Origin of the sequence: Dakarella massiliensis, assembly GCF_001182045.1 — a bacterium.
Taxonomy (GTDB): Bacteria; Pseudomonadota; Gammaproteobacteria; order Burkholderiales; family Burkholderiaceae_F; genus Mesosutterella; species Mesosutterella massiliensis.
The window spans coordinates 395,392-453,062 of the sequence record NZ_CVTY01000005.1 but is presented as its reverse complement, the minus strand read 5'-3'; the positions used below and the strand labels follow the sequence as shown (position 1 = coordinate 453,062).

Genomic DNA, 57,671 nt, shown 5'->3' with positions numbered 1-57,671 from the left:
CTGAGCTTTCCTTTTTTTTCTCCAAAGTGATACGATGAGCCAGAAAATCGGAATAAGCATTTTTGATTTCCAACTATCGGCCGTTTCCAGGCCGATCCTCCAGCAGCACATTCCAAATTCACAGATCCTCCAGGAAACTGAGCACGCTCGGTTTATTTTCCTATGGGTGCGACTATGGCTTTTACCAACGTTACTGATCAAAACTTCGACGCCGAAGTCGTGCAGGCTTCCTCCACGCTTCCCGTTCTCGTTGATTTCTGGGCTCCCTGGTGCGGTCCCTGCCGTCTGCTTTCTCCGCTCATCGAAGCCGCCGCAGAGGAATTCAGCGGCAAGCTGAAGGTCTGCAAGTACAACTGTGATGAATCCACGTCCGTGGCCGCCGGCCTAGGGATCCGCTCGATCCCAACCGTTGTGGTCTATAAGGACGGAAAACCCGCCGCGACTCAGGTCGGCGCGATGAATAAGAATGAGCTGACCGACTGGATCCAGTCCCTTCTTTAACTTCTAACTTCGTTTCAGGGAAAGCGCGGCGAACCGGAACTGCTTTCCGCACGACCGGTGCCCGTTCGGGCCCTTCTCGTCTGTCCGCCATTTCCCTTTACTCCTATGCATCTTTCTGAACTGAAATCACTGCGTATCACTGAGCTTTTTGAAAAAGCACAGGAACTGGGCATCGAAAACGCCCAGAGAATGCGCAAGCAGGAACTCATGTTTGCGATTCTGAAGAGAAAAGCAAAGAGCGGTGAGCAAATTTTTGGCGACGGCACGCTTGAAGTGCTCCCCGATGGATTCGGATTCCTTCGTTCTCCCGAATCGTCCTATCTCGCCAGCACGGATGACATCTATATCTCTCCCTCCCAGATCCGCCGCTTCAATCTGCATACCGGCGACTCCATGGAAGGTGAAGTCCGCATTCCGAAGGACAGCGAACGCTATTTCGCGCTCGTCAAGGTGGAAACGGTGAACGGCCAGTCGCCGGAAAACCTGAAGCACCGGATGCTGTTTGAGAACCTGACGCCGCTCTTCCCGAACGAGCCCCTGAAGCTCGAGCGCGACATGAAGGGCAACGAGAACCTGACCGGCCGTCTGATCGACATCATTGCCCCGATCGGCAAGGGCCAGCGCGGTCTGATCGTCGCCCCGCCGAAGTCCGGAAAGACAGTGCTGATGCAGCACATCGCGCATGCCATCACGGCAAACCACCCCGAATGCATCCTGATCGTTCTTCTGATTGACGAACGTCCGGAAGAAGTGACGGAAATGCAGCGCTCCGTGAAGGGCGAAGTGGTCGCCTCCACGTTTGATGAACCCGCTGCCCGCCACGTCCAGGTGGCCGAGATGGTGATTGAAAAGGCCAAGCGCCTCGCCGAATCGAAGAAGGATGTGGTGATTCTGCTCGACTCCATCACCCGACTCGCCCGCGCCTACAACACCGTTGTGCCGACCTCCGGCAAGGTGCTCACGGGCGGCGTTGACGCGAACGCCCTGCAGCGCCCGAAGCGTTTCTTCGGCGCGGCCCGAAATATTGAAGAAGGCGGCTCTCTCACGATTCTCGCGACTACCCTCGTTGACACCGGCTCCCGCATGGATGACGTGATCTATGAAGAGTTCAAGGGCACCGGCAACATGGAAATCCACCTGGAACGCCGTCTCGCCGAGAAGCGTGTCTATCCGGCTATCAACGTCAACCGGTCCGGCACCCGCCGCGAGGAGCTTCTGCTCCCGCCCGATGTGCTGCAGCGCGTGTGGATTCTGCGCAAGGTTCTCTACAGCATGGACGAAGTTGAGGCGATGGAGTTCCTCCTCGACAAGATCCGCGCGACGAAGAACAATGCCGAATTCTTCGACATGATGAAGCGCGCCAACTGATCTATTCTCAGCGGTCCGCTCTGACGGTTGCTTTTTCTGGGGAATGCGTTCATAATGTTAGACTTTCCCGGTCTGGCACGTGGACTGCATGCCTGCCGTAAGACCCGTTTCGCACGGGCGGGTTTGCAAGGCAAGTCAGGGCGACCGACATTTAACTAGGAATTCATAAAAAATGAAGCAGGGCATTCACCCGGAGTACCGCGAGGTCGCGTTCCTCGACATTTCCGTCAATCAGACCTTTATCATTTCCTCGGCCGTTCAGACCAAGGAAACCATTGATATCGACGGCAAGACCTATCCCCTTTTCAAGGTCGATACCTCTTCTGCCAGCCACCCCTTCTACACCGGCGCTCAGACGCGCATCGTTGAAGCGGGCCGTGTCGAGAAGTTCCGTGCGAAGTTCGCCGCCAAGACCAAGGCTGTGAACGAAGCCGCCGCCAAGGCGAAGGCCGCCGCCAAGTAATTGGTGCCGCGCAGTTAGCCTGGTATTCCAAGGGGCAGTTTTCAACTGCCCCTTTTAATTTGTTTAGAAAATGCCAAATGATTAGCAACCGACAGTCGCCTCTTATTGTTTCTGCAGCCGCTGCGGCCAAGCTCCCCCGCTGGGCATTGCTGATAGTTCTTGCTACCTTCGCTCTGGCATGCTTTTCAGGGCACCCGTTCTGGAACAGCCGGGACGAACAGATTTTCGGCCTTATGTGGAATATGGCGACAGGAAGCGCAAGCGCCTGGTTCCTTCCCACCATCGCGGGAACTCCCTACACAGCGACCGGTCCCGGTATTGCCTGGCTCGGCGCGGCACTTATCAAATTCCTTGGGCTGTTCGCCAAACCAATGATCCTCGCGCGGGTCCCGAGCCTGCTCTGGTTTGCCCTTGCGACAGGCTCCGTCTGGTACGCCACATGGCATCTCGCCAGGCGTGAAGAAGCCCTTCCGATCTCGATGGTATTCGGTCAGGAAGCGAGCCCCCGGGATTACGGCCGTACAGTCGCAGACTCGGCGACGCTCCTCTTCATCGCTACCTTTGGCATCGTATCGCGGCTTCATGAGATCGGTCTCCCGATCGTGCTGCTTGCGCTGACCGGAGCGACGCTTCTCGGCGTCATCTGGTCACTCGTGCACCTTAAGGCCGGTTCTTTCGTGACCGGCCTTTCTCTCGGCGCTCTGGCCCTCTGTACCAATCTGTACTGGTTCCTTGTGGAATCCTGCACGATTCTCGCGATCCTCTGCTGTGTACACGCGTTTGCCCCGTTCAGAACCCGCCGCCTCCTGATTATCGCCGTCACCGCCGTCGCCACGTTCCTCGTGTGGCCTGTCGGAGCGATCCTCTCCGGAGCGTCGTTTGACGCGTGGTATCAGTCATTCGCCCGGATTCAGGCTGCCGGCTTTGCGCTCCCGCGCGCCGGATCCTGGCTCTGGATGGCCCGCAATATCGTCTGGTATCTCTGCCCGATCTGGCCCTTCGCGCTTTACGCGATCTACGCCTGGCACCGCGTGATTCACCGTACGCATATTCTCCTGACCATCATCGCCCTCATCTTCCCGCTGCTCTTCCTCTTTATTTCCGGAACCGCTCCGGAATACACGCTCACCGCCATGGTGGTGCCGACCGCGATTCTCGCCTCCTTCGGCATTGCAAGCCTCAAAACACATTCCCTGAAGAATATCCTCGACTGGTTCTCCGCCACGATCTTCTCGCTTGCGACAATCGGTCTCTGGAGCTACTTCATTGCCTGGACAACCGGATTCCCTCCGAAGATGGCCGCCAGCCTTCACAGGCTTGCTCCGAATACGGTGCCCTGGGTTGAGCCGTCGCTCCTTGTCTGCACGGCTCTCATCACCGCAATCTGGTTCGCCATTGTGATCTGGCGTCTCCGCCGCCGTCCGAAAGCTCTCTGGCGCGGCCCCTGGCTTGCCGCTCTCGGCATCACGCTGATCTGGACCGTCGGCACCGCGCTCTTCAGCCAGATGCTGGATGAAGACCGATCCCACACCACAGCCGCCCGCGAGGTTGCCGGAAAACTGCGTATCTTTGGTTACCTCCCCGGCGACTGCGTCCGGAGCGACGGACTGCCGCTCAGCCTCAAAGGGCTTGTCGCGTATTCCGGCATCCGCTTCTCTGACAGCACGGACTGCCGCTACACCGTCTCCCGCATTGGACCCGGTGAACCGATTCCGGCTGACAAGATCGGCATCCCGACGTCATACCACCGCGGCTCTGAGTTCTATGTGATCCGCCCGGGCGACGCCTCCCCTATCAACAGCGGCACTGAACTCAACAGCAATAACAACAGGAAATCTGAGAAGTAATATGGCAGGAAACATCAATGCGGCGCACCGCCTCACCCCCCCAGACATTTCGGTCGGAGGCCTTGCGAAGCTCGCCAGTCCTATATTCGTGGCGAACCTTGCCGTCATGGGCAACGCAACGATCGACACCATCATGGCCGGCCGTCTCGGCGCTGAGGACCTTGCTGCGGTAGCGCTTGCCAGCGCTTCAACGGGCTGCATTTTCATGCTGCTCGTCGGCATCGTGCAGGGGCTCTCTCCGATCTGCGGTCATCATTTCGGTGCCCGGAAGTTTGAACAGATCGGTTTTGAAATCAATCAGTCGCTTTACCTCGTGCTGCTGCTCTCGATCTTTGGTATCGGGATCCTCAGCTGGACGTCCTTCTGGACGGATCTCGGCGGCGTTACGGGGCGCATCGCGTCGCTTGCTTCGCTTTACCTGATCGCGTCCGCGGTAGCTGTTCCCGCCGCGCTTCTCAATCGGGTCTTCATCTCGGTCAACGCTGCCGTCAATCAGCCGCGGATTACGATGTGGATTTCGCTTCTGATGCTTGCGCTGAAGGCTCCTGTGAACGCTCTCTTCATGTATGGACTCTTCGGTCTGCCGGAGCTCGGAGGCGCTGGAGCCGGGGTCGGCAATGCGGTTCTCGCCTGGTTCGGTCTTATTTTCTATGCCGGATACTTCTTCAAAGGCGCTCACTATAAGCCGATGCACGCGAAGCGCTGGTTCGGACCGAGCTTCGCCGCGCTGAAGGAACAGCTTCGGATCGGTCTCCCGATCGGGCTCTCTGTGTTCTTTGAGGTGAGCTCCTTCACTCTGATGGCGATCTTTATTTCCCGCATGGGTGCTGTCGCGGTATCCGCTCATCAGATCGTGAGCAACATCACGTCGACCCTCTACATGGTGCCGCTCTCCATCGGTATCGCGGCGAGCGTTCTCGTTTCTCAGTGTCTCGGCGCCGGTTTTCCGGATGCGGCTGAACGGATCACGCGCCGGTCTCTTACGGTGACCGTTGCCATCGCGGCCACGGCCTGCTGCCTGCTCTTCATCTTCAGCCACTTCATCATCAGTATCTATACGACCGATATGGCTGTGATGAAGATCGCCGGTACGCTGATTCTCTGCGGCGTGATTTATCACACGTTTGACGCGGCGCAGTCCGTGAGCAGCTTCATTCTCCGGGGCTACAAGATCGCCTGGGTGCCGATGATCGTTTCCGGCATCGCGCTCTGGGGCGTGGGTCTTTTCGGAGGCTATAACCTTGCTTTCCGGGAATCCTTCCTCGGCGCTCCGCTCGGTCCGCTCGGGTTCTGGATTGCCTGCGCCTGCGGCCTGATCCTTTCAGGCATCACGCTGGTTTCCTTCGCTCTCTATCACGCACGGTCTGTGAAGCTCGCGGCTCAGAAGGCCTGATCCCGGAAAAAACTTCCGGCCAGCAAAAAACCTCGTCCTGTCAGGACGAGGTTTTTTATTCCTTCAGGGAAGCGTCTTTCTGGGAGGCGCCTCCTCATTTCAACCGCACTTCGGAGCTGATTACTTCTGCAGAGCCCGGAGCGCCGCGATGCGGTCTTCGATGGAAGGATGCGTGGCGAAGAGCGAGCCAATACCACCGCTTACACCGAAGCCCTTCACCGGGCCGGGAAGCTCTTCCGGAGTGATGGAACCCAGCCTCTGGAGCGCGGCGATCATGTTCTCGGGAGAACCGGTGAGCATCGCGGAACCTGCGTCAGCGTGGTACTCACGCCAGCGCGAGAAGGCTGCCACCACCATACCGGCAAGGAACCCAAGCACGATATCGAGAATCAGGCTCGTCACATAATAGGCCGCACCCGGAGCGTCGCTGTCGTTACGCATCACCTGGCGGTCAACGGCCCACCCGATCACACGGGAGAGGAACACGACGAAGGTATTCATCACGCCCTGCACCAGGGTCATCGTGACCATGTCGCCATTGGCAACGTGGGTCATTTCGTGCCCCAGAACCGCTTCCACTTCCTTCTTGTTCATCAGCTGAAGAAGACCGGTGGAAACAGCAACGAGCGAGCTGCTGCGGGACGGACCCGTGGCAAACGCGTTCGGATCACCCTCATAGATGGCCACTTCAGGCATCGGGAGCTTCGCGCGGTTAGCGAGTTCGCGGACCGTGCTGACGAGCCAGGCTTCGAGATTGGTCGACGGATTGTCGATATCAATCATCTGCAGACCCATCGTCGACTTTGCGATCATCTTCGACGTGAGCAGCGAGAAGATGGATCCCGTAAAGCCAATAATCAGAGCGTAGATGCTGAGGGATGTCAGGTTGATGGACTTGCCCGCCATACCGCCCCAGTTGATTCCAAAAACGACGCTAACAATGCTCAGGATCACGTTGAGCATGACCACGATTGCAATGTTGGTCAAAATCAGAAGACCGATACGCTTTAGCATTACTTACCTTTTTACTTTAAGACCTAAGAATGGGCTCAGACTGTCAGGTCTGGATGAATTAATTTTATGGGAACTGTCGGGACTGATCGTATCCCGGGTAAATAAAGTGTAAGAAATAGTACGACTCTACTTATCCCGCCTGAGTGACTGATCCTGCACCCGAAGCGTCGGATAGGTATCCCATCCGCCGCAGCCCGGGCACTGCCAGAGGTAGCTGTGCGAGAGGAATCCGCAGTGACGGCACTGATAGCGGCCCTGACGGTCAGATTCCTTCTTCAGCATTTCAGAGAGTCCCTGCAGCTGTTCATCATCCGGGGCGATCATTTTGCGGAATTCCATCGCGACGGAAAGCGTGCCGAGCGTCGGATGACCGGAAAGACCCTTGCTCACAATTTCAGCGGCAGCATGCTGACCCTTATCCTTGAACGCCCGTTTCATTGCCTGCTCCACGACTTCAGAGGTCGGGAAGCGGTTCAGGGCGTAATCAATCACAGCCTGAGCGCCGGCTGCGTCACCCAGAGCGTCGTACCCCTTCACAAGGCGCCCGAAAACCAGCGGAAAGTGATCCTCGGAATGCTGGCGCAGTTTCTCCCAGTCTTCCACGGCTTCCTTCACCTGATTCTTCTGGAAGGCGAAGTCCCCCGCCAGCATCAGAGCTCGCGGAGAATACGGTTTTTCTAGCAGCGCGAGCGACACCTCGCGTTCCGCGGCTTCCGGATTCTTCTGCTTCACAGCCAGCTCGGCAAGCTCGCAGTGAAAGTGAGCGATATCGGCGCTGTGGTCTTCAGAAGCTTCTTTCTCAAGGCGCCTTGCTGACTCAATGGCGGCCTCCCAGTCATGCTCGGTGCAGCGGATTCTGAGAAGCGAGCGCAGGGCGTCCAGCCGATACTCGTCATTCTTTGAAAGCCGCTCAAGGCAATCAATCGCCTTGTCATAGATGCCAGCCTTCAGGTAGTCATTCGCGAGCTCTGAGAGCGCCCTCAGCCGATCCTGATCCGGAAGATCCGCGCGGTTGATGAGATGCGTATGAATTCGGATTGCCCGGTCAAATTCACCTCTCTTGCAGAAGAGGTTGCCAAGCGCGTGATGCAACTCGATCGTTTCAGGATCGATCTTCACCACTTCAATAAAGGCGTCAATTGCCTTATCGGGTTCATTGGAGAGGAGGAGAGACAGGCCCCGGAAATAATTGTCCGGAAGATCCTTGTTTTCCTCATTCCGCTGTCTCGCGTCATAGCCTCGCAGATACCATCCGGCCGCAAACAGCAGCGGGACCGCGATCAGATACCAAAGTTCAAATTCCATGAAGTGCTCTCCGCGAGTATTGAGTGGTCAGAATTGTAGCGGTTCAGCGTTTCCGTACCACACAGAAAAGAAAAGGACCACGGGCAGAAATTCCGCCGGTGATCCTTAAGTCGGAAAGAGAAGGCAGCGAAACCTTCTCTCTCCATTTTTTGCTTCTCCGTGCCTCAGAGGAAACGAGGGCAGCGGGTGAAGCGTTTATCAGGGATAAAGCCCTGAATGGAATCCGCAGCGGAAACCGCGGATCCCTCCGCTATTGATTAGCGGCTCTCGAGCTTCGCCTTCAGCAGGGCGCCGAGATTGGTCGTACCGGCGGACGGAGCGTCATTGTTCATGCGATCCATAGCGCGGCGGGCCTCAGCGGCTTCCTTCTGCTTCACGGAAACCTGGATGTTGCGGGTCTTGCGATCCACGCTGGTGATGACGGCAGAAACCTTATCGCCAACCTTCAGCTGGGTCGTGGCATCTTCAACGCGGTCCGGAGAGATTTCGGAAGCGCGGAGATAAGCCTCGGTGTCGTTGCCGAGATCAAGGACGGCGCCGCGGGCGTCGACAGACTTGACCGTACCTTCAACGATGGAGCCCTTCTCGTGGGCACCGGCGAAGTCGGAGAACGGATCACCGGAAAGCTGCTTGATGCCGAGAGAGATACGTTCGCGTTCGGTATCGATCGCGAGAACGACAGCCTCGACTTCATCACCCTTCTTGTAGTTGTGAACAGCCTGTTCGCCGGGTTCCTTCCAGGAGAGGTCGGAGAGGTGAACGAGGCCATCGATGCCGCCGTCAAGACCGATGAACACGCCGAAGTCGGTGATCGACTTGATCTGACCCTTGACGTGATCACCCTTCTTGTGGGTCTGAGCGAACTCTTCCCACGGATTGGCCTTGCACTGCTTCATGCCGAGGCTGATGCGGCGACGGTCTTCGTCGATCTCGAGAACCATGACTTCGACTTCTTCGCCGAGCGTCACAACCTTGCGCGGATCAACGTTCTTGTTCGTCCAGTCCATTTCGGACACGTGAACGAGGCCTTCGATGCCGTCTTCGATTTCAACAAACGCACCGTAATCGGTGATGTTGGAAACCTTGCCGAAGAGGCGGGTGCCGGACGGATAGCGGCGGCTGATGCCGATCCACGGATCCTCACCGAGCTGCTTCAGGCCGAGAGAAACGCGGGCGCGTTCGCGGTCGAACTTGAGAACCTTGGTCTCGATTTCCTGACCAACCTGAACGACTTCGCTCGGGTGGTGCACACGGCGCCAGGCGAGGTCGGTGATGTGGAGCAGGCCGTCGATGCCGCCGAGGTCAACGAACGCACCGTAGTCGGTGATGTTCTTGACGACGCCCTTAACAATGGCGCCTTCCTTCAGCGTGGCGAGCAGCTTGTTGCGCTCTTCGCCCATGTTGGCTTCGAGCACAGCGCGGCGGGAAACCACCACGTTGTTACGCTTGCGGTCGAGCTTGATAACCTTGAATTCGAGGGTCTTGCCTTCGTACGGGGTCGTATCGCGAACCGGACGGGTATCCACGAGGGAGCCCGGGAGGAACGCGCGGATGCCGTTGGTCATAACGGTGAGACCGCCCTTGACCTTGCCCGTGATCGTACCGGTAACCAGTTCACCGGATTCCTGAGCCTTCTCAAGATTCATCCAGGCAGCGAGGCGCTTGGCCTTGTCGCGGGACAGAATCGTATCGCCATAGCCGTTTTCAACGGACTCGATGGCCACAGAGACGAAGTCGCCCGGCTTGACCGTGACTTCACCCTGATCATCCTTGAACTCTTCAAGCGGAATGTAAGCTTCAGACTTAAGGCCGGCGTTCACGACGACAAAGTTTCCGTCCATGCGAACGACTTCGGCGGAAATAACTTCGCCAGGACGCATTTCCTGAGCAGCGAGGCTCTGGTTAAACAGGTCGGCAAAAGATTCGGTGTTTTTGGTTTCTTCAGTGTTGGACATGAAAAAAAAATCAGCACACCCAGATGCAAAGTGCACAGGGTGGAGTTAAACAAATAAAAGCAGGGGACCGTCACCTGACGGCCTCTGCGACCGGTACTGCAAATGGAATCAAAGATCTGCGGATGGGATCAGTGAGAACGTGAAACCCACCAAAACAGTATCTTATCAACTGTTTCCTGAATCGTGAGGAATGAAGAATCCAGTATCTTCGCGCCTTCAGCGGGCGCAAGCGGAGCATGGGCCCGGCGCATATCGCGGAGATCCCGTTCCTTCATTTCTTTAACGAGGTCATCTAGTGTAACGTCAATCCCTTTTTCGATCAACTGTTTATAGCGGCGATGTGCGCGTGCTTCCGCGGAGGCCGTAAGGAAAATCTTCAGTTCGGCATCCGGGAAGATGATCGACCCCATGTCGCGGCCGTCTGCCACGAGTCCCGGCTCGCGGCGCGCTTCGCGCTGCAGCTCAAAAAGAGCGTTGCGAACCGAGGGGATAACAGCGATGCAGGAGGCCGCCTGACCGACATCCTCCGTGCGGATGGCGTTCGTGATGTCTTCGCTGCCGAGAGAAATCCTCCCTCCCGCAAACACGGGAGAGATACCCATCGCGTGGGCCGTGACGGCCGCGATGTCCTTCAGATCAACGTTGGCCCTCAGACAGACAAGTCCCACGATGCGATAAAGCGCGCCGGAATCGAGGTAGTGGAACCCAAGAGCCTCCGCCACTTTCGACGCGACCGTGCCCTTACCGCTAGCGGTCGGGCCGTCAATCGTAATTACAGGAACCTGTCCCTTCATTTCTGTCATCAGAAAACCTCGTCAATTAAAGAATGAATGCGCCTAGTCTTTATCCGTCAGAGGGGCTGTTTTCACCAGTCCTGCCAGCCGCTCAAAATAGTCCGGGAAAGTCTTGGAAACGCACCCGGGATCAAGAATGCGTACAGAAACCCCGCCGCAGGCTGCGAGCGAAAGGCTCATCGCCATGCGGTGGTCCTTATATGTGCAGACCTCTGCTGGAAGAAGCTTTTGAGGAGATGTTACGCTTAACCAATCATCGCCGGTTTTCACATCGGCGCCGAATTTGGAAAGTTCTGCCTGCATGGCCGCTATCCGGTCGGTTTCTTTGACACGCCAGGAACCGATGCCGGTGAGCACCGTTTCCCCCTCGGCCATCAGCCCGATCGCGGCAAGCGTCATCGCGGCATCCGGAATCTCCGTGCAGTCCGCGTGAATACCGTGGAGTTTCCCGGACACAGGAGGCTTCGCCTCGATCCAGTTATCTCCCCAGGCAATTCTCGCCCCCATGCGTTCGAGGAATGCCGCGAACTGCACATCCCCCTGAATGGAATCGCGTCCCACTCCGGTAACGCGGACTCCGGCCCCGTCAGCTGTGCCGGAGAGCGCTCCAAGCGCGAGAAAGTATGACGCTCCGGACGCGTCACCCTCAACCAGGTAGGGGGTGCCGCGGCGGTACTCTGCGTGCGGAACAAAGAACCGGTCTCCCTGATCTTCCGCATGAACCCCAAACTGCTCCATCAGCTTCAGCGTCATGAGCACGTAGGGGCGCGAAATCAGATGCCCGTCCACGATAATCTCGAGCCCCTCAGGACCGGAGTAAACCGGCGAGGACAGGAGAAGCGCGGTGATGAACTGGCTCGACACTTCGCCGCTGATGTGACAGGCGGCTTTCCCGGAAACGGAACGGCGTTCGCCAATCCGAAGCGGAAAGAATCCTTCCCGGCCAAGACACTCGATTTCAGCCCCGAGCGACCGGAGTGCCACGAGAAGGTCTCCGATCGGACGCTCCCGCATCCGCTCAACGCCATCCAGAAGGTAACTGCCGCCGGCAAGCGCCAGCGCCGCCGTGAGCGGCCGTGCCGCTGTTCCGGCGTTGCCGAGGAAAAGCTCCGCGCTGCGAACCGGAAAACTGCCGCCGCAGCCTTCTACCGTCACCGACTCGGGATTGGTTTCATCAATTTCCACTGAAACACCGAGTGCCCGGAGCGATTCCATCATGCGCTCTGTATCGTCAGCTCTGAGGACTCCCTTAAGTTCAGTTCGTCCGGAGGAAAGCGCCGCAAGCAGCAGCGCGCGGTTCGAAATCGATTTTGAGCCCGGCATCGGGACTTCACCCGCGGCGCTGAGAATCGGGCGCACGGTCAGCACTTCTGGAAAAGTCTTCATGGCTTCTTCACCTGAGTCTTAAGGCTGTCACCCTGGCCAAGCTTCCGCCTTGCCTGCGCGGCGCGGGCGAAACCAGCCACCAGCTGATCGGCGTTCCCGTCATCAATCGCTTTCTGGAAGAGTTCGAGCTCGGCACGATATCGGCGCAGCCCCTCGGAAATCGCTTTCCGGTTCGCGAGGCAGATATCCCGCCACATAACAGGACTCGACGCCGCGATACGGCTGAAGTCAAGGAATCCTGTGCCGCCCATGGAGAGCAGCGTATCAGGGTCCCGGCTCTCCGTGATCATCGCGACGAGCGCGTAGGCGAGTACATGCGGCAGATGGCTCATCAGAGCAAACACTTCGTCATGACGTTCAGGCGACATGCGGATAATCTGCCCGCCGCAGGACTTCCAGAGCGACTCGATGATATCGACCGAACGGGCGCTCATGCCCTCCTCCGCGGTGCTGATGATCTTTTTCCCGACAAACATATCGGCAAAAGCATAGCGGACACCGGGCTTCTCACCCCCGGCTATCGGATGACAGGGGGCATACTGGGAAAATTTTTCCCCAAGCGCCCGGCGGGCCCCTTCCTGGACCATACCCCGGACTGAACCGATATCCGTCACAACAGCATCCGGTTTCATCACCGGAGCGATCTGCCGGAAAATCGACTCCATCGTCATCACCGGTGTCGCGACCATGATGACATCAGCGGTGCGCGCGGCCTCGGCGGGATCCGATCCCCCCTCCTCCGCGATTCCCATGCTGATCGCATCCGAAATTGCCTCCGGGCTCATGTCGCAGGCGTACACCGAGTGGATCGTGCCGGCCCGCTTCATGGCGAGCGCGGCGGATCCGCCCATCAAACCCATTCCGATTACGGCAAGCTTCAACCCCGGCTCCTTATGCGGCGGAGAGCTTCGCGAGAAGCTCCTTCAGAGCGGCAAGGAACCGTTCATTCTGCTCGGCCGTACCGACGGAAACGCGGATCCACTCCGGAAGTCCGAAGCTCGCGCAGGGGCGGATGATAATGCCGCGGTCAAGGAGTGCCTGATTGAGTTCGGCAGCCTTCGGTCCAATGTGAACGAGAACAAAGTTGCTCTTCGTCGGCACAAATTCAAGGTTAAGAGACGAGAATCCGTCTTCCAGCTGCTTCACGCCGCTGCGGTTCATCTCATAAACACGATCAAGGAAAGCCTGATCGTCCACACAGCCGGCAGCTGCCGCCTGAGCGAGCGTGTTGCAGTTGAAGGGCGGACGGATACGGTTCACGAGTTCAGGCAGTTCGCCGGAATTCACACCGAACCCGACGCGGAGACCCGCAAGACCGTAGGCCTTGGAGAAAGTGCGCGTCACAAAGAGATTCGGGTACTTCTTCACGAGCGCGATGGAATCAATCCGGTCTTCCTCCGGTACAAACTCGCGATAGGCCTCATCGAGCACCACCGTCACGCTCGGGGGAATCTTTCCGAGGAACGCTTCGAAATCAGCCTGGGAAATTGTGAGGCCGGTAGGGTTATTCGGGGTTGTCAGAAACACCACGCGGACTTCAGGCGTTACAGCCTTCGCGATGGCGTCCAGATCAATCGCAAAACCCTTCGCCGGAACTTCAACCGGCGTGCCGCCGCAGGCGAGCGTATCAATGCGGTAAACCGAGAAATAGAACTGGGAGTAAACCGACTTCGAGCCCGGTTCGAGAAGCGCTTCGCAGGTGAGCCCCATCAGCTCATCACTGCCGTTGCCGACAATGATCCACTCAGCCGGAACCCCCAGCCGCTTGGCGATCGCGTGCTTCAGGTTGTAGGCGTTTCCATCGGGGTAAAGGGCCACGTTATGCGCGGTCGCGGCCTCCCGGACTGCCTGCAGGGCGGATTCCGGCGCCCCGAGAGGATTCTCATTGCTGGCGAGCTTGAGAATATTCTCAGGCTTCAGTCCCTTTTCACGGGCGAGCTCACTGATCGGCTTACCGGCCTTATACGGCTCAATTCCGCGGATATAGGACGGAGCTGAAAGATTATCTGACATGCTGTTACTCCCAATATTTTTATTCTGACTGAGAAGCTGATGCGGGGTTAATCCAGCGCCTTGGGGTAGGAGCCGAGGAATTTGAAGACTGCCGTTCCCGCCTTGATTTCGGTCAGGGCCTTCTTCACCGCCTCATCTTCGATATGACTTTCTACATCAACAAAAAAATTGTATTCCCAGGCGCCATTCCGGGCAGGCCGGCTCTCCAGGTGCGTCATGGACACACCGTGGCGTGCCAGAGGCTCAAGTCCTTCGAAAAGCGCGCCTGCTTTATTCACCATGGAGAATTCAAAGGTCGTTTTATCCTTTCCGGGTTCCGGACTGCGATGCGTCGGATGGTGTCCGAGAACAAGGAAACGCGTGCGGTTTCCCGCCCAATCCTGAATTCCTTCACCGGCGATTCCAAGCTGATAAAGTTCCGCAGCCCGATGTGACGCAATAGCTCCGACCGTGTCATCCTCGGAAGCCATTCTTGCTCCCTCCGCGTTGCTTGAGCAGCTCACCTGTCTCACCCCGGGAAGGTGTGTCGCTAGCCAGTCCCTACACTGCGCGAGGGCCTGTGGGTGAGCCATCACGGTCTTCACTTTCGACAGGTCTCCGCTACGGGTAAGAAGGTTATGGATGATCGGGATCGACACCTCGCCCACAATCGTGAGCGACGTATCCAGAAGCAGATCCAGCGTAACCGCCACGGTTCCCTGAGTGCTGTTCTCTACCGGCACCACTCCGAAATCCGTGCGGCTGTTTTCCGTCGTCCGGAAGACATCCGCGATGGTTGCGCAGGGCCTGGCATCCACACTCGAGCCGAACTGACGTAGCACCGCCATTTCGCTGAAAGTTCCCGCAGGGCCGAGATACGCCACCGTGGTGGTCCGTTCCAGAGCCCGGCAGGAAGAGATAATCTCCCGGAAAATCGCCTTGACCGCGGGGCCATCAAAATTCCGGCTTAGAGACGCCGCGCGATCGAGAATCAGGTTCTCACGCTCCGGGCGGAAAACCGCGGTGCCGCTCGCCCCCTTCAGCTCGCCGACCCGGCGCACGACATCCGCACGCTGATCGACGAGTTCAACGATCTTCGCATCGATTCCGTCGATTTCATGACGGAGTTCTGCAAGCTGGGTTTCTTTATCCATGGCGGCGCTCGAAATCCTGCATGAAGTCCGCAAGCTGCTTTGCGCCTTCTGTCGGCACAGCGTTGTAGACCGAGGCCCGCATGCCGCCGATACTGCGGTGGCCGCGGATATTCTTAAGCCCGAGCGCCGCGGCCTCCTCAACAAAGAGGTCATTCAGGGACTCGTCCTTCAGCCAGAATGTCACATTCATGCGGCTGCGGAAAGCGGGCTTCACCTTCCCCGTATAGAAGCCGTCTGATGCATCAATCACGCTGTAGAGCGCGCCGGATTCTTCGGCGGCTCTTCTTGCCATTTCAGGCACGCCGCCCTGCTTCTCAAGCCAGTGACAGACGAGGTTCGCGATATAGATCGCGAAAGTCGGAGGCGTATTCAGCATCGAGTTCTTGCTTGAGTAGTTTTTCCAGTCCAGCATTACCGGGCAGTTTTCGGGGGCGCGGCCAATCAGATCATGGCGGACAGCGGCAATAGTGAGTCCCGCAATGCCAAAGTTCTTCTGGGCGCCGAACCAGATGGCACCGAATTTCCGGATATCAAACGGCCGGGTCAGGATGTTGCTCGACATATCGGCAACGAGCGGCACGCTCCCGGTGTCGGGAACATAGTTGAACTCAATCCCGTGGACTGTCTCATTATCACAGTAGTAAACGTATGAGGCGTCATCCGGGATCCGGAGGTCCTGCTGCTGAGGCACGTTGGTTTCATCCCCCTCAGCCGCGATCGAAATGCCGCCAAGCCGCCCTGCCTCATGCGCCGCCTTGCGGGACCAGGTTCCATTCACGATGTAGCAGCCGCCTCTGCGGGAAGGATCAGACGCGGAAACCGGAGCTATCAGATTAAGCGGCACCATGGAGAACTGCATATGGCCGCCGCCCTGCATGAAGAGAATGTCGTACTCCTCAGGAATGTCGAGCAGAGAGCGAAGCATCTGCTGGGTCTCGTTATGCACCTCGGTAAAGGCCTTGCTGCGATGGCTGATCTCCATAATGGAGCAGCCAGTGCCTCTGAAATCCAGCAGTTCGTCCCGGACCTGTTCCAAAACTTCGAGGGGCAACTCCGAGGGACCTGCCGAAAAATTAAAGCAACGGCTCATTCTCTGACTCCTAAAACTGAATTTTTCCTGCTTAAAGTGCCGGAAGGGAATGCCGCAGGAGCATTCCCTTCCTTCTCTTTTATACCTGAACCGGATCAAAGATCGTCAAGTGACGGGGTCTCTTCCGGGGACGGATCCGCGGGACCGTCTTCCGATCCCTCGCCCTCACCGCCCTCAGGCGCAGGCTCGGCATCGTCTCCCCCCTGATCCTTCACCGGGGTCACGCTCACCAGATCATCATCCTTCAGATTGACGAGCTTCACACCCTGCGTCGCGCGGGAGCAGATGCGGATATCGCAGACCGGAATACGGACCAGCTTGCCCTTCTTCGTGAGAAGAATGACTTCATCATTCTCATCAACCAGACAGGCTGCCACAACCTTGCCATTGCGCTCCGTGGTTGCGATGGCGATCATGCCCATCGTATTGCGGCCATGCATCGTGTACTCCGCGATCGGAGTGCGCTTGCCGTAACCGTTTTCTGTCGCGGTGAGCACCATCTGACCTTCGTCGTTGGCAACGATCATCGCGATGATCCTGTCTTCAGGACGGATCTTCATACCGCCGACACCGCGGGCCGTGCGACCCATCGGGCGCACTTCGTTTTCATCGAAGCGAAGCGCCTTGCCAGCGTCAGAGAAGAGCATCACGCTGTGAGCGCCGTCTGTCAGATCCGCGCCGATCAGCACGTCACCTTCATCCAGAGTGATCGCCGAGGTACCGCCGTTCTGAACCTTAGAGAATTCGCTGAGCGGCACCTTCTTCACAACACCGCGGGCGGTAGCGAAGAAGACGAAGTGCTCGCGGGCAAAGTCACTGAGAAGCGTGAGACGGAAGGCTTCGCGGGCCGCGTTTCTGGCCTTAGCGGGGAGGTCGCCGAGCGTAACAGCATCCCATTCAGCGCCGTGTTTTGCAGCGAGATCGTTCAGCGTCTTGTCGCAGATCGTACGGGCCTGGCTCTGAATATCTTCCGGCAGATCCTGAATATTCATCATGCTCCAGGTCTTGCTGTTCTTCTTCGCGCGGCGCTCCTCTTCCTTCGCTGGCGTATCCCATCCGGTCAGATTCTTCAGCTCAGTCTGCACAGAGATCGGAAGATCCGTGAGTGAAAGCTGGCGCCACTTCTCATCCGGAAGTCCCGGCATTTCGTCCCGATCAGAGCACACATCCGCTCGGATTGATTCACGCACATCCTCGGGCAGTTCCTCAAGCTTCACTTCATCACGGTTCAGCCTCAGGAGCTGGTTTCGCACCGGCAGACGGGCTGTCGCGAAGAAGACACAGTGGTTGTCGTCCGGGGTCGGGATCGAAAGGATGTTCGTTACGCGTTCGAACACCATTTCCTTGCCGCCGTTGCCGTCATCCTGCTCATACTGCTGGAGCGAAATCAGATTCTGGATCGGGCGTCCCTTGGAGCCCGCGCTGCCGGCCGGCACCATATAGGCGTGGTTGATCAGGTAAAGCCTGCCGAGATTCGTGAAGCACATAATCTGGTCATGCGTGCTCGCGACAATCAGCTGATCGCCGGCATCCTCGTCACGGAGTTTGCCGGAGTTGCGTCCCATGCCGCCGCGGTGCTGGGCCTGGTAATCAGAAAGATCCTGGCTCTTGATGTAACCGTCGCGGCTGAGCGTGACCACAACATCCTTTCTCGGAATCAGATCAAGCTCATCAAAATCCGGATCGCCGGAAGGATCGATCTCCGAGCGGCGGGCATCGCCGTACTTTTCCTTGATGTAGAGAAGATCATCGGCGATGATCTTCACCACACGCTCATCCTTCGCGAGAATGTCGAGGTAGTCAGCAATCTGGGCGCAGAGTTCCTTATAGGCGGCAATGATGCTTTCCTGCTGCGTCGCGGTGAGAGTCTGGAGACGCATATCGAGAATGCGTTCCGTCTGCACGCGGGAGAGCCAGTAGAGGCCATCCGAGCGGAAACCGCTGTTCGGTTCCACATCCTGCGGCCGGTAGTCACGGTAGTTGCCTGCCACGGAGCCGATCATCTCGTTCACGATCTTCGCGTTCCAGCCCTTGCCCATCAGGCGGTCACAGGCCTCGGCGCGGTCGGAGGATGACTTGATGATCTCGATGAATTCATCAATGTTCGCCAGTGCGATGGCAAGGCCTTCCTGCAGATGGCCGTCAGCGCGGGCTTTCCGAAGCAGGAAGCGGGTACGGCGCACCACCACTTCGCGGCGAAGGCCAATAAAGGCATTCACGAGCTGCTTCAGGTTCAGCAGCTGCGGGCGGCCGTCAAGCAGCGCCACCATATTGATACCGAAGGTCGTCTGAAGCTCGGTCAGCTTGAAGAGATTATTGCGGACCGCTTCCGTGTGAGCGTCGCGCCGGAGCTCGATCACGATACGGATTTCCTTAGAGGACTCATCCCGGAGATCCACAATGCCGTCGATCTTCTTCTCGCTCCGGAGGGCCGCGATCTTCTTGATCAGTTCGGCCTTGTTCACCATGTAGGGGAGTTCGTCCACAACGATAGACGTATGTCCCTTGTCATCGGTTTCGTCGTGCATCTTGGCGCGGATCAGCATGGAGCCGCGGCCGGTGCGGTACGCCTGACGGACACCGCTGAGACCGAAAATGATGCCGCCAGTCGGGAAATCAGGAGCCGGGAGGAAACGGATCAGGTCATCCACGCTCGCCTCAGGGTGATGCAGCGCGTAGAGGCACGCATCAATTGTTTCTCCGAGGTTATGCGTCGGGATGTTCGTCGCCATGCCGACCGCGATACCCTGGCTGCCATTCACCAGCAGCTGCGGGAAGCGGGCGGGCAGCACCGTCGGTTCTTTTTCTGTACCGTCAAAGTTCGGTGTCATATCGACCGTATCACGGTCGATATCAGTCAGCATCTCTTCCGCAATGCGGCTCAGACGGACTTCCGTGTAACGCATGGCAGCCGCAGGGTCGCGGTCAATCGTGCCGAAGTTGCCGTGACCGTCAACGAGCGGATAGCGGAGCGAGAAAGGCTGCGCCATACGGACGATCGTGTCATAGACCGCGGTATCACCATGCGGGTGGTACTTACCGATCACGTCGCCGACCACACGGGCCGACTTCTTATAGGGAACATCGTGGCGGTTGCCGAGGCGCCACATGGCATAAAGCACGCGGCGGTGAACCGGCTTGAAACCGTCCCGGGCGTCCGGAAGCGCACGTCCGATCAGCACGCTCATCGAGTAATTGAGGTAGGCCTCCTCCATCTCATCGGAAATATTGACCTGATGAATATCTTCCTGGAGCTGAGAAACCATTTCGGAACCGGAATTGTCTCCGGAAGACGGATTCGCCTTGCCTTCGTTTTCGTCTGTCGCCATAAACCAGCCTGTGAAAATTGGCGGACCGGAAATGCATCCGCCAAGCAAAAAAAGTTGGCATTAATTTTAACAGATAGGGCTCGTCATTCCGGCCAGAACCGGCTGAAATCTCAAAGAAAACGGCCTTAGACTGGCCTGAAATGAGATTCTTGTATTTTTTAACCTGTCCCTATTTTTATTTTTCAGATTTACAGGAGACCTTCAGTTTGGAATCTGAGACGCTCCTGACCGGGAATTCCGTCCACGGATAAAAAAACACCCGGAAGCTGCAGCAAAGCAGCATCCGGGTATCAGGGCTGGAAAAAACGCTGATCAGCGCTTTCTCAGCCAATGAATGTAGTGAACGGCTCCGGCCGCTTCTTCCGTTTCCTGCGCGAGAAGCGCGTTCCCTGTCTGATCAGAAAACGCCTTCAGGTCATGGACAGAAACCGGGTCGAGGCAGATCACCTTCAGAATGTCTCCTGACTGCATTCCCCTCAGGGCCCGGGCGCTTTTCAGCACGGGCTCGGGGCACTTGCCGTCGACCGAAATCTCCTGGTCGGCGTGCAGACGGGCTTCCGTTTCACTCATCCCTTGAAACTCCGATCAGGCGCGCTCGCCGACCCAGCCGTAAACAGACTCGAGAGCCTTCGGCAGAGCCTCAGCATCGGAACCGCCGGCCATAGCGAAGTCAGGCTTTCCGCCTCCCTTGCCGCCGACCTGAGCCGCGACGAACTTCACGAGTTCACCGGCCTTCAGTCCCTTCTTCACGAGATCAGGCGTGACACCAGCGCAGAGCTGGAGCTTGGCGCCATCCTTCGTGGCGAGAACCACGACAGCACTGTGCAGCTTATCGCGGAGCTTATCAGCCATTTCGCGGAGCGCATTGGCATCGGCACCGTCCACAGAAACCGCCACCACCTTGACGCCATTCACTTCGCGGGCGTTTTCAGCGATGTCAGAGCTCGCGCTCGCGGCGATCTTCGCCTGGAGCGAGGCGACTTCCTTCTCGAGCGAGTGGATCTGCTCAATGCAGGCGCTCACCTTCTCAGGCAGCTCGGATTCCTTCACGCCGCGGAAGTTCTGCTGGAGATCGCTCACGAGAGCGGTCTTCTGCTGCAGGACATGGAGCACATTCATACCCGTCACGGCTTCGATACGGCGGACGCCAGCCGAAATACCCGCTTCGGAAATGATCTTGAAGGATCCAATGTCACCCGTACGGGCCACGTGCGTGCCGCCGCAGAGCTCCTTCGAGGAGCCGATCGACACAACGCGGACTTCCTTGCCGTACTTCTCGCCGAACAGCATCGTGGCGCCCGTCTTCTTCGCGTCTTCGACAGACATTTCCTCAGTCTTCGTCGGGACGTTGGCGAGGATTTCCTCGTTCACGAGCTGTTCCACTTCCGCAATCTGCTCAGCGGTAACCGGGTGATCGTGCGTAAAGTCGAAACGCGTGATCTCCGGCGTCACCAGGCTGCCCTTCTGGGCAACGTGTGCTCCGCAGACCGTGCGCAGCGCCTTATGCATCAGGTGCGTCACGGAGTGATTGCGGGCGATCGCGGCGCGGCGTTCAGCGTTAACGCTCACGGAGAAGATATCGCCGATATGCACGGAACCCTCGTGAATGTGGCAGCTGTGGCCGAACACGGAGGCCTTGATCGTCATCGTATCGAGAATCTGAGCGATCGTGGAGGCGTTTTCAGCCACACCCTGATCACCCACCTGACCACCCATTTCGGCGTAGCACGGAGTCTTATCAAACACGAGAACCGCATCATCGCCGGCTTCAGCGGACGTCACATCGGTGCCGTCCTTATAAATCGCGAGGACGCGGCAGCCTTCAGTGCGGAGCTCCTGATAACCGCGGAATTCGTTCGTCGGGCCGTTGTAGACCAGACCGGCGGCAATCTTGAACTTGCCAGCGGCACGGGCCTTCGCACGCTGCTCTTCCATCGAACGGTCGAAAGCGTCCGTATCCACCTTGATGCCCTTTTCGCGGCAGACGTCAGCAGTAAGGTCAGCCGGGAAGCCGAAGGTATCATGGAGCTTGAACACCACGTTGCCGTCGAGTACGCCATTCGTCGTCTTGGCGATAGCGTCTTCGAGAATCTCCATGCCGTTCGCGAGCGTGAGGAAGAAACGCTCTTCCTCGGCCTTGATCACCTGAGCGATGTTCGGCTTATTGAGCTCGGGGTACACATCACCCATTTCACGGGCGAGCGGTTCAACGAGCGTATAGAAGAACGGAGCGCGGGCACCGAGCTTGTAGCCGTGGCGGATGGCGCGGCGGCAGATACGGCGCAGCACATAAGCGCGGCCTTCATTGCCCGGCAGCACGCCGTCAGCAATAGCGAACGAGCATGCGCGGATGTGGTCAGCAATCACCTTGAGAGAAGGCGTACCGGGTTCCACGTCCGTGGCACCGGCCTTCTCGACAGCGGCCTTGGCGGCAGCCATCAGATTGCGGAACAGATCAATGTCGTAATTCGTCGGAACGTTCTGAATCACGGACGCGATACGCTCGAGACCCATGCCCGTATCGATGTTCGGATGCGGCAGGCGGTTCATCTTGCCGGAGGCATCGCGGTTGAACTGGGTGAACACAAGGTTCCAGATTTCCAGATAACGGTCGCCATCCTCATCCTTGCTCCCCGGAGGACCGCCCTGAACCGACGGACCGCGGTCAAAGAAGATCTCGGAGCAGGGACCGCAGGGGCCCGTGTCGCCCATCATCCAGAAGTTATCGGACATGTACTTGCCGCCCTTGTTATCGCCGATACGGACGATTCTTTCAGCGGGGATGCCGATTTCCTTGTTCCAGATGTCGTAGGCCTCGTCATCATCAACGTAAACCGTCACCCACAGACGGTCTTCCGGCAGCTCAAGAACCTTCGTCAGGAATTCCCAGGCCCACGGAATCGCGTCCTGCTTGAAATAGTCGCCGAAGCTGAAGTTGCCCAGCATTTCAAAGAACGTGTGATGACGCGCGGTGTAGCCGACGTTATCCAGGTCGTTATGCTTGCCGCCGGCGCGGATGCACTTCTGGCTGGTCGTCGCGCGGGTGTACTCGCGCTTCTCGATACCGAGGTAGCAGTTCTTGAACTGGTTCATGCCAGCATTCGTGAACAGCAGCGTCGGGTCATCCTCAGGTACTACGGGGCTGGAGGGAACAATCGTATGTCCCTTGCTCTGAAAGAACTGGAGATAAGCGTTTCTTATCTCCGAGGCAGTCATGTATTTCATTAAAACGGTCCGTATTGAAAAGGCGGAATCAGCTTCCGCCTTCGCAGAGTAATTTCTTTGCAGGTAAAACTGCGCAGCAATGAATTTGCTGATTCTAACCCGTATGCGCAGTTACCTGAAGTGGGGGCGGTGAGAGAAACTCCTAAGAGGAGCTTCCTCAGGCAATTGTCGAATAGCCGCCCGCACGGTCCGATTCGCGCAGATAGCGGTCAAACTGCATGGCCACGGCGCGCACAAAGATCTTCCCCTTCGGCGACACGACGATGCGGTCAGGATGAAGCTCCACGAGTTCATGCTTCTCGTAGTGAGCGAGATGCTTCAGCTCCCAGGCGAAGGTCTTATCGAAATCAATGCCGAACTTCTGCTCCACTTCGGACTTCACGAGCTCAAACTGGCACATGATCCGCATGATGACCCAGTAGCGGAGCTCATCCTCGTCGGAGAGACGGAAGCCGCGGACCGTCGCGAGGCGGCCCTTGTTGATCGCGTCATAGTACGGCTTGATATCGCGCGGGTTGCAGGCGTAGATTCTACCGACCTTCGAAATGGAGGAAGCGCCGAGCGCCACCATGTCGCAGTCAGCGCGGGTTGAATAGCCCTGGAAATTCCGCTGCAGCGTGCCGTTCTTCTGAGCGATGGAGAGAGGATCGTTTTCCTTAGCGAAATGATCCATGCCGATATAGCGGTATCCGTTTGCGGTGAGGCGGCGGATCGCGTCAAACATGATTTCGACCTTGGTGAGAGTCGACGGCAGATCGGCGTTAAGGATCATGCGCTGGGGCTTGAAGTGATTCGGGAGATGCGCGTAGTGGTAGAGCGCGATACGGTCAGGCGACATTTCGATCACCTTATCGATCGTCTCCGCGAAGCTCTCTCGGGTCTGTTTCGGAAGACCGTAAATGAGATCCATATTGACGGAATGGAAGCCTGCGGCCCGGGCATTGTTCACGGTGTCACGCACAAGCTCGTAGGGCTGGATACGGTTCACCGCCTTCTGCACATCGGGGTTCAGATCCTGGACGCCAAGGCTCATGCGGTTGAGGCCAAGCTCAGCCAGCTTCTCAACCTTATCCTTCGGGCAGCAGCGGGGATCCACTTCGATCGAGAATTCACCGCCCTTCTGCAGCGGGAAACGGGAGCGGATGATGGACATCACGCGCTCCAGTTCTTCATTCGTGAGGAAAGTCGGCGTGCCGCCGCCAAAATGCAGCTGCTCAATCTCGGTGTCGCCCGTAAGATGCTGCTTTACGAGATCGGCTTCCTTCGCGATAACGTCAAGATAGCCCGTGGCGCGGTCATGATCACGCGTCACGATCTTATTGCAGCCACAGTAGTAGCAGACATCATTACAGAAAGGAATATGAACGTAGACGGAGAGTGCCCGCTTATTCTTTTCGTTCTCGCGGTTCCGGAGTGCTTCTTCATAATCCTCGGCGGTAAGCGCCGAAGTAAAACGGTCAGCTGTCGGATATGAGGTATAGCGGGGAGCCGGGATGTCAAATTTTTTCAGTAAATCAAGGTCCGGCAGTTCCACGCCGCTCGCAGAAAGATCACTCATGCAGGTATCTCCAAAAAAACGCATGACCTAGGTTAGAAGATCCTGATATTATTGCCACTATGTTCCAGTTGCTTGACTAGCGTCAAAAACAAAAACGACACCGTCCAGGCTTTTTTGTAGGTATTTATCGCAGGTCTTCTTCAGGAATATGTGCATTGTACTGATCCGAGCTTATATGAGTATGACCAGGCTCTGAGCAGTGCTGAAGCCCCCTTGTTTTTAATCTGGTATTCATCTCTGATGACAACTCCAAACATTTCTTTGTCGACTCTTCGAGTTGCTTGTTCCAACTGCAATCTGCGGGAACTCTGCCTACCGCTCCGGCTGTCGCTCAAGGAAATTGAACGCATTGAGGACATGGTCACGACCCGCAAGAGAATCAAGCGGGGGGAAGCGCTTTACCGCGCCGCGGACCATTTCGACTGCCTTTACGCAATCCGCCTCGGCTTCCTGAAGAGCACCGTAATGTCGAGTGACGGACGGGAACAGGTCATCGCCTTCCATATGGCTGGCGAGATGATCGGTCTCGACGGCATTGCAAGTGACGTCCATTCCTGCGACGTCATCGCCCTGGAGGACACGGAGGTCTGCGTTCTGCCCTATGACCGGGTTCTGGACGTCACGACGTCGCTCCGCTCGATGGGGGCCCATTTCCATAAGATTCTGTCGCGTGAAATCGTCCGGCAGCACGGCATCATGCTCCTGCTCGGCTCCATGCACGCTGAGGAACGTCTGGCGGCTTTCCTTCTCAATCTCTCGCAGCGATTCGATGCCCGCGGCTACAGCCGCAGCGAATTCGTGCTCCGCATGACACGCGCCGAAATCGGTTCCTATCTCGGTCTGAAACTGGAAACCGTGAGCCGCGTGCTTTCCCGCTTCTCGCACGATGGCCTGATTCAGGTGAATCAGAAGCACGTCCAGATTCTGAATGCCTCAGGACTGCGTGCCATCGTTTCAGGACAGCCCGCAGCGGCTGATGCCGGGAATTACGACGACGATATCAGTCTCGAGCCCTGAGTCTCTGCGCCGCAGCCCCCTGTAAACAAAACGCCTGAAGGATTTTCCATCCCTCAGGCGTTTGTTTTCGCGCGATCCGTATAAATCAGACGCGGACCAGAACCGAGCGCTCAATCACGAAGGGCTCCGTGATCGTGCAGCGCTTCGCGATCCCCGGCGTCATATAGACCGCCTTGCAGTCAGCGCTCATCAGAATGGCTTCCAGATCCGGACGGCGGGAGAGGAGCTCAAGAGACTTCTTTTTGCCCATGGCAAAAAGCGCCGTGCACCAGGCATCCGCTTTCGCTCCATCCTTATCAACGATAGTGACGGAGGAGAGGTCAGTCGTCACGGGGTAACCTGTTACAGGAGACAGAATGTGTCCATAGGTCTTCCCGTGCGTCTGCAGCTTTCTCTCGTAGGCTCCCGACGTGATCACGGATTCATTCTCAGCGGAAACCACAGCGAAGAACCCGTTCCGCTCCTCGAGCGGATGCTGGAGACCGATCTTCCAGGGGCGGTTCCCGGGAACGGAACCGATCAGCACCACGTTACCGCCGAGATTCAGAAGCCCCCGCTTCATGCCGAGGCCTGACAGGTAATCTGCCATCCTGGTGCCGATATAGCCCTTCGCAATGCCGCCCATATCGATATCTTGGCCCGGCGCGATATAGATGTAGCACTTACCATCCCGGCGGGTCACGCGGATCTTTCGCCAGTCAACGTACTTCAGGGCTTCACGGATAGCCGCCTCACTCGGAACTGCCTTTCCGCCGAAACCGATCTTCCAGACATCAACCAGCTTTCCAATAGTGGGTTCAAACGCTCCATCAGACTCCCGGGCAACAACAATGGAATCCTCTACCACCTCAGCCACTTCCGGTGGAACCTCAACATCGGTTCCCGAGTGACGGATCACCTCCAGCAGCGGACTGTCAGCCTCATGCACGGTCATCAGCGAGGCGAGGCGATTCATCTCATCATCCGCCTTCCCTAACCACAGATCGGCCTTTTCCTGCGTAGGCGCGTAGACCTGAAGAAAAATCATGGTGCCCATCGAGAAAGTGGTTTTCTGAGCGGAAAACTCGCTCTCCTGGCTCACAGCGGCAAAGGCAGCCGGCGCGGCAGCCGAGGCAATCAGGGGCAGCGTCGCCTGAAGAAAATGACGGCGGAAAATCATAAATCGGACAACTCCAGCAGAATCTGCAAAAATAAGGGCGCCCAGAGGGCGCCCTACCGTCTCTAAGACAGAGAATCTATCTTCCTAAAGGAAGAAGAGATTACTTGGCCTTGGCGAGAGCAGCGTTCGTAGCGGCGATGATGCCCTTGGAGGACAGCGTGGCGCCGGAAACGGTAGCAACACCCTTCGTGCCATTGGCCTTGACGATCGCGGGGATAACGCCGGCTTCAGCGCCCTTGAAGATCATCGGGGTTTCTTTCTGTTCGAGAACCTTAACGGAGGCGATCTTGCCGGCCTTAACGGTCACCTGAACCTTAACGGGACCAGACTTGCCCTGGCCTTCACCCGTGTAGGAGCCGTCCTTGTAAGCAGCGTTGGCACCAGCGGCGAGGAGAGCGGCAGCGGCGAGAACGATCAGTTTCTTCATGGTGTTTTCTTCCTATTAATGGGGGATATGTCGAGGCGTTTTTTGCCTCTGAAAACTTCGGTCCGGAAACTCAGCCTTTAATCAGTTTCTGAATTCCTTTTCCGAGACTGCGTAATAATAATACGAAGTCAGTCTTTGTGGAGGGTCAGATTTACCCTCTAGCATTATCCCCTAATTCCAATTAATAACAAACGCTTCCCCCTTTCAGGGAGAAGCGTCTGTTTTCAACCCTTTTTCAGGGATACAGCCGTCTGATTACTTGTTGAGACGGGTGTAGATGTAGGCCTGCTGGCCAGCGATGTGGCCGAAGGTCACGATATCAGCCTGAGCGTTGCCGCCGAGACGGTTGCCGCCGTGCACGCCGCCGGTCACTTCACCAGCCGCAAAGAGGCCCGGGATAACCTGGCCGTTCTGGCCATAGACCTGGGTCTTTGTGTCGATCTTGATACCGCCCATGCAGTGATGCACGGCCGGGGTCACGATGATGGCGTAGAACGGAGCCTTGTTGAGCGGACGGGGCAGGTCAGCGCGGCCGAACTGCTTGTCGTTCTTGGCAGCCACGGCAGCGGCGTATTCCGTCATGGTCTGCTTGAGGGCAGCGGCCGGAACCTTCATCTTGGCAGCGATTTCATCAAGGGAGTTACCCGTGATGGCGTAGCTCTGCTTGATGTAGTTATTCGTAGCCTTCAGGGACTTCTGCATATCAGAGTCGAAGAAGAGGAACGCGTTCTTGTCGGTCTGCTTCAGGATGGCAGCAGAGACGTTGTCGCGGGTCTCGAGCTCGTTGTAGAAGCGCTTGCCTTCGTGATTCACGAGGATGGCGCCGTTGCCGCGGACAGCTTCAGTGATCATTTCGCCGTTGCCCGGAACCACCGTCGGGTGGGTCTGGATCTCGGTCATGTCGATCAGCTTGGCACCAGCCTTTTCAGCCATTATCATGCCGTCGCCGGTAGCGCCCGGCTGGTTCGTCGTGGAGAAACCCTTCAGACGCGGAACATAGTGAGCAACCATGTCGTTATTCGCGCCGAAACCGCCGGCAGCGATCACCACAGCCTTGGCGTTGATCACGTATTCACCTTCCGGACCCTTCACCTTGATGCCAGTAGCGGCACCCTTGGCATTCTTCAGGATCTCTTCGGCCTTCGTGTTCACGCGGATGTCGACCTTGCGGTTTTCAGCAGCCGTGTAAAGCGTGCGGACCACTTCCGGGCCAACGAGGTTGCCGCCGGTCGGGCGATGCGTACGGGGCTTGGTGGCACCAGCCATCAGGCCGACGTCATGGAAGTCACCGCCGAGGGCGAGCAGCCAGTCAACAGAATCCTTGGCGTGGTTAGCGAGCACGCGGACGAGTTCCGGATTGTTCTTCCAGTGGCCGCCCTTCATCGTATCGAAGAACATGATTTCGGGGGTGTCATAAATCCCCTTAGCCTGCTGCAGAGGCGTGGCAGCAGCGTTCAGGCCGCCAGCAGCGCGGGTGGTATTGCCGCCCGGGAAAGCCATCTTTTCGACGACGATCACCTTGGCGCCAAGATCATGGGCCTCAACCGCAGCAGCCAGACCAGCACCGCCGGCACCGACGATCACGACATCCGTGTTGACATTCTGAGCCGCGTTGGCGACACCAAAGGCGGCAGTCAGAGCCAGAGCTAACAAAGCTTTTTTCATATTCTCTCCAGTGAATTTGGGTTCCGGGCAGTCAGTAGTCCCCCTGCTGCCCAGAATAGGTAAGAAATCAGCGGCAGATTATATCCGAAAGTTTAAAAAAACTGAATAAATACCTATAAAGTAATAGAACCCGGATGGCTTTTCCCATCCGGGTTCTATCGGCAATACAGGATTCTCAGCAAAGAGTCTTAGTTATCAGAACTTCCCCTTGGAGTCGCGGAGCGTCACAGAGAGGTTGAAAACCGGATGCTCTCCGGTGAAATCCACCCGATCGGCAACGAAATAACCGTTGCGCTCAAACTGGAACTTGTCGTCCTTCTTCGCCTCAGCAAGTGACGGTTCGACATACCCCTTCAGGATCTCCTTTGAGTTCGGATTCAGAAGCGTCCGATAATCAGCCTCGGCTGACTCGGGGTGCTCCATCTCAAAGAGTCGTCCGTAAACGCGGATTTCAGCAGGAAGCGCCGTCTTCGCGTCGACCCAGTGGATCGTGGCCTTTGCTTTCACCGTATCAGCACCGGTCGAGCCGCTCTTCGTCTCCGGGAAATACTGGGCATGAACCACGGTCACGCGGCCGTTTTCATCAGTCTCGCAGGAAACCGGCTGAATAATATAAGCGGCGCGGAGACGAACCGGCTTCGCGGGGGAGCCATCCTTCGGCAGCGTCAGACGCTTGTACCCTTTCGGCGGGTCCAGGCTGAAGTCACTCTCTTCAATCCAGAGTTCCCGCGAGAAGGGAATGCTGCGCACGCCCATATCGGGGTTCTTCGGATGATTGCTCGCTTCCATGAGTTCCGTCTGATTCTCAGGATAGTTATCGATCACGAGCTTCAGCGGATGAAGAACCGCCATGCGGCGGGCGGCCTTCTGATCCAGGTCCTCACGGAGGCTGTTCTCGAGCACCGAGTAGTCGATCCAGCTGTTCGAGGTCTTCGAGACACCGCTCTTCTCAACGAAGTTACGGATCGATTCCGGGGTATAGCCGCGGTGGCGCAGACCAACGAGAGTCGGCATACGGGGATCATCCCAGCCGTCCACCAGACCTTCCTTCACGAGCGTGATCAGTTTTCTCTTCGAAAGCACCACGTTCGTGATATTGAGTCGGTTGAATTCGTGCTGATGGGACAGCATGAAGAAATTCGGGCGCACGACATCGAGCGCGGCCTGAAGCACCGGAGTGAAGTTCTCCGTATGTTCATTAAGGAGGGTGAAAGCGGCCTTCCGGTCAGCGGCATCAGCAGCTAGCGGCGACTCCGATCCATGACGGGCAAGGATCTCCGCCATCGCGATTTCAGGAGCGGATGTGATGCCAAGCTTCGCCTTCGACTCCTCAACGCGGGCAAGGAACGCATCCGCGCGGTCATCCCGGCCTTCCGACATATCCTTCAGAATCTGCTTCGCTTCCTCATACTGCGGTGTGCGCAATTCCGGTACGACGCGCTCAAGCGCCCAGTCGTAGAACGGGCGCTGATCCTCAAACTCCAGCGTGCAGAGGGAGTGTGTGATGTTCTCAAGCGAATCCTCAATCGGATGAGCAAAGGTGTACATCGGATAGATGCACCATTCGTTGCCCGTTTCCTGATGCTCAGCGAAACGGATACGGTAGATCGCCGGATCGCGGAGATTCACGTTGGGGCTTGCCATGTCGATCTTCGCGCGAAGCACCATGGAACCTTCCGGGTGCTTTCCGTCACGCATCTCGCGGAAGACACGGAGGTTTTCCTCCACGCTGCGGTTGCGGAACGGTGAATCCTTGCCCGGCTCAGTTAGCGTGCCGCGGTTCGCACGCATTTCTTCCTGAGTCTGCTCATCAACATAGGCATAGCCGGTGCGGATCAGGTACTCCGCAAACTGGTACATCCACTTGAAGTACGAGCTGGCGAAGAAAAGATCATTTTCACCGTTATGCTCCCAGCTGAAGCCCAGCCACTTCACGGTTTCCTTGATGGACTCCACGTACTCAGGGCTTTCCTTTCCCGGGTTCGTATCATCAAAACGCATATGCGCATAGCCGCCAAAGTCGCGGGCCATGCCGAAATTAATGCAGATGCTCTTTGCGTGGCCGATATGCAGATATCCGTTAGGCTCCGGAGGGAAGCGGGTACGGATTCTCGCCGGATCATCCACACCCTTCACCTGCTCGGAATAGGGAGCCGGATGACCGCACCACTTTCTGGGAACAGTTGCTCCCTTCTCGATATCTTCCTCGATCAGCGTGCGGATGAAGTTTGAGTTAACCGGCGCAGTGTTTTCGTTTTCAACGGCCATGGCAGATTTTCTTTATGAGTAAACAACAGAGTTGCAGCGTTTCTTAAACGCTAAAGTCCGTTATTTTAGCTTCTTAAGTTTCAGGATTCAGCACCCGGGCTTTTTTCTCGGAAGACGCGCGATCAGACTCGATGTATCCCAGCGGCGTCCTCCAAGATGCTGGACTTCGCCGTAAAACTGATCAACGAGCGCAGTGAGAGGAAGAGAGGAACCATTTCTGGAAGCCTCGCTGAGCGCGATCCCGAGATCCTTTCTCATCCAGTCGACAGCAAACCCGAAATCAAACTGATCGCGGACCATCGTCTTTCCGCGGTTCGCCATCTGCCAGGAACCCGCGGCGCCTTTTTCCAGAACGCTGAACACCTTATCCATATCAAGGCCGGCATTCATGCCAAAAGCAGCCGCTTCGGAAAGCCCCTGAACAATACCGGCAATGCAGATCTGATTCACCATCTTCGCGAGCTGTCCGGCTCCGGCTTCCCCGATCCGTGTCACCGCGCAGGAGAACGCGGCCGCGGCCGCCTTTCCTGCCTCAAAGGCACCCTCATCCCCGCCGCACATGACGGTCAGCACACCCTTTTCAGCCCCAGACTGACCACCTGACACCGGAGCGTCAATGAAGGACACCCCCTTCTCTTTTGCCGCCGTGTAGAGCTCGCGCGCGAGCTGCGCGGAATCGGTTGTGTCATCCCAGAGAATGGAGCCGGGCGTCATGCCAGCCAGCACTCCGTCCTCTCCATAGACTACTGAGCGGACATCGTTATCGTTCCCAACACAGAGAAAAACAATATCAGCGCCAGTGGCTGCCTCACGGGGAGTCGCGGCTGCCCTGCCCCCGAACTCTGACACCCAGCGGTCCGCCTTGCTCTTCGTGCGGTTATAAACCGTCACGCTGAGACCGCTCTTCGCCAGATGCCCCGCCATCGGGTAGCCCATGACACCGAGGCCGATAAAGGCCGCCTTTTCAATCTTTGTCTTTACCATCCGCGCACTCCTTTCATTCAGAATTCTCTGAGAAAAAGGCGGACTGCAGTGACACCGCAGCCCGCCTTCAGAAAGCACAAAATCTGATGCCTGCTGTTACCGGGTACCGCGCTTCTTATTCTCGCTCATAGCGAGCTTTGCCACCTTACGGGCAAGAACTGCTGTCGGATCGACAATCGCAACCCGTGTATCAGCAATCGGGAATTCGTCTGTCTCATCCAGAATCAGAGGCAGTTCCGTGCACCCCAGAATCAGCACATTGCAGGCATATTCACGGACCAGATATTCCGCGGCGCTCAGAAGTTCGTCCCGGCAGACACCTTCCGTGAATCCCGCCTTCGCGCCCTGGGAACCGTAAATCGCGGACATCACGAGTTTCTGATGCTCTTCATCCGGGGTGAAGAGCGGCAGTCCCATGGCCTCGGCCTTCTTCGAATAGATACCGGTCTTGATCGTGCCGGAAGTTGCCAGCAGACCAATACGGGGTTCCTTGAAGCGGGTAGCGATGTCCTCTAGAGCCGTCTGCTGCATATCAACAAAAGGCACCTTGAGGTAACGCTTCATATAAGGAAGGAACGCGTGGGCAGTATTGCAGGGAATGATGATCGCGTCGCAGCCATCCTCTTCGAGACGCTTGGCTGAGTGATAGAGGCAGATCGTCGGATCGGTCTTGCCTTCAAGAAGGCAGGCGGTACGGTCCGGGGTCTGAGGATTCTCTTCAATCACAAGCTTGAAATGCTCCTGATCCGTCTTCGCAGGGGTCGCCTTCACGATCTTATTAAAGAGATCCACTGTCGCCGCCGGTCCAAGTCCGCCGATCAGACCCAGTTTGAAGGGCTTCGGCAACGGCTTCGGTTCCGAAGCGGCTGCCGCTTTCGCGAGGATCCCGATCGTATCGAGAACCGGAATGCCTTTTTCGGCGAGTTTCGGAGCGGCGAGCGCCACAGCCTCATTCATCGGAAGCACCGCATCCACGGTTCCCAGCCGTCCGGCAGCCGCGGCAAGCAGCTCAACCGCTTTATCGGTTACACCGGATGCCTTGATTTCCGCGATCGCCTGCCCGGTCAGCTTCTGAGCTTCTTCGTCAGCCGGAACCGGTTCTGCGCCGCCGGCAAAGATTCTCGCGTGGGAGGAAGCCGAGCACTGTGCGTAGGCACACTTCAGAACGCCCACCTTTTTCACGCCCGAAACCTTCAGTTCCTCTCCGATCGCGGAAAGCCAGTCAAGCACCGGCGTAGTGATTTCAACCTGCAGTTCATCCAGGAATTTCTGGACCGCAACGCAGGGCAGAAGAATCAGATCAACCCCCTCTTTCTGGAGCCGGATCGACGCGTCAAGCGACAGCATCTTCTGATCGCGCAGATGAAACAGGGGATCCGGTGCGTCTTTTCTCGGCGGCTCCCAGTCCATAACCACTTCGACCGGACGTCCGAGCTTCTGAGCTTCCGCGATCAGCCGGGTCTTCAGTTCAACCGCGGCCTGCGGCAGAATGCCGGCAACAATACCAACTTTCAGCTTATTCAAAGACATATCCATACACCCCGTTCAAAAATAGTTTTCTGCAGAGTCCATTACTGATATTAGCCCATCTAATTAAGGCTAAATACCTAAATTTCTGAAAACACCCTGAGACCAATCATATAGAGCACTGAGGATGGGGCGCCCTTGTTCTCCGGTTCGGACAGCTAACTGATCAAGAGCTTCCACATAGCTGTCCTTCCTGCCTTCGATTCTTTGCTTCGCGTCGATCAGCCAGAGCGTACGTTCATCATCTGTCAGTGTTTCAGGGAAATTTCTCGCCCGATACCGGAGAAGCAGCCGGTCATAGACCGGATTGTCAAAGTGAATTCTGCCCTCGTGATAACTTTCCGCCAGCGCTTCCCCGGTCAGCCTCTCCACTTTCTCGACCATGCGGGAATCCGAGAAGGTCGGAAACCCGGAGGAGTAAAGTGCTTCGTCAGGATCCTGCTCGGGCTCCGGGATCTCTTTCTCGTGAGCCTCTTCGAGCCCAGCGATCAGCATTGCCGTCACTTCACTCATCCTCTCAGGCGTGAATTTTTCCGCATTTCGTTTCACAGCCCCCAGATCGATTCCGAACTTCTCCGCCTGCCCCCCGCTCAGAACACCGAGATGGCTGCAGACGAAGGGGCACTTATTCACGCGGAGCGTATAAACAGGCAGCCTGGGATCATTTTCATCACCTGAGGTGAAGATCCGCCGCTCCACATCCTCAGACTTCAGCGTGAAAAGTTCCTCCGGATCCCGTTCCAGATCCCAGAGGAGAACCCGGTTCGGGTCGTGCGGCATCGCTGCGATCTTCAGCACGCATTTCAGATATCCGTGCGTCTGACCGATATGACTGTCCACCCAGACGACCGGTCCCCGGTTCAGCTCCTCAATCACAGCCTGTTTGCCGCGATGCTCAAATGCCCACTGCCAGAGTTTCGGTTTAGTTTTCCGGATCAGACCGGCAAGAGCCACCGTACCGTACACATCGGAAAGCGCGTCATGCGCCTTTTCATGCGAAATGCCGTTTGCGGCAGTAAGGCACTCAAGCTTGAAGGTATGCCCGTCGAGATCGGGATTCTCATCCTTCAGAATGCGCTTCGCTTCAAGCTTCGGAATCCAGTCCTTTCTGAGAGGCCACTCAATCCCCTCAGGCCGCAGCGCCCAGACTGCCAGCGTGATCGGATACAGATCCCAGCGGCCGCAGCCCAAGGAATACTCTCTCTTGTACGGCGGGAGGAAATTCCGCCAGAAAAGGAAGCGGGAAACCTCGTCATCAAACGACAGATTGTTGTAGCCGATACCGATTGTGCCAGGCTCGGAAAGCCGAGCGAAAACTGCCCGTGCAAATTCGTTTTCCGGAAGCCCGTTTTCCTCACAGTACTGCGGCAGAATGCCGGTCAGAAGACAGCTCTCCGGAGAAGGGAGAAAATCATGATTTGGCCTGCAGTAAAGGACTTCTCCTTCGCCTATGAGGTTCAGATTTTCATCTGTTCTTACCCCCGCGAACTGAGAGGGACGTCTCTCGTCACCCCGGAGGCCGAAAGTTTCATAGTCATGCCAGTAAAACGTGTTGCTCATCCTTCCCTCCCGATGTCCCGTTTCAGGCCAAAATTACATCAAACTGCTCCTGGGTATACCCCGGTTCTACCAGCAGGGAAACCGGCTTGCCGATGAACTCGTGAAGCAGTTCTAGCGCCGGAGATTCACTCTCAAGGAACATATCGATGACAGTCTGAGAGGCGAGAATCTTGAATTCCTTTGCGTCGGTATACTGGCGCCACTCACGGACCACCTCGCGGAGAATTTCATAGCAGACCGTGCGGGCTGTTTTGATTTCGCCCCTTCCGCCGCACACCGGGCACGGTTCACAAACCATGTGAGCGAGCGACTCTCGGGTGCGTTTCCGGGTCATTTCGACGAGACCAAGCTCGGTAAAGTTGCTTACCGTCATCCGGGTGCGGTCCTGGGCAATGCCGCGCCGCAGCTCAGCAAGAACAGCCGCCCGGTGCTCGTCACTTGTCATATCGATAAAGTCGATGATGATGATTCCGCCCAGATTCCGAAGTCTCAGCTGCCGGGCGATCGTCTGTGCCGCCTCGAGATTGGTTTTAAAGACTGTATCTCCGAAATCCTTCTTTCCAACAAAGCCTCCGGTATTCACGTCAATCGTTGACATCGCTTCTGTCTGATCAAACACCAGATAACCGCCGGATTTCAGATCCACACGGCGGCGAAGCGCCTTCTCAATTTCATCCTCGACGAGATACTTTTCGAAGAGCGGGATTTCGCCGCGGTAAAGCTGGAGCTTCTCCTCCGCGATCGGAACAAAAGTTTTCGCAAATTCCTTCAGTTCCTTAAAAGTATCCTGTGAGTCCACCAGAATCGCCGCGGTTTCCGAATGCACCATATCGCGCAGCACCCGCTGCTCAAGTGACAGCTCCTGATAGAGAAGCGAGGGGGCGGGCAGGTGGGATGCCTTGTACTGAATCTGTTCCCAGAGCACCTTGAGGTAGCGCATATCGGAGCGGAACTCGTCCTCCGTCGCCCCCTCTTCCGCGGAAGTCCGGACGATGTATCCACCCTTCTCCTCTTCTGATTTCAGCCGGCTCACTTCATCACGGAGCTTTTCCCGGAGATCCGAATCCTCAATACGCTGGGAAACGCCGATATGAGGTTCACGGGGAAGATAAACAAGCTTTCGTCCGGCAAGCGATACTGTGGTCGTGAGACGTGCCCCCTTCGTGCCGATCGGATCCTTAGCCACCTGCACCATCACGGCCTGCCCCTCATGCAGCACGCGTTCGATCGGAAGAGTCTTATCGCCCTGATGCGCTTCCGTGATGTCGGCGACATGAAGGAACGCCGTCCGCTCGAGTCCGATGTTGATAAAAGCGGACTGCATACCCGGCAGCACCCGGGCCACGCGTCCTAGATACACATTTCCCACAAATCCGCGGGATACCTGCCGCTCCAGATGGATTTCCTGCAGGATGCCGTCCACCAGAATCGCCACGCGGGTTTCCCGAGGCGAATAGTTGATCAATACCTCTTCCACGATGATTTCCTTTATTGCTGCCGGACGGCTTCGGCGGTGCTCCCGTGAGCCCAGGGCCTGTACCTCACCCCCTCGAAGAAATCCGGCCCGCTTTAAAATTGGTTGATTCATTGTAAAGTCGAAACCCGCCCTGGCGGCTTCCGGTTCTGTCCAACTTCTTTTATTTAGGCCATCTCTTCCATGTACGATCAATACGAAACACTCTTAAAGCACGTTTACGAACACGGAGTGAAGAAGACTGACCGCACAGGCACCGGAACGATCTCGGTTTTCGGCTACCAGATGCGGTTCCCGCTTTCGGAAGGCTTTCCGCTTATCACCACGAAGAAACTGCATACGCGCTCGATCATTCATGAACTGCTCTGGTTCCTGAACGGTGACACGAATATCCAGTATCTCCACGACAACAAGGTGACGATCTGGGATGAATGGGCGGATAAGGATGGCAATCTGGGCCCGGTTTACGGTGCCCAGTGGCGTGCCTGGAGAACGGCAAACGGCGACAAAATCGATCAGATCAGCGAAGTGATTGATCAGATCCGCCATCATCCTGACAGCCGTCGGATGATCGTCTGCGCGTGGAATGTGGGCGATATTCCTCACATGGCGCTGCCTCCCTGCCACTGCCTTTTCCAGTTCTATGTGGCGGACGGCAAGCTTTCATGCCAGCTCTACCAGCGCTCCTGCGATTTGTTTCTCGGCGTGCCCTTTAATATCGCAAGCTACTCGCTCCTCACCCACATGATGGCCGCACAGTGCGATCTCGAGCCTGGAGACTTCATCTGGACGGGCGGTGACTGCCACATCTACCTTAACCACCTTAATCAGGTGCATGAGCAGCTCTCCCGCACGCCGCGCGCCTATCCGACGCTCACACTCGCAAGGAAGCCCTCCGACATCTTCTCCTACCGGTATGAGGACTTTGTGATCGAGGGCTATAACCCGTGGCCTGCTATCAAGGCGCCGATCGCGGTCTGATCAGACCGACACTCAACAAACAAAAATCTCCGGATGCTTTTCTGAAGGGCATCCGGAGATTTTTTTCAGGCGGGAGATTTCCCGTGATCAGCACTCAACAATGCAGACCGCGAGTCCTCCCGTACTGGTTTCCTTATATTTGTTGCACATATCACGGCCCGTTTCGAGCATCGTCTGAATCGCCTCATCGAGCGAAATATAGTGGCGTCCATTGCCCGCCATGGAAAGCCGGGCCGCGGCGATCGCCTGCGTTGCCGCCATCGCGTTGCGTTCAATGCACGGGATCTGGACCTGTCCCGCCACCGGGTCACACGTGAGACCGAGATGGTGTTCAATGCCGATTTCCGCCGCGTTTTCGATCTGGTAGGCGTTCCCCCCCATCACCGCCGCGAGGCCGCCTGCCGCCATGGAACAGGCGACACCCACTTCGCCCTGGCATCCGACCTCAGCGCCTGAAATTGAAGCATTGGTCTTAAAGAGAATGCCAATCGCACCGGCCGTGAGCAGGAAGTCATGGATACCCTTCTGATCTGCTCCGGAAACAAATTGACGGTAGAACTCGATCACCGCGGGGATCACACCTGCGGCACCATTCGTCGGGGCCGTCACAATGCGGCCGCCGGTCGCGTTTTCTTCCCCAACAGCAAAGGCAAAGGAACAGACCCAGTCAAGCACTGCGAGCGGATCATCTGTGAGCGAAATCTTTTCAAGACGCCGCTTCATGCCGGCGGCGCGGCGCGCGACCTTATAAGCGCCAGGGAGCATTCCTTCGGTTCTCAGACCGCGGTCCATCGCTTCCTTCATCACGCTCCAGATATGATCCAGCTCGCGGTCAATCTCCTCATCGGTGCGCCAGACGCGCTCATTCTCGCGGACGATTTCAGGAATCGTTTTCCCATCCCGGCCGCAGAATGCGATGAGTTCCACCATGTGCTTGTAGCGATACGGAAGCACCACCTTGTTAAAGGAGGCCGGAACCTCCGGAATATCCGGATTCTCTTCGCTGCCGGCAACGACAAAGCCGCCGCCCACCGAGTAGAAGCGCCGGGCGAGAAGCGTATGCCCCTCAGCGTCAAGCGCCGCCACGTCGATCGCGTTTGTGTGGAAACGGGCAATCTTCTCCGGACTGAAAGTGATGTCCCGGTCCCACTCGAAACCGATTTCAGACTCCCCTCCCAGCTTCAGACGGCGGTTATCACGGACATCCGCGAGAATCGCGGGTTCCGCGTCCACATCGAGCGTTTCAGGCTCCAGCCCCATGAGGCCAAGCACAAAGGCTGTATCGGTCGAGTGCCCCTTGCCGGTTGCCCCAAGACTTCCCATCAGATCCACAGTGATCCGTGCGACCCGCGGCAGCATATCCCGATGGGAAAGCATGCGGATGAAAAGCGCGGCGGCTCTCATCGGTCCCACCGTGTGCGATGAGGACGGCCCGATGCCGACGCGGAAAATGTCAAAAACGCTGATTGCCATGATTTATTTATTGATTCCTGAACCGGCCGACTTACCTGAGCCGGATGACTTTGCCTGCGCAGACCCGGTCCTCACCGCCCGCGCGGTAGGACACTTCGGCCTCATCCCCAATATGGCTTTCGGCCGGGAGAAGCGCGAGGGCAAGAATAGTACCCGAGTCTGAGAGAGTCCATGTGGTGATGATCCCGCCTTCAGAGGAGTTCCCTCGGATCACGACTTCGGGCGCGGAGTCGAGTTTCGAGGCATCGTCATCCGACTGAATTTCGAGAAGTCCAAGGCGGCAGCGGATACCGGCGCGGTACCGGGCCTCGGTGAGGGCGCGGCCAATGAACATACGGGCTGGATCAGAGAAGTCGACTGACGAGCCAAGACCCACTTCAAGCGGAGAGGAGGATTCATCGAAATCACAGCCAAACGCCGGGAAGCAGATCGCTGTACGGGCAGCTTCCCAGACCTCTTCGCCGATCGGCGCTGCGCCAGCCGCGGCCAGTTTCTTCCAGAAAGCATCCAGCTTCGAAGCCTCACCCTGAATCAGGAAAATATCCTCAAAAGCACAGACCTGAACCCCGTCCTCTGGTTCCGTGAAGCTGCCCGCCTTCGGAACACTGCAGGACACCTTCTTCAGCGTGTCGGATGCAAGCGGACCGCCAAGCCAGAATACATGACGGTCTTCCGGCTGCTCCACTTCAGCCTCAAAAGACACCGAGACCTGCCTCGACCAGGCAAGTCCCGTGTCCGCCGTTTCCGGAAACAGCACGACATCCCAGTACCCGGTGTGGGCAATCACGGCCACTTCCTGCATGACACCGCCCGACGCGTTCAGCATCGAGGCGAGAAGGCAGTCGCCCGTGGCATGCTTCGCCACATCGGCCGTAATCAGACGGCGAAGCAGCTTCTCACCGTTCTCTCCCTCCGTACGGATCACCCGGGCCGCCCGGACATCCTTCAGGAAGGCACCGGTCAGAGCAGAATGCTTTTCAGCCGCCGTGTCTCCGTAGCTCAGAATGAGCTTCGGGGTATCCTCCGTCCATTCGATACCATCAAGGCCGGACGCTGCCGGCAGAAAGTCTTCGCTTTTCACCATCTCACTACTCTCCTGATTCTGTTTTTCACGCCCTTATGCCCGGGGAAGTGTCACGCCGTGCTGCTTCTGATACTTGCCGCCGCGGTCCGCGTAACTCACCTCGCAGGGCTCGTCGCTCTCAAAGAAAAGCACCTGTGCGCAGCCCTCTCCCGCATAGATCTTCGCGGGCAGCGGCGTGGTATTGGAAAACTCCAGCGTCACATAGCCCTCCCACTCGGGCTCAAACGGCGTTACGTTCACGATGATGCCGCATCGCGCATAGGTCGACTTCCCGAGGCACACCGTGAGCACATTCCGGGGAATCCGGAAGTACTCCACCGTGCGCGCGAGAGCAAACGAATTGGGAGGAATGATACAGACATCGGACTTCACATCAACAAAGGAAGCCGGATCAAAATCCTTCGGATCCACAATCGTCGAATTGATGTTGGTGAAGACCTTGAATTCATCAGCGCACCGGATGTCATAGCCGTAGGAGGATGTCCCGTAGGAAATGACTTTTTTATTGTCAACGTACCTGACCTGTCCTGGCTCAAAGGGCTCAATCATGCCGTGCTCTTCAGCCATCCTGCGGATCCATCGGTCGCTCTTGATCGTCATGCTGTTTCCTCCTTTTCCGGCTCCGGATCAGAGGCCGGAGCGCTCTTTTCACTGAACTGAATATTGTAGAGGTGAGCGTAAAGCCCGCCCTTAGCAAGAAGTTCCGAATGCGTACCGGATTCCACGAGACGCCCGGACTCCATCGCCACAATCCGGTCCGCATTCTGAATCGTGGAGAGGCGGTGCGCCACAATAAAGACCGTCCGCCCCTTCATCAGATGAGCGAGTGACGCCTCAATGTACTTCTCGCTTTCTGTATCCAGAGCGCTCGTCGCTTCATCCAGAAGGAGAATCGGCGCGTTCTTCAGGATCGCGCGGGCAATCGAAATTCGCTGACGCTGCCCGCCGGAAAGCTTGGATCCGGATTCACCGACCTTTGTCTGAAGACCATCCGGAAGAGATTCTATGAGAGAGGTGAGGCTGGCTGCGTCCGCCGCGCGCCGGATCTCTTCCTCTGTCGCTCCCGGGGCTCCGTACGCGATATTCGCGGCGATCGTGTCGTTGAAAATCACGACCTCCTGGCTCACAAGCGCGATCTGATCGCGCAGCGACCGGAGTGAAATCTCGCTCTGCTCCAGCCCGTCATAAAGAATCTTTCCCTCAGTCGGATGCCAGAACGCCGGAATCAGGTGAATGACAGAAGACTTGCCGGCGCCCGAGGGCCCGACGAGTGCGATTCTTTCCCCGGGCTTCACGGAAAGCGAGAAATCCGTAAGCGCATTTTCCTTCGCTCCCTCATAGCGGAGCGAAACGTGTGAAAACTCAATCCGGCCTGTGCTTTTCAGCTCTTTCTTTCCGCCTTCATCCTCAAGCGGCTCGCCCAGCAGCGCGTAGATACTGTCAGCCGCGGCGCCCATCTTGGCGATCGAGCCATTAAGCCCCGAGAGATGGCGAATTGAAGGCATCAGGAGCAGAAGCGCCGAGAGGTAAGTCGTGAACTGTCCCATTGTGAGGAGCCCCTTCTGGGCCTGAACCAGAGCCACAACAAGCACCACAGACACTGCGCTCATCGTGACAAGCTGCGTCAGCGGAGTCCCCGCGCCAGCCACCTTCTGCTGCGCCATATTGAGACGTTTGAACTCTTCGCTGATCCTGGCAAAGTTATCGGCTTCCCGTTCCTGGGCACCGTAGATCTTCACCATGCGGTGGGCATCAATCATCTGGAAGAGACCGGAGGACATCGACCCCATCGTCTCCTGCATCATCTTCGTGAACTGCCGCATACGGCGGCTCACCCAGCGAAGGATGATCGCAATGAAAGGCGCAAGAAGCAGCGTTACGGCCGTGAGCCGCCAGTCCTGCCAGATAAGCACGGCGAGGAGCGCCACAATCTGCAGCACATCGCGAATGATCAGTGTGAGGAGACTGGACGCGCCGGAAAGCGCGTTTGACGCTTCATAAAGAAACTTCGATACGATCTCACCGGTTGAATACTTCTGATAGACGGACTCCGGCCAGTAAAGGACGTTCCTCATCATCTGGGTTCTGAGATCCACCATCACGGACTGCGAGACCTCCTGCAGCCAGTAGCTGCTGAGGAATGTTGAGCCGCCGTGAAGCACGGTGATACCCAGCAGCGCAACCGGCGCCCAGAGAAGCACGTAAGGATTATGTTCATAAAATCCCATATCCGTCAGTTTCCCGAGCAGCATCGCGATCAGAGAAGAAGATCCGGCGGTCACCGCAAGCGCGATAACGGCGTAGATGATCCACTTCTTATAAGGGCGGAGCATCTTCAGCAGACGGACGATATTGGGATCAGCAAGAGACCAGCGCTTCTTCGCGCGGCCGGGAGAGGCGGATTTCATCTCTGTCATCTTTTATCAGTAGGTTTCACACTGCCGCTATCATATCCGCTAAGGGCATCTCATCAGAAGATGCCTCATCTCTCAGTCCAACTCAACCGTAAATAATCATGTCCAAGACTGTTCTATGCCGGCTCCCCAATCATGTTGGCGACTGCATGATGACCCTTCCCGCTCTTCAGCTTCTCGCTGACAGCGGCTTTACTCCCTCGCTCATCGGGAAAAGGTTTGCTGAAGACCTCATGGCGGGTATGGGGTGGCGGTATGACCCGATCGAAGGACAGGTACTGAAGGATCTGGGGCGGGTGAAGGAAATTGCCCAGAACACCGGGGACTCTCCCCGCGGCGTGCTTTTTCCGAATTCCTTCGGCTCCGCACTGCTCTTCAAGCTGGGCGGCATCCGCTCTGCCGGCTACCCGACAGACGGACGCGGCTTTCTTCTTGACGCCAGGCTCGCGGAGCCCGGTATCACGCATGAAGTCAACCGGTTCTTCACGGTAGCGCGCGAGGCGATCATCGCCTGGGGCGGCACACCGGCCCGCGAAAAACCCACGCCGCAGCTTGGGCTTAAGCTGCTGGCCCGCCATCGCGCCGGAGCCCGCAATATTCTCCGCGACAATCACATCACCGAGGATCAGAAGTTCGTGCTGCTTGCTCCTGTTGCCCGTGGACTCCATAAGGGACAGAAGAAGAGCTGGGATCACTTCGACAGCCTTGCGAAATATATTGAGGAACTCGGCTACCTGCCGCTTGCGCTCCCCTCCCCTCACGAAGTGGAGGAAGTCCGGGTAAGCTGTCCTTCCGCAAGAATTCTTGAGCCGACCACTCTCGGGAACTATGCCGCACTCTGTGAACGGGCCTCGCTCGTCATCGCGAACGACTCCGGCATCAGCCATGTGGCCGCGGGCGTCGGTGCCCGTCAGATCACCCTGATCGGCGTTACGGATCCGGCCCGCACCGGTCCCTGGAATCCCGCCGCAGTCACACTCGGCTCGGAAGGCCACTGGCCGACCGAAGAGGAAGTGAGAAACACCGTTCACCGAATCCTCACCGCCGAGGCTTAGTTTCTTCATCGCTTTATCCCGATATCCCCATGCAGCCAAAATTCGTTCATCTCCGTTTTCATTCCGAATATTCGATTACGGACGGTATCGTCCGGCTTAACCCCGCCATCAAGCAGATGAAGGAGTGGGGAGTCGGCGCATTCGGGCAGACGGACCTGATGAACATGTTCGGAAGCGTCCGTTTCTATGAGTCCTGCCACAAGGAGGGCATCAAGCCGATCCTTGGCTGTGACCTCTGGATCACGAACGAAGAGGATCCGGCTCACCCCTTCCGTCTCACGGTCTACTGCATGGATCATGACGGCTACCATTCACTCTGTGTGCTGCTCACGAGGGCCTGGCTTGAAAATCAGTGTCATGTAAAGGGCCGGGGCGAAGTGAAGGAATCCTGGCTCGCCGGAGAAGGGACGAAGGGGCTTATCGGTATTTCCGGCGGTCCCGAGGGCGAGATCCAGACACTGTTTCGTCGGGGAAAGACCGCTGAGGCTGAGGCCGCCGCGGAAAAGCTTTCTCATTTCTTCCCTGACCGCTTCTATCTTGATCTGCAGCGGGCCGGACGTCCGGGAGACGAAGCCGCGGTCCGGTTCCTTTGCAATGCGGCAGCGAAGCTGGAGCTCCCGGTTGTCGCGACGCACCCGGTTCAGTTCCAGAAGAAAGAAGATTTCATCGCGCATGAAGTCCGGGTCTGCATTGCAGAAGGCTATACGCTCGCCGATCCGAAGCGCCCGAAACGCTACACCGAGGATCAGTACCTCAAGTCGCCTGAAGAAATGATGTCGCTCTTCGCGGACATTCCGAGCGCGATTGAGAACACGGTTGAGATTGCCAAGCGCTGCAACGTCGACGGTATTTTGAGTAAGCCGCAGCTTCCGCTTTTTGAAACGCCGAAGGGCATGTCGCTCGATGATTACATCGATCATCTCGCGCATGACGGCCTTGAGGAAAGGCTCGAATTCCTTTACCCGGATGAAGCGAAGCGGAATGAGGAACGCCCGCGCTACCTCGAGCGGCTTGAGTACGAGCTCGGCATCATCAAGAAGATGAAGTTCCCGGGCTACTTCCTCATCGTGCAGGAGTTTATTAACTGGTCCAAGACCCACGGCGTTCCTGTGGGACCGGGCCGCGGCTCCGGCGCCGGCTCACTCGTCGCCTATTCGCTGCGGATCACGGATATGGATCCACTCCACTACAACCTCCTTTTCGAACGCTTCCTTAACCCGGAACGCGTGTCGATGCCTGACTTCGACGTGGACTTCTGCCAGTGGAACCGCGACAAAACCATTCAGCACGTGAAGGACAAGTACGGCGCGAGCGCTGTGAGCCAGATCGCGACCTTCGGCGCCATGGGCGCGAAGGCCGTTGTGCGTGACGTCGGCCGCGTACTCGGCATGCCTTACGGCAAGGTGGATGAACTCGCAAAGCTCATCCCGGCGCCTCCGGGGCAGGACGTTACGCTCGAACTTGCGAAGGAGATGGAGCCTGACTTCAAGAAGAAGATCGACGAGGACGAGCAGTATCAGGAGCTCATGCGCTACGCCGAACCGCTTGAAGGCATCACGCGAAACCTTGGCATGCACGCCGGCGGCGTGCTGATCGCTCCGGGGCCTCTCACCAACTTCTGCCCGCTCTATAACCAGGACGGTCAGCCGGAAAACACGATCAGCCAGTTCGATAAGCATGACGTTGAGAACGTTGGCCTCGTGAAGTTCGACTTCCTCGGCCTCACAACGCTCACGATTCTGAATAAGTGCGTCGAGTACATCAATAAGCTTCACCCGGATCAGTCCTTTGAGCTGAGGCGCATTCCGACCGATGACCCGGCCACGCTGAAACTGTTCCAGGACGGCGACACGACGGCAGTCTTCCAGTTTGAATCCCCCGGCATGCGACAGCTGCTGCGCCAGGCGCATCCGGACCGGATCGAAGATCTCGTGGCTTTGAACGCTCTTTACCGTCCGGGCCCGATGGAGATGATTCCGACCTACCTTGCCCGAAAGTCCGGCAAGGAACCTGTCACCTACCTCGACGACCGCATGGGCTCGGTGCTCGCAGAAACATACGGCATCATGGTGTATCAGGAACAGGTGATGCAGGTCGCGCAGGTGATCGGCGGCTACACGCTCGGCGGCGCTGACCTTCTCCGCCGCGCTATGGGTAAAAAGCTGAAGCAGGAAATGGTGCGTCACCGCGCCATCTTCGTCGCCGGCGCCGCGAAAAACGGCGTTTCGGAAAAGGTGGCTAACGAGATCTTCGACTTGATGGCGAAGTTCGCGGGCTACGGCTTCAATAAATCCCACGCTGTGGCGTACAGCTATGTCGCTTATCAGACCGCTTACCTGAAGGCTCACTATCCGGCCGAATTCATGGCGGCCAATATGTGTCTGATCCTTACGGATTCAGACAAGATCCGCACGTTTATTGATGACTGCAAGCTTCGGGGCATCAGCATCCTGCCGCCGGATATCAATCAGAGCGACTGGTTCTTCACCGCCCCTGACAGCAAGACAATCCGATACGGTCTCGGCGGTATCAAAGGAGTCGGCGAAGGCGTGATCCTCTCCCTGATGGCAGAGCGGAAGAAAAACGGCCCCTTTAAGGATCTCTTTGATCTCTGTGCCCGGATGAAGAAGCGGGACAGCGCGGGGCTTTCCCGCCGGGTACTCGAAGGTCTCATCAAAGCGGGGACCCTCGACACCATCGATCCGGACCGCGCAAAACAGTTCGGGAACCTGGATCAGGCTATGAAGGCTGCCGCGGATGCCGCGCTTTTCGCGGATCAGGGAAGTCTCTTCGGCGACGCGAGTGAACCCGAGCGGATCGTGAACTGGATACCGGTTACCCCCTGGAGCGAGCACGAAAAGCTGCTGCTCGAAAAGGAAGTGATCGGCTTCTGCCTTACGGGACACCTCTTTGGCGAATGCCGGGACGAAATCCGGAAATTCATACCGGAGACCATTCATCAGGTACTCTCCTCCGGCCGCCGTCCGGCGCCTGGCGCAAAGGAAAGCTACCGCTCGAAGGACACTATCCGGTTCTCCGGTGTTGTTGTTGATCTCCGGCAGGTGATCGGAAAACGCGGGCGCATGGGTATCGTGACGCTGGATGACGGAACCGGTTCAATCGAAGCGGTCTGCTACTCTGACGCCTGGGATCAGTACCGGGACATTTTCGTGAAGGATGAAATCGTCATCGTGACAGGACGCAGCCGCTGGGATGAAAAGAAGGAAACTACCTCCTTCTCCATCGACTCCGCGGAAAGCCTTCCGGGATTCCGCACCAGAAGACACGCTGCGCTTCATATTGATGTCAGCGAAGAGCCGGATCTCAAGGCGATCGCCAAGACCGTAGCGCCTTTTGAGAACAAAAAATACGGCTGCCAGCTGATTTTCTGCATTGACACCCGTGGCATGCACGGGCAGGTGGTTTCCCGCCGTCCCGCTTTCATCGATCCGCAGCAGGAAGTGATTGATCAGCTGCTTCACGTGTCAGGCGTCCGTAACGCGCATTTCGTTTATTCTTAAGCCTACCTGTCACACCTTTGCGAAGAGAGTTCTCATGCCTGAAGAATCGACCAGCCGGGAGCTTTTCCCCCTCAGCATCGTCATCCTGACGAAAAATGAAGAGGATCATCTCCAGGACTGCCTGGAAAGCTGCCAGTGGGCAGAAGACATTCTTGTCGTGGACTCGGGAAGCCGCGACCGAACGGTCGAGATTGCAAGATCCTTCGGGGCTTATGTGATCCATCAGGGCTGGATGGGATTCGGACCGCAGAGGCGTTTCGCCGTGTCTCAGGCCGCTCACTACTGGGTGCTCTGCATTGACGCGGATGAGCGGCTTTCCCCTGAGCTCTCCGCCTCTATTCAGTCCGCGCTTTCGGGCCGCAGCTCAGACGCCGCTCCGCACGTGTATGAATTTGCCCGAAAGACCTGGTTCCTCGGACGCTTTCTGAAGCACGGGGACGGATACCCGGACTGGCAGATCCGGCTTTTTGACCGGCGCCACGCGGTCTGGAATAACGAACCGGTTGAGGAAAAAGTGGAGACCGATATCAGACCGGTCCGGCTGAAGGGGGATCTTCTTCACTATCCGTCCAACAACCTGAGTGAATTCCTCCAGAAGAAGATCCGCTTCGCGTATCTCCGGGCCGGCTATCTCCATAAGATCGGTGACGATCACCACGGATTCAAGACGTTCTCCAGCCCGCTCTGCCGTTTCGTGAAGTTTTACTTTCTGAAGCTCGGTTTTCTCGACGGACTCCCGGGCTTCATCCACACCGCGTGCGGCTGTATCTACACCTTCATGAAGTACGCCCGGCTGGTGGAAATCCGTCTAAGCGGCCCTGGGAAAAAGAACTGAGAAAATCACGCCGGCAGATCCTGCCGGCATTTTTTTGAGGCAATAAAAAAGCGACCCGACAGGATCGCTTTTTTGGAATCTTGGTGCGCAGTACAGGGATTGAACCTGTGACCCCCGCCGTGTGAAGGCGATGCTCTACCGCTGAGCTAACTGCGCAATACAGAGGTTAATAATTTTACTTTTTTATTTTGGTTTGTCAAATTCTCATATTCCAAAGCCTTTACGCAGGCTTTGCCGGTGTCTCTTCCGGCGCCGGAGCGTTCGGATCAAACCGCCAGAGGCAGGTTCCCTTGCAGGCCTTGTCGATCTTATCCAGCTGCTCCTCATGCGCCGCGAGTTCACGGCTGTCAGCCCGAATCATGCGAAGGCTTTCCGGAGGGGGAAGCGGCATCAGCTTTTCAGCCGATTCACGGCCGGAGGCTTCCATGAGGAGATTCCCCTGACCCCGGGTGAGTGCGAAGTAGACCTCCGCGAGCAGCCATGAGTCAAGCAGTGCGCCATGCAGCGTACGGGACGAATTATCAATTCCATAGCGGGCACAGAGCGCGTCGAGACTGTTTCTCTGCCCCGGATGCTTCTTTCTCGCAATCGCGAGCGTATCCGTGATTCTGCAGATGCTCTCAATCGGAGGGCGGCCAATCCTGGCGAGCTCCATATTGAGGAAGCCCACGTCGAACTCAGCGTTATGGATGATGAGCTCAGCCCCCCGGACAAAGTCGAGGAACTTATCCACGATTTCAGCGAACTTCGGCTCTCCGGCTAGACGCTCAGTCGTCAGGTTGTGGATCGCCACAACCTCTTCAGGAACCTCGCGCTCCGGATTGATGAGCGTGTGGTAGAGGAACCTGTCATCCAGCGTGAGACGCCGGCCGTCCAGCTCCACGCAGCCAATTTCTACCAGACGGTCACCGTTCTCCGGATCACGCCCTGTCGTTTCCGTATCCAGACAAATCTGTCTCACTTTCTGTTCCGCCTCTTCTCTTATTCGACCTCAGACGCCAGCCTCTCGAGCACACCCGGAGGTATCAATTTGCACTCGCTCCTCGCCCCCCTCACTACTTCAACGCCCCAGTTCGCGAGCTCGTCAGCCCGCTCATTGCCGGGCTCCCCCGCATGGCCTTTCACCCAGCGCCATTCGATCTCAAACTGATCCACCAGATCGCCAAGCTTCTTCCAGAGGCCGCTGTTCTTCACGGGCTTCCTTGCCGCGGTTTTCCACCCATGCCGTTTCCAGTTCGCCATCCACTGCTCAACGCCGTTCTTCACGTACTGGCTGTCAGTATGAATCACAATCGGGCACGGCTTCTTCAGGCAGGAAAGCGCCACAATGACCGCCGTAAGCTCCATGCGGTTATTCGTAGTCATAGCCTCACCGCCATAAAGATCCAATACATGGCGGCCATACACGAGATGCGCCCCCCAGCCTCCGGGGCCGGGATTCTGCTTGCAGGCTCCGTCCGTCCAGATTTCCAGGGTTTTGCTTACAGGGGATTGCATAGTCGTACGTTATCCATTAATTCAGTCATCAGAGCTTACGGGATTCGTCTCTCGAAGCGGATTCCGCCGCGAGCTGCGTCCCCGGCTTCCGAAGCGCACGGGCCGCGGCAAACGCCGTGCTCCCGATCAGACGGGGTCCGGCAATATGTTTGGTGGCGGAAAGCATCACAAGGCTGCCAAGAGCGGGCCACCAGCGGTCTCCCGCGAGATTCATCCACTCGAACCGATGAAGCCCTGCAGCGGTGCGGCTCGGCATCTGATAAGCGCCGAAATGCCCCCTGTCTACTTCGAAACCCAGCAGCGAAAGCCAGTCCTGCAGCCGTTTCAAAGCGATCGGACGGGCTGCGTCCGGCAGAAAGGGACCTCCAAGTCCGATCCACGACAGTCTCTGACGCAGACTCCAGAGCCCCGCGCGGTTAAAGGCTGTCAGGACAATGCGCCCTTCAGGGACAAGAATACGGGCTGCCTCTCGCAGCACCTTCTGAGCCGGGGCGTCAGTTTCCCAGAAATCGAGAGCATGCGGGAGGACCACTAAGTCCTGACTCTCAGAGGCCAGCGGAATTTCCGTAAAATCAGCCAGTATTCTGTTCAGAGGATCCTGGCTGGAAATGTTTTTCAGGTTCCGCGCTTCGGGAGGAATAATCTGAATATGTGTCGCGATCCGGTTTCCCCTGAGCAGATCAAGCTCCGGAAGACCGATCTGGACCGCACTGTAGCCGAACACGTCTCCCACGACACCGGCTGCCTGAGAAGACTCCCATTCACGCAGGAACCTTCCGGCCGGCGTTCCCATAAAATCAGGAATGCTCAGCTCTTTGCTCATTCTGGTTCTGTCCCTCAACGATTGACATTTTTACAAAAAGCCTTTCGGCCGCTGCGGCTTAACCTAAGAACATAGAGTACCATCGCATAGCTGCCCGCAGAGGCATCCAACACTCTTTTCACGCAACAAATGAAACTGCGACTGATCCCACTTTTTCTCATCGGCATTTACGCGACCGGCTCCTTGGCCGCCCCCGCAGCAGGCGTTCCTGCAGCAAGCGATAAGGCCCTGCCCGTCCTGGCATCGGTTCCCGGTACGCCTGCCGCAGCTGCCGCGCCCGCGCCTGCCGCTGACAGGATCACCGAAGTTATCACCGCGGAGCTGCCAGCGCCGAATATCGACGTCTGGACCCGCATCCGAAACGGCTTCAAGATTCCGACGCTGGAAAGCGCCCGGGTTGAAACCCAGGTTGCGGCGATCTCGCGGCACCCGGAAAGCTTTGCAAAGACCGCAACCCGCGCCGGTATGTATCTCTATCATATTGTGGGTCAGGTTGAAGCCCGAGGCATGCCGATGGAGCTCGCGCTTCTGCCATTCGTGGAAAGCTCCTTCCGCCCGAATGCCCTGTCATCGGCCAAAGCATCTGGTCTATGGCAGTTTATTCCGAGCACCGGCACGACCTATTCCCTGAACCAGAATCTCTGGAAGGATGAACGGCGTGACGTCGTGGAAAGCACCCGCGCGGCGCTGGACTATTTCCAGAAACTGTACGCGCAGTTCGGTGACTGGCAGCTTGCGCTGGCCGCCTATAACTGGGGCGAGGGCAACGTACAGAAGGCAATCGACCGGAATGCTCAGGCGGGACTGCCGACTGACTACTCGCATCTCCGCATGCCGCTTGAAACCGCGAACTACGTGCCCCGGCTCGAAGCGGTCAAGCGGATTATTCAGAACCCCTCGGCCTACGGCGTGACGCTTCCCGATATCGGCAGTGAACCCTACTTTGTGCAGGTCTTCCGCGACAAGGATATCGACGTGAAGACGGCTGCCCGTCTGGCCAATATGAAGCTGGACGACTTCAAGCTTCTCAACCCGAGCTTCAATAAGCCCGTCATTGTCGGTGCCCACAACACCGCCATGCTGATTCCCGCGGATAACCTCGACGAATTCATGGAGAATCTCGCCCTGTGGCGCTCGAACGGCAAGCGCGTGTCGGCCTGGAAGACGCACCGGTTTCAGAAGGGGGAAACCCTCGCGGATATCGCTCTCGGAACCGGCATGTCAGAGGAAGAGCTCCGAGAAGTCAACCGAATCCCGGGCAACCGTCAGGTGGCTGACAACTCACTCCTTCTCGTCCGGGCTGACGCCGAATCTCCACGCGAGGAAATCCAGGGCGGCAATGACTTCTTCCGTCTGGAGCCCGTACCTTCCGTTCCGAAGATCCGCTACCGCCAGATCCGGTACCGCGTGAGAAAGGGCGATACGCTTGAGGAAATCGCGGATCGTCTGAATGTCACCCCGCGCTCAATCATTGTCACAAACCGCCTGAGAAACTCCCGGCTGCGGCGCGGCATGACGCTTATCGTCACGGCACCGGTGATCCAGCGTGCCCCCGATATGGAACGGGTGAATTCGGAACGCATTATCTACCGCACCGCCCGCCGCTACCGCCTGAACGCCATGCCCCGCAAGGGCGCAAAGCAGTCCTCGCGCCGTACGGCCCGTTCCCGCAAGGCATCTTCCGCAAAATCCTCCTGCGCGAAGTCTTCCCCCCGAAAAACGGTCAGAAGAAAAAACGCTAGAAGTTTATCTAACTGATTTAGATTGCTAGAATAAGCAACTCTCTAAAATAAGCAATCGTGCTTCTGCTCCTGCCCAGCCGCGCCGCGGTGCGGCCCGGGGCGGATTTCCTATTTCATTAGAAACGAAGAAAAACACCATGGGATTTCTCAACGGCAAAAAAATTCTCATCACCGGAGTTCTGTCCAACCGTTCCATCGCGTACGGCATTGCGCAGGTCTGCCACCGCGAAGGTGCTGAACTCGCCTTCTCGTATGCTGGCGATCACGCTCGGGACCGCATCGGCAAGTTTGCTGAGGAATTCGGCAACGACTTCATTCTGCCGCTCGATGTCACGAAGAATGAACATATCGAAGGTGCTGTGAAGACCATCCAGGAAAAGTGGGGCGGTCTTGACGGCTTCGTTCATTCGATCGGCTACGCTCCCCGCGAAGCGATCACCGGTGATTTCCTGGAAGGCTTCTCCCGAGAAGCGTTCCTCACCGCCATGGATATCTCCGCTGGTTCCTATCCGCTCCTCGCCAAGGCCTTCCTTCCCCTGATGGAAGGCCGCCAGGCCTCCATCCTCGCGCTGACCTATCTCGGCAGCGAGCGCGTGATCCCGAACTACAACACGATGGGGCTCGCGAAGGCCGCTCTTGAAGCGTCCACCCGTTACCTGTCCGCCAGTCTTGGCCGCCGCGGCATCCGCGCGAACGCGATCTCCTCCGGTCCGGTGAAGACCCTGGCCGCATCCGGTATCAAGGATTTCGGCAAAATGCTTCATGAAGCCGAAGAGATGTCTCCTCTCGGCCGTACGAACACGACGGAAGAAGTGGGCAACGCAGCCGCGTTCCTTCTCTCGGATCTCGCAAGCGGTGTCTCCGGCAACGTGATGTACGTTGACTGCGGCATTCACAACATCATGGGCAATCCCAACGCGGCCTGATAGCCGCGCGGGGTCTCTGCCTTTTTTACCGTTCTTATCTGGCATGATGCGCTTGCAGTAATGCCAGATTTTTCTATCTCGAGCTGACATGTCCGTTTTCAAAACAGCAGCCATCTTTGCGAAAAGCTCTCCTGACCTCAAGGGGCCTCTGGAGGCGTTGGCAGCTCTGGTAACGCAGAGCGGCGTGTCACTGCTTGTGGACGAGACCGCATCTCAGATCCTTGATGATCCCGTCCGTTTCCCCCCGAACAGCGTTCAGACGATCGGCGAAAAAGCCGATGTCGCCATCGTGCTCGGCGGGGACGGGACAACTCTCGGGATCGGCCGGCGCCTCGCCCAGTACGACTGCCCGATTATCGGCATCAATGCCGGCCGGCTTGGCTTCATCACGGATGTTGTGCTTGAGGAAATGAGCCGCGTGATTCCCCTCATGCTGGAGGGGCATTACGTCCGTGATCCCCGGCCCATCATCGAGGGGTCCGTCCTCCATGAAGGCCGGGTCGTCTACCAGTCGAACGCGGTAAACGATATTGGCATCACGCACGGCAAAATCGGCGGCATGGTGGAGTACACGATCTACGTGAACGGCCTCCAGATGTCTTCCCAGCAAGCGGATGGCATCATCTACGCAACCACCACCGGGTCAACCGCCTATGCGCTTGCCGCGGGCGGTCCGATCCTCTACCCGTCGCTGAAGGGGGTGGTGCTCGTTCCTGTCGCACCGCACACGCTTTCCAACCGCCCGATCGTGCTGCCGTCTGACGCTCAGATTGATATCAAGCTTACTGAGGTCAAAGATGGCCAGGCCTATTTCGACATGCAGGAATTCATGCCGATGGAGGCCGGGGATGTGCTGCACATTCATGTCGGCCGCAACCATTTCACGCTGCTTCATCCGGCCGGGTATAACCACTTCGACCTTCTTCGCCGGAAGCTGAAGTGGAATCTGATGCCGACCAGCTCGCGCATCATCCGCTACCCTAGTGGTAACCTTTAGTACTCCACCGTCCTCCTACACCGGAGCCTGCTGTGCTACTCAGCCTTTCACTCACTGATTTCGTTATCGTTCCTGAGCTTACGATCAATCTTGAGGGCGGGTTTACAGCCCTTACAGGTGAGACCGGCGCAGGAAAATCCATCCTGATTGACGCCCTGCAGCTGCTGCTGGGCGCCCGGGCGGATACAGTCGTGATCCGTGAAGGCGCTAAGAAAACTGAGGTGAGTGGCATCTTTTCCCAGAACCGTTCAACCCGGCGATGGCTCACGGGTAACGGCTTTGAGCCAGATGATGATGAAATTCTGATGCGGCGCGTGCTTGATGCGAGCGGCCGCTCCAGAGCCTGGATCAATGGCTCTCCGGCCACGGTAAGCCAAATGAGAACGCTCGGGGAAAAACTCGTCGACATCCACGGTCAGCATGCCAACCAGTCTCTCCTGAAACCCGCTGAACAGCTGCGGCTTCTCGATGCCCACGGCGGACTCTTTGAGTCGCGGAAGAAAGTCCGCCGGCTCTACCAGGATTATCAGATCGCCGCTGACGCGCTTCAGAAGGCGAATGCCCGCGCCGCAAGCCTTCAGGACGAGCTTGAGAAGCTTGCCTGGATGAAAGAGGATCTGGACGCGCTCGCCCCTGAAAAGGGGGAGTGGGAACGAGTGTCTGAAGAGCACACAAAACTCTCCAACGCGTCGGAAATCATCAGCGGTATCAGCTCCGCCACCGCAGAGCTCGTTGATGACGATGTTTCGGCTCAGACACTTCTCGGCAACGCCTATCAGAAGATCATTTCCCTCAGCCGCTTCGACTCGAAGCTTGAGGATGCCGCGCAGCAGCTGAGCGATGCCTCCAGCATTGTGAATGACACGGCGAGCACGCTCCGGCAGTATCTGGACGGAAACGACCTCGACGAAGAAAGGCTTGCCGCTCTCGACAGCCGTCTCTCCGCCTACTATGACACCGCGCGGAAATTCCATGTCCGTCCGGAAGAACTGAAGAATCTCCACGACAAGGTGAATACCCAGATTTCGGAGATTCAGTCCGGGTTTGATACCGAAAGCCTGCGCCGCGCGGCGGCGGAGGCCAAAGCCGCCTTTATGTGCGAGGCGCAGGCGCTGAGCGCGAGCCGGAGAACCGCGGCCCAGAGTCTTTCGAAGCTTGTCACGGATGCCATGCAGAAGCTCTCCATGGAGGGAGGACGCCTCGAAGTCAGTCTCTCTCCTTCGGAACCCGGCCCGCATGGCCTTGAGCACTGTGATTTCCTGGTCGCCGGACACGAAGGTGTATCGCCCCGGGCTCTCACAAAAGTAGCCTCCGGCGGTGAGCTTTCCCGTATCAGTCTTGCCATTTCTGTCATCACCGCCCGGGCGACACCGGTCGAGACGATGATTTTCGACGAAATCGACGCCGGCATCGGCGGCGCTGTCGCGGAAGTGGTGGGACGTCTCCTGCAGCAGCTCGGTCACGACCGCCAGGTGCTCTGCGTGACTCATCAGCCGCAGGTTGCCAGCTGCGCCATCCATCACCTGCATGTTGAGAAAAAGACGGTCGACGGTAAGACTGTCAGCTCTCTCACGCAGCTTGACAGCAAAGGCCGTATCGAAGAAATTGCCCGCATGCTCGGCGGCATTCATATGACTCAGGCCACGCTCGATCACGCGAAGGAAATGCTTCGGCTTTCCTCGCCACAATCCCAGCAGTCCCGGGAAACGCATTAATTTAACTTATGCTTTCAACTTTCAGAAATTTCCTCCGGTCTCTCGACCGGTCGCCCCTCGCATGGCTGATTGCCATTGCAGGAGCGCTTATTTTTGCTCTGATGCTGCCCGCAGCGATGGGCCTCACCTACGGAGACCACACGCTTCGCGAGTTCTGGGACTGGAAGAACATCCTCTTCGTGATTCTCACGCTCTTCACACTGAGTCAGTGGAAAATCTCCCGCTGGTTCGTCGCGATCCCTCTGGTTCTCATCTTTGGCTGCTACCTCCCGGCCGGCATTCTGTACGGGAAGCCCAGCATTCTCGTCGCTATCGCTCTCATGCAGACAACACCGGCTGAAACCCGGGAATTCCTGATGAATACGCCGTGGCAGCTTTTTGCCGAGGCTATCGGTTTTATTTTTGCCGGACTTGCTGCTGTCCATTTCTTCGGTCAGGTGAAGATTCCAAGAAAGACTGGTTTCGTTACAGGGCTCGCCGCATGCGCGATTGCTTGGTTCATGTCTTACGGAAGCGGAAAGACCTACGAGCAGATCCAGACCGCGTCCTTCTTCCACAGCTTCGGAACCACTATGTGGTACTCAGCTGAGGAGCTCCGTGAAGAGGCAAACGCTCTGCCGCCATCCTGGCAAGTCACGTCAGCCGAGCCTCAGTACAAAACTTATGTCGTGATCATCGGAGAAAGCCAGCGCCGTGACTACGCGTCGGTCTATGGCTATCCGCTCGATACGACTCCCTATCTGAACCGCGCGGACGGCACTTTCTTTAGCAACTTCATTGCCCCGGGCGGCAATACCGGCATTTCGCTCCCGCGCCTGCTTTCCTACAACACGCCTGGCACCGACCGCTACAGCAAGGAAAACAACATCGTCACGCTCGCGAATACTGCGGGCTTCGACACTTGGTGGATATCGAATCAGGGGCGCGGCGGCGCCTTTGACAATCCGATTGCTCAGATCGGCGTCAGAAGTCATCACACGATCTGGCTTAAGGGGAACTACGCCGACGCCAACGTGGATGACGATATGCTGCTGCCTAAGATCCGAGCGGCGCTGAAGCAGGAATCGGGGAGCAATAAGCCCCGGGTTCTCTTCGTCCATCTGATGGGCTCTCATCCGACCTTCTGCACGCGGCTTTCCGGCCGTCCGGCCGCTTTTGATGTCGGAGACAGTGCGATGGACTGCTACCTCACGACGTACCGCATGATGGATTCCTTTGTCGAACGAACGGTGGATCTGCTGAAAACCAATGCCGGCGGATCCTGGTCTCTCGTATACTTCGCGGACCATGGCCTCTCCATGGAGAAGAAGCCCGGAACAGACTCAGGAAAAGAGCTTGAGCACGGTTACGACCATCGCCAGAACTACGAGGTGCCTTTCTTCAGGATCTCCTCTGACAGCCATGGACACCAGGTCAATCCGGCCTACCGGACCGGGTTCCGGATGCTTGAGGGGCTGGCTGACTGGATGGGAATCCGCGTCAGCAACGAAAACATCCGTCACTCACCTGAATTCTGGAGCGAAGGCAGCGATACGAAGATCCGTGTCTTCGGCGACAGGCAGTACAACGAACTCCCCGAAGACCCCGCAATCCGATTCAGAAGCAAGTAAAACAAGAGCCGGAGAGAAGAGATTCTCTCCGGCTCTTTGGCAATCCGCAGAATCGCTGGGGCTTAATCCGGCTTCCCCATACCCTCTTCGCGCTTCTTATTCCGTTCCGCTTCCTTCTTCTGGCACGCAGAACAAATACCGTAGAGCGACAGTGAATGACTCTCCAGTTTGAAGCCGAAGCGCTTGGCGATTTCGTTCTGACGCTCTTCAATCTCGCGATCGACGAATTCCTCAACGGCACCGCACTTCAGGCAGACCAGATGATCATGGTGGTAGCCATCATCCAGCTCAAAAGTGGCATAGTCTGTGTCAAAATGGTGACGAATCAGAATTCCCGCCGTTTCGAACTGCGTCAGCACGCGGTAAACAGTTGCAAGGCCGACATCCATGTCTTCAGCGAGCAGGGCCTTGTAAACGTCGTCCGCAGACATGTGCCGCTTTCCCTGAAGAGAAGCTTCCTGGAAAATTTCCAGAATCTTCATCCGGGGACCGGTTGCCTTCAGCCCCGCGTGCTTCAGCTCGGCAGACTGATTACGAGATGTG

44 protein-coding genes and 1 tRNA gene (1 of these 45 running past the window's edge) are annotated in these 57,671 nt (G+C 57.2%); 15 read left to right on the top strand and 30 right to left on the bottom strand.

Annotated features, from left to right (window positions below; genetic code table 11):
- The first annotated feature begins 174 nt into the window (after positions 1-174).
- From trxA to BN1936_RS03730, 5 genes are all read left to right on the top strand, one after another.
- A complete protein-coding gene (gene trxA, locus BN1936_RS03750; RefSeq protein WP_022443656.1) occupies positions 175-501 on the top strand; it encodes a thioredoxin in 327 nt (108 codons plus the stop codon).
- 105 nt (positions 502-606) lie between these two features.
- Positions 607-1,869 carry a transcription termination factor Rho gene (gene rho, locus BN1936_RS03745; RefSeq protein ID WP_022443657.1) on the top strand — a complete coding sequence of 421 codons (1,263 nt, stop codon included), beginning with the start codon at positions 607-609 and terminating at the stop codon, positions 1,867-1,869.
- 172 nt (positions 1,870-2,041) lie between these two features.
- On the top strand, positions 2,042-2,332 hold the full coding sequence (locus tag BN1936_RS03740) for a type B 50S ribosomal protein L31 (protein ID WP_022443658.1): 291 nt from the start codon (positions 2,042-2,044) through the stop codon (positions 2,330-2,332).
- 77 nt (positions 2,333-2,409) lie between these two features.
- On the top strand, positions 2,410-4,179 hold the full coding sequence (locus BN1936_RS03735) for an ArnT family glycosyltransferase (RefSeq protein WP_022443659.1): 1,770 nt from the start codon (positions 2,410-2,412) through the stop codon (positions 4,177-4,179).
- Between the two features lies 1 nt (position 4,180).
- Positions 4,181-5,572 (top strand): MATE family efflux transporter, encoded by a 1,392-nt coding sequence (locus tag BN1936_RS03730; protein WP_022443660.1) that lies wholly within the window; start codon positions 4,181-4,183, stop codon positions 5,570-5,572.
- A 120-nt stretch (positions 5,573-5,692) separates the two neighbouring features.
- On the opposite strand, the gene htpX is transcribed toward BN1936_RS03730, so the two are convergent.
- The 13 genes from htpX to hemN all read right to left on the bottom strand — a co-directional run bounded on the left by htpX (position 5,693) and on the right by hemN (position 24,374).
- Positions 5,693-6,586 (bottom strand): protease HtpX, encoded by an 894-nt coding sequence (gene htpX, locus BN1936_RS03725; RefSeq protein WP_022443661.1) that lies wholly within the window; start codon positions 6,584-6,586, stop codon positions 5,693-5,695.
- Between the two features lie 126 nt (positions 6,587-6,712).
- The gene (locus BN1936_RS03720; RefSeq protein ID WP_022443662.1) at positions 6,713-7,891 is read right to left on the bottom strand and encodes a lipopolysaccharide assembly protein LapB; all 1,179 of its coding nucleotides are present in this window, start codon (positions 7,889-7,891) and stop codon (positions 6,713-6,715) included.
- Between the two features lie 257 nt (positions 7,892-8,148).
- Positions 8,149-9,846: a 30S ribosomal protein S1 gene (rpsA, locus tag BN1936_RS03715; RefSeq protein WP_049686646.1), complete on the bottom strand. Its 1,698-nt coding sequence runs from the start codon at positions 9,844-9,846 to the stop codon at positions 8,149-8,151.
- 128 nt (positions 9,847-9,974) lie between these two features.
- The gene (cmk, locus tag BN1936_RS03710; RefSeq protein ID WP_022443664.1) at positions 9,975-10,649 is read right to left on the bottom strand and encodes a (d)CMP kinase; all 675 of its coding nucleotides are present in this window, start codon (positions 10,647-10,649) and stop codon (positions 9,975-9,977) included.
- Between the two features lie 33 nt (positions 10,650-10,682).
- Positions 10,683-12,026 carry a 3-phosphoshikimate 1-carboxyvinyltransferase gene (aroA, locus tag BN1936_RS03705; RefSeq protein ID WP_022443665.1) on the bottom strand — a complete coding sequence of 448 codons (1,344 nt, stop codon included), beginning with the start codon at positions 12,024-12,026 and terminating at the stop codon, positions 10,683-10,685.
- Positions 12,023-12,907: a prephenate dehydrogenase gene (locus tag BN1936_RS03700; protein WP_049686644.1), complete on the bottom strand. Its 885-nt coding sequence runs from the start codon at positions 12,905-12,907 to the stop codon at positions 12,023-12,025. The genes aroA and BN1936_RS03700 overlap by 4 nt, the downstream gene beginning before the upstream one ends.
- Before the next feature lie 10 nt (positions 12,908-12,917).
- Positions 12,918-14,039: a histidinol-phosphate transaminase gene (gene hisC, locus BN1936_RS03695; protein ID WP_049686643.1), complete on the bottom strand. Its 1,122-nt coding sequence runs from the start codon at positions 14,037-14,039 to the stop codon at positions 12,918-12,920.
- Between the two features lie 47 nt (positions 14,040-14,086).
- Positions 14,087-15,172: a prephenate dehydratase gene (gene pheA, locus BN1936_RS03690; protein WP_022443668.1), complete on the bottom strand. Its 1,086-nt coding sequence runs from the start codon at positions 15,170-15,172 to the stop codon at positions 14,087-14,089.
- Positions 15,165-16,262, bottom strand: coding sequence for a 3-phosphoserine/phosphohydroxythreonine transaminase (gene serC, locus BN1936_RS03685; protein WP_049686642.1), 1,098 nt, complete (start codon positions 16,260-16,262; stop codon positions 15,165-15,167). Before serC ends, pheA begins: the two co-directional genes overlap by 8 nt.
- A gap of 95 nt (positions 16,263-16,357) precedes the next feature.
- A complete protein-coding gene (locus BN1936_RS11650; RefSeq protein ID WP_456236239.1) occupies positions 16,358-19,528 on the bottom strand; it encodes a DNA gyrase subunit A in 3,171 nt (1,056 codons plus the stop codon).
- A 375-nt stretch (positions 19,529-19,903) separates the two neighbouring features.
- On the bottom strand, positions 19,904-20,161 hold the full coding sequence (locus BN1936_RS03675; RefSeq protein ID WP_022443673.1) for a sulfurtransferase TusA family protein: 258 nt from the start codon (positions 20,159-20,161) through the stop codon (positions 19,904-19,906).
- Between the two features lie 15 nt (positions 20,162-20,176).
- Positions 20,177-22,807 (bottom strand): alanine--tRNA ligase, encoded by a 2,631-nt coding sequence (gene alaS, locus BN1936_RS03670; RefSeq protein WP_049686641.1) that lies wholly within the window; start codon positions 22,805-22,807, stop codon positions 20,177-20,179.
- Between the two features lie 166 nt (positions 22,808-22,973).
- Complete coding sequence (gene hemN / locus BN1936_RS03665; RefSeq protein WP_049686640.1) at positions 22,974-24,374, bottom strand: oxygen-independent coproporphyrinogen III oxidase; 1,401 nt, start codon at positions 24,372-24,374, stop codon at positions 22,974-22,976.
- 240 nt (positions 24,375-24,614) lie between these two features.
- Here hemN and BN1936_RS03660 point away from each other — a divergent pair, with 240 nt between their 5' ends.
- On the top strand, positions 24,615-25,391 hold the full coding sequence (locus tag BN1936_RS03660) for a helix-turn-helix domain-containing protein (protein ID WP_022443157.1): 777 nt from the start codon (positions 24,615-24,617) through the stop codon (positions 25,389-25,391).
- Positions 25,392-25,476: 85 nt separating this feature from the next.
- Here the strand turns inward: BN1936_RS03660 and BN1936_RS03655 are convergent, their stop codons facing one another.
- The 8 genes from BN1936_RS03655 to rng all read right to left on the bottom strand — a co-directional run bounded on the left by BN1936_RS03655 (position 25,477) and on the right by rng (position 36,461).
- On the bottom strand, positions 25,477-26,550 hold the full coding sequence (locus BN1936_RS03655) for an FAD:protein FMN transferase (RefSeq protein WP_053101796.1): 1,074 nt from the start codon (positions 26,548-26,550) through the stop codon (positions 25,477-25,479).
- Positions 26,551-26,650: 100 nt separating this feature from the next.
- Positions 26,651-26,977 carry an FMN-binding protein gene (locus BN1936_RS03650; protein ID WP_049686639.1) on the bottom strand — a complete coding sequence of 109 codons (327 nt, stop codon included), beginning with the start codon at positions 26,975-26,977 and terminating at the stop codon, positions 26,651-26,653.
- Between the two features lie 255 nt (positions 26,978-27,232).
- A complete protein-coding gene (locus BN1936_RS03645) occupies positions 27,233-28,642 on the bottom strand; it encodes a flavocytochrome c (RefSeq protein WP_049686638.1) in 1,410 nt (469 codons plus the stop codon).
- 195 nt (positions 28,643-28,837) lie between these two features.
- Complete coding sequence (locus tag BN1936_RS03640; RefSeq protein WP_049686637.1) at positions 28,838-30,910, bottom strand: glutamine--tRNA ligase; 2,073 nt, start codon at positions 30,908-30,910, stop codon at positions 28,838-28,840.
- 87 nt (positions 30,911-30,997) lie between these two features.
- Complete coding sequence (locus BN1936_RS03635; protein WP_022443162.1) at positions 30,998-31,894, bottom strand: NAD(P)-dependent oxidoreductase; 897 nt, start codon at positions 31,892-31,894, stop codon at positions 30,998-31,000.
- A gap of 96 nt (positions 31,895-31,990) precedes the next feature.
- Complete coding sequence (gene cuyB / locus BN1936_RS03630) at positions 31,991-33,424, bottom strand: cysteate racemase (protein WP_049686700.1); 1,434 nt, start codon at positions 33,422-33,424, stop codon at positions 31,991-31,993.
- A gap of 69 nt (positions 33,425-33,493) precedes the next feature.
- Entirely contained in the window at positions 33,494-34,981 is a 1,488-nt protein-coding gene (sbcB, locus tag BN1936_RS03625; RefSeq protein WP_022443164.1) for an exodeoxyribonuclease I, read from the bottom strand.
- Positions 34,982-35,003: 22 nt separating this feature from the next.
- Positions 35,004-36,461 (bottom strand): ribonuclease G, encoded by a 1,458-nt coding sequence (rng, locus tag BN1936_RS03620; protein ID WP_198290744.1) that lies wholly within the window; start codon positions 36,459-36,461, stop codon positions 35,004-35,006.
- A gap of 177 nt (positions 36,462-36,638) precedes the next feature.
- Between rng and BN1936_RS03615 the strand changes: the two genes are divergently transcribed.
- Positions 36,639-37,436, top strand: coding sequence for a thymidylate synthase (locus tag BN1936_RS03615; RefSeq protein ID WP_049686635.1), 798 nt, complete (start codon positions 36,639-36,641; stop codon positions 37,434-37,436).
- An 87-nt stretch (positions 37,437-37,523) separates the two neighbouring features.
- On the opposite strand, the gene BN1936_RS03610 is transcribed toward BN1936_RS03615, so the two are convergent.
- From BN1936_RS03610 to msbA, 4 genes are read right to left on the bottom strand one after another with little or no spacing between them, the layout of a single operon-like run.
- Positions 37,524-38,909, bottom strand: coding sequence for an L-serine ammonia-lyase (locus tag BN1936_RS03610; protein ID WP_049686634.1), 1,386 nt, complete (start codon positions 38,907-38,909; stop codon positions 37,524-37,526).
- A 31-nt stretch (positions 38,910-38,940) separates the two neighbouring features.
- Positions 38,941-39,993: an aminomethyltransferase family protein gene (locus BN1936_RS03605; protein WP_022443168.1), complete on the bottom strand. Its 1,053-nt coding sequence runs from the start codon at positions 39,991-39,993 to the stop codon at positions 38,941-38,943.
- Positions 39,994-40,026: 33 nt separating this feature from the next.
- Positions 40,027-40,593, bottom strand: a complete 567-nt coding sequence (gene dcd, locus BN1936_RS03600) for a dCTP deaminase (RefSeq protein ID WP_022443169.1) — start codon at positions 40,591-40,593, stop codon at positions 40,027-40,029.
- Positions 40,590-42,410: a lipid A export permease/ATP-binding protein MsbA gene (gene msbA, locus BN1936_RS03595; RefSeq protein WP_022443170.1), complete on the bottom strand. Its 1,821-nt coding sequence runs from the start codon at positions 42,408-42,410 to the stop codon at positions 40,590-40,592. The genes dcd and msbA overlap by 4 nt, the downstream gene beginning before the upstream one ends.
- Before the next feature lie 98 nt (positions 42,411-42,508).
- Here msbA and BN1936_RS03590 point away from each other — a divergent pair, with 98 nt between their 5' ends.
- From BN1936_RS03590 to BN1936_RS03580, 3 genes are read left to right on the top strand one after another with little or no spacing between them, the layout of a single operon-like run.
- On the top strand, positions 42,509-43,462 hold the full coding sequence (locus BN1936_RS03590; RefSeq protein ID WP_022443171.1) for a glycosyltransferase family 9 protein: 954 nt from the start codon (positions 42,509-42,511) through the stop codon (positions 43,460-43,462).
- Between the two features lie 29 nt (positions 43,463-43,491).
- Positions 43,492-46,983 carry a DNA polymerase III subunit alpha gene (gene dnaE, locus BN1936_RS03585; protein WP_022443172.1) on the top strand — a complete coding sequence of 1,164 codons (3,492 nt, stop codon included), beginning with the start codon at positions 43,492-43,494 and terminating at the stop codon, positions 46,981-46,983.
- A 34-nt stretch (positions 46,984-47,017) separates the two neighbouring features.
- Positions 47,018-47,818: a glycosyltransferase family 2 protein gene (locus tag BN1936_RS03580; protein ID WP_049686632.1), complete on the top strand. Its 801-nt coding sequence runs from the start codon at positions 47,018-47,020 to the stop codon at positions 47,816-47,818.
- An 81-nt stretch (positions 47,819-47,899) separates the two neighbouring features.
- Here the strand turns inward: BN1936_RS03580 and BN1936_RS03575 are convergent.
- From BN1936_RS03575 to BN1936_RS03560, 4 genes are all read right to left on the bottom strand, one after another.
- Positions 47,900-47,974 (bottom strand) — tRNA-Val (locus BN1936_RS03575).
- Between the two features lie 64 nt (positions 47,975-48,038).
- Complete coding sequence (gene dnaQ / locus BN1936_RS03570) at positions 48,039-48,779, bottom strand: DNA polymerase III subunit epsilon (protein ID WP_022443174.1); 741 nt, start codon at positions 48,777-48,779, stop codon at positions 48,039-48,041.
- A 20-nt stretch (positions 48,780-48,799) separates the two neighbouring features.
- The gene (gene rnhA, locus BN1936_RS03565; RefSeq protein WP_022443175.1) at positions 48,800-49,315 is read right to left on the bottom strand and encodes a ribonuclease HI; all 516 of its coding nucleotides are present in this window, start codon (positions 49,313-49,315) and stop codon (positions 48,800-48,802) included.
- A gap of 28 nt (positions 49,316-49,343) precedes the next feature.
- On the bottom strand, positions 49,344-50,138 hold the full coding sequence (locus tag BN1936_RS03560; RefSeq protein WP_022443176.1) for a class I SAM-dependent methyltransferase: 795 nt from the start codon (positions 50,136-50,138) through the stop codon (positions 49,344-49,346).
- 129 nt (positions 50,139-50,267) lie between these two features.
- Between BN1936_RS03560 and BN1936_RS03555 the strand changes: the two genes are divergently transcribed.
- The 5 genes from BN1936_RS03555 to BN1936_RS03535 all read left to right on the top strand — a co-directional run bounded on the left by BN1936_RS03555 (position 50,268) and on the right by BN1936_RS03535 (position 57,128).
- The gene (locus BN1936_RS03555) at positions 50,268-51,896 is read left to right on the top strand and encodes a transglycosylase SLT domain-containing protein (RefSeq protein WP_053101794.1); all 1,629 of its coding nucleotides are present in this window, start codon (positions 50,268-50,270) and stop codon (positions 51,894-51,896) included.
- Between the two features lie 121 nt (positions 51,897-52,017).
- A complete protein-coding gene (locus BN1936_RS03550; RefSeq protein ID WP_022443178.1) occupies positions 52,018-52,806 on the top strand; it encodes an enoyl-ACP reductase FabI in 789 nt (262 codons plus the stop codon).
- An 88-nt stretch (positions 52,807-52,894) separates the two neighbouring features.
- The gene (locus BN1936_RS03545) at positions 52,895-53,803 is read left to right on the top strand and encodes an NAD(+)/NADH kinase (RefSeq protein WP_022443179.1); all 909 of its coding nucleotides are present in this window, start codon (positions 52,895-52,897) and stop codon (positions 53,801-53,803) included.
- A gap of 32 nt (positions 53,804-53,835) precedes the next feature.
- Positions 53,836-55,518: a DNA repair protein RecN gene (gene recN / locus BN1936_RS03540; protein WP_022443180.1), complete on the top strand. Its 1,683-nt coding sequence runs from the start codon at positions 53,836-53,838 to the stop codon at positions 55,516-55,518.
- Between the two features lie 8 nt (positions 55,519-55,526).
- Positions 55,527-57,128, top strand: a complete 1,602-nt coding sequence (locus tag BN1936_RS03535) for a phosphoethanolamine transferase (RefSeq protein WP_022443181.1) — start codon at positions 55,527-55,529, stop codon at positions 57,126-57,128.
- 62 nt (positions 57,129-57,190) lie between these two features.
- Here the strand turns inward: BN1936_RS03535 and fur are convergent, their stop codons facing one another.
- Positions 57,191-57,671, bottom strand: the 3' portion of a protein-coding gene (gene fur / locus BN1936_RS03530) for a ferric iron uptake transcriptional regulator (RefSeq protein ID WP_022443182.1). 8 nt of this gene lie beyond the right edge of the window; the window shows 481 of its 489 coding nt (coding positions 9-489); its start codon lies beyond the right edge, outside the window; it ends in the stop codon at positions 57,191-57,193.

Bases quoted from the DNA above. Each gene is read 5' to 3' on its own strand.
- BN1936_RS03560 (WP_022443176.1), bottom strand. From the start codon at position 50,138: ATGAGCAAAGAGCTGAGCATTCCTGATTTTATGGGAACGCCGGCCGGA.
- BN1936_RS03580 (WP_049686632.1), top strand. From the start codon at position 47,018: ATGCCTGAAGAATCGACCAGCCGGGAGCTTTTCCCCCTCAGCATCGTC.
- BN1936_RS03545 (WP_022443179.1), top strand. From the start codon at position 52,895: ATGTCCGTTTTCAAAACAGCAGCCATCTTTGCGAAAAGCTCTCCTGAC.
- BN1936_RS03675 (WP_022443673.1), bottom strand. From the start codon at position 20,161: ATGAGTGAAACGGAAGCCCGTCTGCACGCCGACCAGGAGATTTCGGTC.
- htpX (WP_022443661.1), bottom strand. From the start codon at position 6,586: ATGCTAAAGCGTATCGGTCTTCTGATTTTGACCAACATTGCAATCGTG.
- serC (WP_049686642.1), bottom strand. From the start codon at position 16,262: ATGAGCCGTTGCTTTAATTTTTCGGCAGGTCCCTCGGAGTTGCCCCTC.
- alaS (WP_049686641.1), bottom strand. From the start codon at position 22,807: ATGACTGCCTCGGAGATAAGAAACGCTTATCTCCAGTTCTTTCAGAGC.
- rho (WP_022443657.1), top strand. From the start codon at position 607: ATGCATCTTTCTGAACTGAAATCACTGCGTATCACTGAGCTTTTTGAA.
- cmk (WP_022443664.1), bottom strand. From the start codon at position 10,649: ATGACAGAAATGAAGGGACAGGTTCCTGTAATTACGATTGACGGCCCG.
- BN1936_RS03640 (WP_049686637.1), bottom strand. From the start codon at position 30,910: ATGGCCGTTGAAAACGAAAACACTGCGCCGGTTAACTCAAACTTCATC.
- BN1936_RS03610 (WP_049686634.1), bottom strand. From the start codon at position 38,909: ATGGCAATCAGCGTTTTTGACATTTTCCGCGTCGGCATCGGGCCGTCC.
- BN1936_RS11650 (WP_456236239.1), bottom strand. From the start codon at position 19,528: ATGGTTTCTCAGCTCCAGGAAGATATTCATCAGGTCAATATTTCCGAT.
- BN1936_RS03735 (WP_022443659.1), top strand. From the start codon at position 2,410: ATGATTAGCAACCGACAGTCGCCTCTTATTGTTTCTGCAGCCGCTGCG.
- BN1936_RS03550 (WP_022443178.1), top strand. From the start codon at position 52,018: ATGGGATTTCTCAACGGCAAAAAAATTCTCATCACCGGAGTTCTGTCC.
- BN1936_RS03535 (WP_022443181.1), top strand. From the start codon at position 55,527: ATGCTTTCAACTTTCAGAAATTTCCTCCGGTCTCTCGACCGGTCGCCC.
- rnhA (WP_022443175.1), bottom strand. From the start codon at position 49,315: ATGCAATCCCCTGTAAGCAAAACCCTGGAAATCTGGACGGACGGAGCC.
- BN1936_RS03655 (WP_053101796.1), bottom strand. From the start codon at position 26,550: ATGATTTTCCGCCGTCATTTTCTTCAGGCGACGCTGCCCCTGATTGCC.
- pheA (WP_022443668.1), bottom strand. From the start codon at position 15,172: ATGGATAAAGAAACCCAGCTTGCAGAACTCCGTCATGAAATCGACGGA.
- sbcB (WP_022443164.1), bottom strand. From the start codon at position 34,981: ATGAGCAACACGTTTTACTGGCATGACTATGAAACTTTCGGCCTCCGG.
- BN1936_RS03660 (WP_022443157.1), top strand. From the start codon at position 24,615: ATGACAACTCCAAACATTTCTTTGTCGACTCTTCGAGTTGCTTGTTCC.
- BN1936_RS03645 (WP_049686638.1), bottom strand. From the start codon at position 28,642: ATGAAAAAAGCTTTGTTAGCTCTGGCTCTGACTGCCGCCTTTGGTGTC.
- aroA (WP_022443665.1), bottom strand. From the start codon at position 12,026: ATGAAGACTTTTCCAGAAGTGCTGACCGTGCGCCCGATTCTCAGCGCC.
- BN1936_RS03590 (WP_022443171.1), top strand. From the start codon at position 42,509: ATGTCCAAGACTGTTCTATGCCGGCTCCCCAATCATGTTGGCGACTGC.
- BN1936_RS03635 (WP_022443162.1), bottom strand. From the start codon at position 31,894: ATGGTAAAGACAAAGATTGAAAAGGCGGCCTTTATCGGCCTCGGTGTC.
- BN1936_RS03650 (WP_049686639.1), bottom strand. From the start codon at position 26,977: ATGAAGAAACTGATCGTTCTCGCCGCTGCCGCTCTCCTCGCCGCTGGT.
- BN1936_RS03720 (WP_022443662.1), bottom strand. From the start codon at position 7,891: ATGGAATTTGAACTTTGGTATCTGATCGCGGTCCCGCTGCTGTTTGCG.
- rpsA (WP_049686646.1), bottom strand. From the start codon at position 9,846: ATGTCCAACACTGAAGAAACCAAAAACACCGAATCTTTTGCCGACCTG.
- BN1936_RS03615 (WP_049686635.1), top strand. From the start codon at position 36,639: ATGTACGATCAATACGAAACACTCTTAAAGCACGTTTACGAACACGGA.
- hemN (WP_049686640.1), bottom strand. From the start codon at position 24,374: ATGAGTGATCTTTCTGCGAGCGGCGTGGAACTGCCGGACCTTGATTTA.
- dcd (WP_022443169.1), bottom strand. From the start codon at position 40,593: ATGACGATCAAGAGCGACCGATGGATCCGCAGGATGGCTGAAGAGCAC.
- BN1936_RS03605 (WP_022443168.1), bottom strand. From the start codon at position 39,993: ATGGTGAAAAGCGAAGACTTTCTGCCGGCAGCGTCCGGCCTTGATGGT.
- hisC (WP_049686643.1), bottom strand. From the start codon at position 14,039: ATGTCAGATAATCTTTCAGCTCCGTCCTATATCCGCGGAATTGAGCCG.
- BN1936_RS03740 (WP_022443658.1), top strand. From the start codon at position 2,042: ATGAAGCAGGGCATTCACCCGGAGTACCGCGAGGTCGCGTTCCTCGAC.
- dnaE (WP_022443172.1), top strand. From the start codon at position 43,492: ATGCAGCCAAAATTCGTTCATCTCCGTTTTCATTCCGAATATTCGATT.
- BN1936_RS03555 (WP_053101794.1), top strand. From the start codon at position 50,268: ATGAAACTGCGACTGATCCCACTTTTTCTCATCGGCATTTACGCGACC.
- trxA (WP_022443656.1), top strand. From the start codon at position 175: ATGGCTTTTACCAACGTTACTGATCAAAACTTCGACGCCGAAGTCGTG.
- cuyB (WP_049686700.1), bottom strand. From the start codon at position 33,424: ATGTCTTTGAATAAGCTGAAAGTTGGTATTGTTGCCGGCATTCTGCCG.
- msbA (WP_022443170.1), bottom strand. From the start codon at position 42,410: ATGACAGAGATGAAATCCGCCTCTCCCGGCCGCGCGAAGAAGCGCTGG.
- BN1936_RS03730 (WP_022443660.1), top strand. From the start codon at position 4,181: ATGGCAGGAAACATCAATGCGGCGCACCGCCTCACCCCCCCAGACATT.